This is a genomic window from Croceivirga lutea (assembly GCF_014235875.1).
GTDB classification, from domain to species: domain Bacteria; phylum Bacteroidota; class Bacteroidia; order Flavobacteriales; family Flavobacteriaceae; genus Croceivirga; species Croceivirga lutea.
The window spans coordinates 288188-345858 of sequence record NZ_JACJUK010000001.1 but is presented as its reverse complement, the minus strand read 5'-3'; the positions used below and the strand labels follow the sequence as shown (position 1 = coordinate 345858).

At 34.3% G+C, this 57671-nt stretch carries 46 protein-coding genes (1 of these 46 cut by a window edge); 22 read left to right on the top strand and 24 right to left on the bottom strand.

Translation table 11 applies throughout. The features are described 5' to 3' along the window. The first annotated feature begins 32 nt into the window (after positions 1–32). Complete coding sequence (locus H5V42_RS01595; RefSeq protein ID WP_313792111.1) at positions 33–806, top strand: TIGR03915 family putative DNA repair protein; 774 nt, start codon at positions 33–35, stop codon at positions 804–806. Positions 807–836: 30 nt separating this feature from the next. On the opposite strand, the gene H5V42_RS01590 is transcribed toward H5V42_RS01595, so the two are convergent. Both H5V42_RS01590 and H5V42_RS01585 read right to left on the bottom strand, forming a co-directional pair. Further along, positions 837–1361, bottom strand: a complete 525-nt coding sequence (locus tag H5V42_RS01590) for a hypothetical protein (protein WP_185781363.1) — start codon at positions 1359–1361, stop codon at positions 837–839. A 140-nt stretch (positions 1362–1501) separates the two neighbouring features. After that, on the bottom strand, positions 1502–2380 hold the full coding sequence (locus H5V42_RS01585; protein WP_185781362.1) for a nucleoside hydrolase: 879 nt from the start codon (positions 2378–2380) through the stop codon (positions 1502–1504). 109 nt (positions 2381–2489) lie between these two features. Here H5V42_RS01585 and uvrA point away from each other — a divergent pair, with 109 nt between their 5' ends. The 4 genes from uvrA (at position 2490) to H5V42_RS01565 (ending at position 11470) form a co-directional block, all read left to right on the top strand. Beyond that, positions 2490–5351: an excinuclease ABC subunit UvrA gene (gene uvrA / locus H5V42_RS01580; protein ID WP_185781361.1), complete on the top strand. Its 2862-nt coding sequence runs from the start codon at positions 2490–2492 to the stop codon at positions 5349–5351. Between the two features lie 4 nt (positions 5352–5355). Next, positions 5356–6042 (top strand): LOG family protein, encoded by a 687-nt coding sequence (locus H5V42_RS01575; protein ID WP_185781360.1) that lies wholly within the window; start codon positions 5356–5358, stop codon positions 6040–6042. After that, positions 6042–8903, top strand: a complete 2862-nt coding sequence (locus tag H5V42_RS01570; protein ID WP_229665647.1) for a metalloprotease — start codon at positions 6042–6044, stop codon at positions 8901–8903. Before H5V42_RS01575 ends, H5V42_RS01570 begins: the two co-directional genes overlap by 1 nt. Before the next feature lie 155 nt (positions 8904–9058). Beyond that, positions 9059–11470, top strand: coding sequence for an alpha-ketoacid dehydrogenase subunit alpha/beta (locus tag H5V42_RS01565; RefSeq protein ID WP_185781359.1), 2412 nt, complete (start codon positions 9059–9061; stop codon positions 11468–11470). A 38-nt stretch (positions 11471–11508) separates the two neighbouring features. Here H5V42_RS01565 and H5V42_RS01560 read toward each other — a convergent pair whose 3' ends face one another. Next, the gene (locus tag H5V42_RS01560) at positions 11509–14292 is read right to left on the bottom strand and encodes a M16 family metallopeptidase (RefSeq protein ID WP_185781358.1); all 2784 of its coding nucleotides are present in this window, start codon (positions 14290–14292) and stop codon (positions 11509–11511) included. 182 nt (positions 14293–14474) lie between these two features. Between H5V42_RS01560 and H5V42_RS01555 the strand changes: the two genes are divergently transcribed. Further along, positions 14475–14852: a DoxX family protein gene (locus tag H5V42_RS01555; protein WP_185781357.1), complete on the top strand. Its 378-nt coding sequence runs from the start codon at positions 14475–14477 to the stop codon at positions 14850–14852. Here H5V42_RS01555 and holA read toward each other — a convergent pair. After that, positions 14849–15853: a DNA polymerase III subunit delta gene (gene holA / locus H5V42_RS01550; protein ID WP_185781356.1), complete on the bottom strand. Its 1005-nt coding sequence runs from the start codon at positions 15851–15853 to the stop codon at positions 14849–14851. The genes H5V42_RS01555 and holA overlap by 4 nt on opposite strands. A gap of 26 nt (positions 15854–15879) precedes the next feature. Here holA and H5V42_RS01545 point away from each other — a divergent pair, with 26 nt between their 5' ends. From H5V42_RS01545 to H5V42_RS01535, 3 genes are all read left to right on the top strand, one after another. Beyond that, positions 15880–16326: a type I restriction enzyme HsdR N-terminal domain-containing protein gene (locus H5V42_RS01545; RefSeq protein ID WP_185781355.1), complete on the top strand. Its 447-nt coding sequence runs from the start codon at positions 15880–15882 to the stop codon at positions 16324–16326. A 12-nt stretch (positions 16327–16338) separates the two neighbouring features. Continuing rightward, positions 16339–17340, top strand: coding sequence for a glycosyltransferase family 2 protein (locus H5V42_RS01540; RefSeq protein WP_185781354.1), 1002 nt, complete (start codon positions 16339–16341; stop codon positions 17338–17340). Between the two features lie 96 nt (positions 17341–17436). Beyond that, entirely contained in the window at positions 17437–18309 is an 873-nt protein-coding gene (locus H5V42_RS01535; RefSeq protein ID WP_185781353.1) for an OmpA family protein, read from the top strand. Positions 18310–18373: 64 nt separating this feature from the next. Here the strand turns inward: H5V42_RS01535 and H5V42_RS01530 are convergent, their stop codons facing one another. After that, positions 18374–19000: an L-threonylcarbamoyladenylate synthase gene (locus H5V42_RS01530; protein WP_185781352.1), complete on the bottom strand. Its 627-nt coding sequence runs from the start codon at positions 18998–19000 to the stop codon at positions 18374–18376. Between the two features lie 85 nt (positions 19001–19085). Here H5V42_RS01530 and H5V42_RS01525 point away from each other — a divergent pair, with 85 nt between their 5' ends. Further along, positions 19086–20927 (top strand): sensor histidine kinase, encoded by a 1842-nt coding sequence (locus tag H5V42_RS01525; RefSeq protein WP_185781351.1) that lies wholly within the window; start codon positions 19086–19088, stop codon positions 20925–20927. Between the two features lie 2 nt (positions 20928–20929). Here the strand turns inward: H5V42_RS01525 and H5V42_RS01520 are convergent, their stop codons facing one another. Both H5V42_RS01520 and H5V42_RS01515 read right to left on the bottom strand, forming a co-directional pair. Then, positions 20930–21532 (bottom strand): hypothetical protein, encoded by a 603-nt coding sequence (locus H5V42_RS01520; protein WP_185781350.1) that lies wholly within the window; start codon positions 21530–21532, stop codon positions 20930–20932. Between the two features lie 51 nt (positions 21533–21583). After that, entirely contained in the window at positions 21584–23908 is a 2325-nt protein-coding gene (locus tag H5V42_RS01515) for an ATP-dependent helicase (protein ID WP_185781349.1), read from the bottom strand. Positions 23909–24026: 118 nt separating this feature from the next. Between H5V42_RS01515 and H5V42_RS01510 the strand changes: the two genes are divergently transcribed. From H5V42_RS01510 to H5V42_RS01490, 5 genes are read left to right on the top strand one after another with little or no spacing between them, the layout of a single operon-like run. Continuing rightward, the gene (locus tag H5V42_RS01510; RefSeq protein ID WP_185781348.1) at positions 24027–24563 is read left to right on the top strand and encodes a DsrE family protein; all 537 of its coding nucleotides are present in this window, start codon (positions 24027–24029) and stop codon (positions 24561–24563) included. A 9-nt stretch (positions 24564–24572) separates the two neighbouring features. Further along, positions 24573–25853 (top strand): amidohydrolase, encoded by a 1281-nt coding sequence (locus H5V42_RS01505; RefSeq protein WP_185781347.1) that lies wholly within the window; start codon positions 24573–24575, stop codon positions 25851–25853. A gap of 5 nt (positions 25854–25858) precedes the next feature. Next, a complete protein-coding gene (locus H5V42_RS01500; RefSeq protein ID WP_185781346.1) occupies positions 25859–27421 on the top strand; it encodes an FMN-binding glutamate synthase family protein in 1563 nt (520 codons plus the stop codon). A 2-nt stretch (positions 27422–27423) separates the two neighbouring features. Then, entirely contained in the window at positions 27424–28188 is a 765-nt protein-coding gene (locus H5V42_RS01495) for a hypothetical protein (RefSeq protein ID WP_185781345.1), read from the top strand. Positions 28189–28248: 60 nt separating this feature from the next. Continuing rightward, positions 28249–28770 carry a DUF7935 family protein gene (locus tag H5V42_RS01490; protein WP_185781344.1) on the top strand — a complete coding sequence of 174 codons (522 nt, stop codon included), beginning with the start codon at positions 28249–28251 and terminating at the stop codon, positions 28768–28770. 24 nt (positions 28771–28794) lie between these two features. Here H5V42_RS01490 and H5V42_RS01485 read toward each other — a convergent pair whose 3' ends face one another. Together H5V42_RS01485 and H5V42_RS01480 are read right to left on the bottom strand one after the other, a co-directional pair. After that, complete coding sequence (locus tag H5V42_RS01485; protein WP_185781343.1) at positions 28795–29709, bottom strand: patatin-like phospholipase family protein; 915 nt, start codon at positions 29707–29709, stop codon at positions 28795–28797. After that, positions 29706–31742 (bottom strand): M1 family metallopeptidase, encoded by a 2037-nt coding sequence (locus H5V42_RS01480; protein ID WP_185781342.1) that lies wholly within the window; start codon positions 31740–31742, stop codon positions 29706–29708. Before H5V42_RS01480 ends, H5V42_RS01485 begins: the two co-directional genes overlap by 4 nt. A gap of 85 nt (positions 31743–31827) precedes the next feature. Between H5V42_RS01480 and recG the strand changes: the two genes are divergently transcribed. After that, entirely contained in the window at positions 31828–33963 is a 2136-nt protein-coding gene (recG, locus tag H5V42_RS01475; protein WP_185781341.1) for an ATP-dependent DNA helicase RecG, read from the top strand. A 64-nt stretch (positions 33964–34027) separates the two neighbouring features. Here the strand turns inward: recG and H5V42_RS01470 are convergent, their stop codons facing one another. Further along, on the bottom strand, positions 34028–35194 hold the full coding sequence (locus H5V42_RS01470; RefSeq protein WP_185781340.1) for a hypothetical protein: 1167 nt from the start codon (positions 35192–35194) through the stop codon (positions 34028–34030). Between the two features lie 395 nt (positions 35195–35589). Here H5V42_RS01470 and leuC point away from each other — a divergent pair, with 395 nt between their 5' ends. From leuC to leuB, 4 genes are read left to right on the top strand one after another with little or no spacing between them, the layout of a single operon-like run. Then, positions 35590–36996: a 3-isopropylmalate dehydratase large subunit gene (gene leuC, locus H5V42_RS01465; protein WP_185781339.1), complete on the top strand. Its 1407-nt coding sequence runs from the start codon at positions 35590–35592 to the stop codon at positions 36994–36996. Positions 36997–37043: 47 nt separating this feature from the next. Then, positions 37044–37640: a 3-isopropylmalate dehydratase small subunit gene (gene leuD, locus H5V42_RS01460; RefSeq protein WP_185781338.1), complete on the top strand. Its 597-nt coding sequence runs from the start codon at positions 37044–37046 to the stop codon at positions 37638–37640. A gap of 12 nt (positions 37641–37652) precedes the next feature. Then, positions 37653–39167, top strand: coding sequence for an alpha-isopropylmalate synthase regulatory domain-containing protein (locus H5V42_RS01455; protein ID WP_185781337.1), 1515 nt, complete (start codon positions 37653–37655; stop codon positions 39165–39167). A 55-nt stretch (positions 39168–39222) separates the two neighbouring features. Continuing rightward, complete coding sequence (gene leuB, locus H5V42_RS01450; RefSeq protein ID WP_185781336.1) at positions 39223–40278, top strand: 3-isopropylmalate dehydrogenase; 1056 nt, start codon at positions 39223–39225, stop codon at positions 40276–40278. Between the two features lie 122 nt (positions 40279–40400). On the opposite strand, the gene H5V42_RS01445 is transcribed toward leuB, so the two are convergent. The 7 genes from H5V42_RS01445 to ilvD form a co-directional block, all read right to left on the bottom strand. Next, positions 40401–41612, bottom strand: coding sequence for an MFS transporter (locus H5V42_RS01445; RefSeq protein ID WP_185781335.1), 1212 nt, complete (start codon positions 41610–41612; stop codon positions 40401–40403). Positions 41613–41794: 182 nt separating this feature from the next. Beyond that, positions 41795–42454 (bottom strand): methyltransferase domain-containing protein, encoded by a 660-nt coding sequence (locus H5V42_RS01440; protein WP_185781334.1) that lies wholly within the window; start codon positions 42452–42454, stop codon positions 41795–41797. A gap of 194 nt (positions 42455–42648) precedes the next feature. Continuing rightward, entirely contained in the window at positions 42649–44238 is a 1590-nt protein-coding gene (locus tag H5V42_RS01435; RefSeq protein ID WP_185781333.1) for an NADP-dependent glyceraldehyde-3-phosphate dehydrogenase, read from the bottom strand. Between the two features lie 258 nt (positions 44239–44496). Beyond that, positions 44497–45972 carry a ketol-acid reductoisomerase gene (gene ilvC, locus H5V42_RS01430; protein ID WP_185781332.1) on the bottom strand — a complete coding sequence of 492 codons (1476 nt, stop codon included), beginning with the start codon at positions 45970–45972 and terminating at the stop codon, positions 44497–44499. 28 nt (positions 45973–46000) lie between these two features. Further along, the gene (gene ilvN, locus H5V42_RS01425) at positions 46001–46534 is read right to left on the bottom strand and encodes an acetolactate synthase small subunit (RefSeq protein WP_185781331.1); all 534 of its coding nucleotides are present in this window, start codon (positions 46532–46534) and stop codon (positions 46001–46003) included. Positions 46535–46541: 7 nt separating this feature from the next. Beyond that, the gene (ilvB, locus tag H5V42_RS01420) at positions 46542–48275 is read right to left on the bottom strand and encodes a biosynthetic-type acetolactate synthase large subunit (RefSeq protein WP_185781330.1); all 1734 of its coding nucleotides are present in this window, start codon (positions 48273–48275) and stop codon (positions 46542–46544) included. Positions 48276–48286: 11 nt separating this feature from the next. Further along, on the bottom strand, positions 48287–49963 hold the full coding sequence (gene ilvD / locus H5V42_RS01415; RefSeq protein WP_185781329.1) for a dihydroxy-acid dehydratase: 1677 nt from the start codon (positions 49961–49963) through the stop codon (positions 48287–48289). A 235-nt stretch (positions 49964–50198) separates the two neighbouring features. On the opposite strand from ilvD, the gene H5V42_RS01410 reads away from it, so the two are divergent. After that, the gene (locus tag H5V42_RS01410) at positions 50199–50927 is read left to right on the top strand and encodes a nitroreductase family protein (protein WP_185781328.1); all 729 of its coding nucleotides are present in this window, start codon (positions 50199–50201) and stop codon (positions 50925–50927) included. On the opposite strand, the gene H5V42_RS01405 is transcribed toward H5V42_RS01410, so the two are convergent. From H5V42_RS01405 to H5V42_RS01390, 4 genes are read right to left on the bottom strand one after another with little or no spacing between them, the layout of a single operon-like run. Then, positions 50924–51763: a 5-oxoprolinase subunit C family protein gene (locus H5V42_RS01405; RefSeq protein ID WP_185781327.1), complete on the bottom strand. Its 840-nt coding sequence runs from the start codon at positions 51761–51763 to the stop codon at positions 50924–50926. The two genes, H5V42_RS01410 and H5V42_RS01405, sit on opposite strands and share 4 nt — an antisense overlap. Next, the gene (gene pxpB, locus H5V42_RS01400) at positions 51756–52487 is read right to left on the bottom strand and encodes a 5-oxoprolinase subunit PxpB (protein ID WP_185781326.1); all 732 of its coding nucleotides are present in this window, start codon (positions 52485–52487) and stop codon (positions 51756–51758) included. The genes H5V42_RS01405 and pxpB overlap by 8 nt, the downstream gene beginning before the upstream one ends. Next, complete coding sequence (pxpA, locus tag H5V42_RS01395; RefSeq protein WP_185781325.1) at positions 52484–53218, bottom strand: 5-oxoprolinase subunit PxpA; 735 nt, start codon at positions 53216–53218, stop codon at positions 52484–52486. Before pxpA ends, pxpB begins: the two co-directional genes overlap by 4 nt. Positions 53219–53224: 6 nt before the next feature. Continuing rightward, a complete protein-coding gene (locus tag H5V42_RS01390; protein ID WP_185781324.1) occupies positions 53225–54412 on the bottom strand; it encodes an Nramp family divalent metal transporter in 1188 nt (395 codons plus the stop codon). Between the two features lie 178 nt (positions 54413–54590). Here H5V42_RS01390 and H5V42_RS01385 point away from each other — a divergent pair, with 178 nt between their 5' ends. Then, positions 54591–55034 carry a hypothetical protein gene (locus H5V42_RS01385; protein WP_185781323.1) on the top strand — a complete coding sequence of 148 codons (444 nt, stop codon included), beginning with the start codon at positions 54591–54593 and terminating at the stop codon, positions 55032–55034. Positions 55035–55057: 23 nt separating this feature from the next. Here H5V42_RS01385 and H5V42_RS01380 read toward each other — a convergent pair whose 3' ends face one another. From H5V42_RS01380 to H5V42_RS01370, 3 genes are all read right to left on the bottom strand, one after another. Beyond that, positions 55058–55540 carry an SRPBCC family protein gene (locus H5V42_RS01380; RefSeq protein ID WP_185781322.1) on the bottom strand — a complete coding sequence of 161 codons (483 nt, stop codon included), beginning with the start codon at positions 55538–55540 and terminating at the stop codon, positions 55058–55060. Between the two features lie 96 nt (positions 55541–55636). Beyond that, a complete protein-coding gene (locus tag H5V42_RS01375) occupies positions 55637–56212 on the bottom strand; it encodes a Crp/Fnr family transcriptional regulator (protein WP_185781321.1) in 576 nt (191 codons plus the stop codon). Between the two features lie 60 nt (positions 56213–56272). Beyond that, positions 56273–57671, bottom strand: the 3' portion of a protein-coding gene (locus H5V42_RS01370) for a YifB family Mg chelatase-like AAA ATPase (RefSeq protein WP_185781320.1). 137 nt of this gene lie beyond the right edge of the window; the window shows 1399 of its 1536 coding nt (coding positions 138–1536); its start codon lies beyond the right edge, outside the window; it ends in the stop codon at positions 56273–56275.

Genomic DNA, 57671 nt, shown 5'->3' with positions numbered 1-57671 from the left:
AACTTAGAATCATTTAATCAAAAAATTCAATTATGATGAACCAAACAACACTAATTTATGATGGAAGTTTTAACGGCTTTCTTACTTGTGTATTTCAAGCTTTTGATGAAAAATTGAAACTTGTAGCTATTCAAAAGAATAAACAAGTACAAAATGAATTATTTTCTGAATCCACTACAGTCTTTACCAATATTGAACAAGCCAAACGGGTTTGGACTGGTATTCGGAATAAAAGTTTTAATGCTATATCAACTATTTATTTTGCTTATTTAAGTGAAAATGAGGGTGTTGAAATGATGCTTTACACCTACATTAAAAAACTAATGGCCAAAAGGGGTACGCAGGTAGATTTTTCTGACGAAACAATTCTCTATATCCATCAATTAGCAAAAAAAGTAGGTAGAGAAAAACATAGAGTGGAAGCTTTTGTTCGTTTTCAATTAACTAAAGACCAGATATATTTTGCAAATATTGAACCTGATTTTGATGTTTTACCCTTGATATCTAAACATTTTAAAAATAGATATGCTGACCAACAATGGTTGATATATGATGCTAAACGCAATTATGGTATATTTTATAATCTTGATGGTGTCGAAATTGTCTCTTTAGACATAAAAGAACTTCATTATAACAGAACACAACAGTCTAATGTATTTACTAGTGGTGAGTATGCATATCAAGAATTATGGAACAACTATTTTAAAAGCACCAATATTAAATCTAGAATAAACCGAAAATTACATACGCAACACGTACCAAAACGCTATTGGAAGTATTTGTCTGAAAAGAAAGAAGCTGTGTAAATGTGTAAATTGGTTACTTTATTCTAGTGCTTATTTACTGCGCTCACCAACAAATTGGTCACTCTTGTTTTTGAACAATACATTAAAACTGGTTAAGGAACCATAAATACGAGTGATGTATTGTTGTAAATCAACTTTCTCTTGGTCATCAAGATTTTTGCTGCTATTAATTTTTTGTTCCATTACTCGTATACGGTCTCTAACCATTACAATTTTATGAAAAAAGGTAGCAATAGGTATTTCTTTACTGGCCAGATTATCACCAGGTTCTAAAATCATTTTTCCTCCTTTCCATTTATCTGCAATAGCCACTTTTTCATGGGTATCTCCCCATTTTTTAAGAATGTCTACTAAGGAAGATTCTACATCAAACAAACTAACGGTATCTAAATCATCTTCAGAAGTTTCTATTACTTCAAATTCTGCATCTAACGCAATGGTTTCCAAACCATTATCAATAAAGGTTACCCAATAATGTTGAGAAGATACGTTGGTAACCACACCTTTGCCATATTCTGAATGATTAATACGGGAGCCTATACCTAATAATTTCATGTTTTATTTGTTTGATTTTACGTTAACAGCTAACGCTAAAACTAAGCAATTGTTATGAGCTTTTTTTCCTCAAAATTGAAGTTTTAGTTTGGAGTTTTTCTTAAAAAGCTGTTTTAGAACCTATTAGAATATTCGATTTTTTATTTTTTTTCGAATGCCAGAATAGTTTTATAAAAATCTTTATAAATAGCTTTTGCATCAATTTTATGATAAAATTCAATTGGCCTATTACCACTATCCCTTGAAGTGGTGAAAGTGGTTGTTTCTGAAAAATCAGGATTTATATATGCCGCTATTAATGCAAGGTCCCATAAAACACGACTTCTTCTGCCACTATCTATATGGTCAACCCATCTTTTTTGTAAGTGCTTACCCAAAAAATGGTTCCCAATTTTTTCCTCTACCTCTTCAAAGCTTATTTGCATTGCTGAAGCTACACTTACAGGCATAATGTGTATGTCAACCTTAGATTCCAAAATATAATCTAAAGCATACGAGTCCATTAACGGATTAAAATCATTTCTTTTTACAATCTTTTTATCAAAATCTACTGTTGTACCCAACCAGTACACATTAAGTTTAGATGCAATTTCAGGAGCTATAAAAACGGCTGAGGCTACATTGGTTAAGGCTCCCAACACTAAAATATCTAGTCTTTCTTTAGATTTTGCTTGGCGTATTATCTCATACGCAGCAGCCGTATGCTGAGCACGGTCTCCCCAATCATACATTCTAGCAGGTGCTCCTCTATATGTTTTAATAGCTAAACCCAATTCACCCAACAATTGTTGATTTAACCGGTGACTATTTTCCATTGAGTTTTCTATCGTCCAATGACTTGTTTGCCAATGAGCAGCGTTTAACGCGGTAACTTCCACAGAAGGTTCAATAAGAATTCGTGCTAAAGCATACAAATCATCAACTTCGTTACCTGTATCAGCATCTACTATAACTTGTCTTTTTTGACTAAATCCTAAAAGCGAAATACCTAAAAATAGAAATACTACTAGCTGTTTCATAAATAAACCTTTGATTTAAAAATACTAGAAATCCTTTATAAAAAGACAACCTTTAGCTGCTTCATTTTTAACATTCAAAAACGTATTTTTGAAGTTTTGCTATGAATTCATGATTAACTACGAGGAAAACATCGAAGTACGGGGTGCCCGGGTGCATAATCTCAAGAATATCGATGTCACCATACCACGTGAAAAATTGGTTGTTATTACAGGCCTTTCTGGCAGCGGAAAGTCCTCTTTGGCTTTTGATACTATCTATGCTGAAGGGCAAAGACGCTATATTGAAACGTTTTCAGCTTATGCCAGACAGTTTCTTGGTGGCTTAGAACGCCCAGATGTTGATAAAATTGACGGCCTTTCACCGGTTATTGCTATTGAACAAAAAACAACTTCTAAATCTCCTAGATCTACCGTTGGAACAATCACTGAGATTTATGATTTTTTACGGTTATTATTCGCAAGAGCAGGTGACGCATATAGTTATGTTACTAGAGAAAAAATGGTTAGCTATAGCGATGAACAGATTAAAAATCTGATAATTGAAAGTTATAAAGACAAAAAAATCAATGTTTTAGCTCCTGTAATAAAATCTAGAAAAGGCCATTACAGAGAACTATTTGAGCAAATTGGCAAACAAGGCTTTGTTAAGGTAAGAGTTGACGGGGTAATTGTAGACCTTGTAAAAGGCATGAAGGTTGACCGTTATAAAACACATGATATTGAAATTGTAATTGACCGTTTAAAAGTAGGTCAGGGTGATGATTTTGATAAACGTTTAATGGAATCTATTAATACAGCCATGTATAGTGGCAATAATGTGTTAATGATTCTAGAAGAAGGAGTAAATGAACCTCGGTATTTTAGTAGAGATTTAATGTGCCCAACTTCGGGTATCTCTTATCCTACACCAGAACCCAATACGTTTTCCTTTAATTCACCAAAAGGCATGTGCACAGAATGTAACGGTTTAGGTCATGTATTTGAGGTTAACGAGAAAAAAATCTTCCCTAATAAAAAACTTTCCATCAAAAATGGTGGTGTTGCCCCTTTAGGAGATTTTAAGCGTTCTTGGGCCTTTAAACAGTTAGAAACTATTGGGCAACGTTACAATTTCACCTTAGAAACACCAATTGAAGAGCTATCTAGTGAAGCTATGAATATCATTTTAAACGGTGGTAAAGAAAGTTTTTCTGTCAATTCTAAGACACTTGGTGTAAAAAGGGATTATAAAATTGATTATGAGGGTATTTCAAACTTTATAAAAACACAATTTGATGAAGCCAATTCTACATCAATAAAACGATGGGCTAAAGAGTATATGGATAAAAATACTTGCCCTGTATGTAAAGGCTCGCGTCTGCGAAAAGAATCTCTCTATTTCAAAATCAATGAAAAAAATATAGCCGAGTTAGCACAGATGGATATTGTAGAGCTTTCTACGTTTTTTAATCAGTTAGATGCAGAGTTATCTGGTAATCAAAAGATAATTGCCGAAGAGATAATTAAAGAAATTAAGGCAAGAGTTGGATTCTTATTGGATGTTGGTTTAGATTATTTATCATTAAACCGTGGATCCAAAACATTATCTGGCGGTGAGGCACAACGCATACGTTTAGCTACTCAAATTGGCTCGCAATTGGTAGGTGTACTTTATATTTTAGATGAACCTAGTATTGGTTTACATCAACGAGATAACGAACGATTAATAAAAAGTTTAGAGTCGTTAAGAGATATTGGTAATTCTGTAATTGTAGTTGAACATGACCGTGATATGATTGAAGCTGCAGACCATGTTATTGATATTGGTCCTAAAGCAGGTAAACACGGTGGGCAAATAATTTCTGAAGGTCCACCTTCAGAGCTCAGTTCTCATAACACGCTAACCGCTGACTACATTTCTGGGGCAAAACAAATTGAAATTCCAGGGAAAAGACGAAAAGGAAGCGGTAAAAAAATTACACTTTCTGGTTGTACTGGGCATAATCTTAAAAATGTTACCGTTGATTTTCCATTAGGTAAAATGATTGGTGTTACTGGGGTTTCGGGCAGTGGAAAATCTACTTTAATAAATGAAACCCTCTACCCTATTATGAACGCTCATTATTTTAATGGGGTTAAAAAACCTATGCCTTACAAAAAAATTAAAGGCTTAGAGCATATTGATAAGGTAATAGACATTAATCAATCACCTATTGGCAGAACACCGCGTTCTAATCCTGCTACTTATACAGGGGTTTTTAGTGAAATTAGGTCGCTATTTGCTAAAACTACTGAAGCTACTATACGTGGATATAAACCAGGTAGATTTAGTTTCAATGTTGCTGGTGGTAGATGTGAAACTTGCCAAGGTGGCGGTCTCAAGGTTATTGAAATGAATTTTTTACCTGACGTTTATGTAGAATGTGAAACTTGTAATGGTAAACGTTTTAACAGAGAAACCTTAGAAATTAGATATCGCGGTAAATCTATTGCTGATGTTTTAGAAATGACGATTAATGAAGCGGTTGATTTCTTTGAAAACATACCTAAGATTTATCGTAAACTAAAGACTATTAAAGACGTTGGGCTGGGTTATATATCTTTAGGCCAGCAATCTACTACGCTTTCTGGTGGTGAAGCGCAACGGGTAAAACTAGCTACAGAACTTTCTAAAAGAGATACAGGAAATACCTTTTATATCTTAGATGAACCTACAACTGGGTTACATTTTGAGGATATTAGAGTACTTATGGAAGTACTTAATAAATTAGTAGACAAAGGAAATACCGTTTTAATTATAGAACATAATTTAGATGTTGTTAAAATGGTTGACTACATTATTGATATTGGTTACGAAGGTGGTCGAGGCGGCGGTATGGTTGTTGCCAAGGGTACACCTGAACAAATCATCAAAAACAAAAAGAGTTATACGGCAACATTTCTAGAAAAAGAATTGGAACTTGCTAAAAAATCAATAAAAAAAGTAATTTAAAATAATGGGATATAATCAACACCATAAAGGTTGGAACGAGATAAAAACTAACGATTCATGGGCCATTTTTAAAATAATGGGTGAATTTGTTAGTGGTTTTGAACGTATGAGTTTAATAGGTCCTTGCGTTTCTATATTTGGTAGTGCAAGAACAAAACCAGGAGAAAAATACTACGATTTAGCAGTAAATGTAGCCAAACGCATTGCTGAAGCGGGTTACGGTGTTATTACCGGTGGTGGACCGGGAATTATGGAAGCTGGTAACAAAGGTGCTCATGAAGCGGGTGGTACTTCTGTTGGTTTAAATATTGACTTACCGTTTGAACAACATGATAATCCGTTTATTGATTCTGATAAAAGCCTTGATTTTGACTACTTTTTTGTTAGAAAAGTAATGTTTGTAAAGTATTCTCAAGGTTTTGTAGTAATGCCGGGTGGTTTTGGAACATTAGATGAGTTGTTTGAAGCTATGACTTTAATTCAAACCAATAAAATACACACCTTCCCTATTATTTTAGTTGGTAAAGAATTTTGGGGTGGATTATTAGATTGGATTAAAAACACCATGCTAGAAGCTGGTAATATTAGCCCTCAAGATTTAGATTTGATTCATTTGGTAGAAACGGAAGATGAAGTGGTTGAAATTATTGATGCTTTCTATAATGGCCGCACATTAAGCCCAAACTTCTAATGCACAACGTTAAAATATTATCCAAATCTTGGTTGCTGGTTGTTGTTGTTCTAGCTGTTAACTTTTCTTCAAAAGCTCAGCATATTAATGAACTTACCGCAACTTTAGACCATTCCAATAAATCAATTTTAGTTCAGCAGAATTTTACGTATGTAAATACTTCAGGTGAAAGCTTACAAGAATTGTATTTTAATGATTGGAACAATGCCTATTCCAGCAATACCACTCCCCTAGCTAAAAGATTTGGCGAAGATTTTAATAGAAGTTTGCACCTAGCCAAACCAGACGAGCGTGGATATACCAAAATAACAAGTATAGTACGAGCAAATTATAGTGGTCTAGATTGGCAAAGGACTAAAAATCAAGATATTGTAAAAGTTACTTTAAATGAAAGCTTGGATCCCAAGGATTCTATTCAGCTGTTCATGACCTATACCTTACGAATACCTGACGATAAGTTTACCAAATATGGTTATGATGATAATGGCAACTATTTTTTAAAAGACTGGTATCTATCTCCTGCTGTTTATAACAAAGGTTGGAAATTGTATTCCAATAAGGGTTTAGAAGATTTATATACTGAACCAACCAATACCATAATAAGTTTCATTTTTCCGAGTCAATACCATGTTGCCTCTAACTTTAAAACATCATCGGTAAGTGAGTTTCCAAGAGGTAAACAGGTGATTTTACAAGCCGAGAATCGAAAGAATTGTGACGTTGTATTAACCAAAGCCAAACAATTTGTTACCCATTCTACCAACTATCTAACGGTAACCACCAATCTAAATATTTCGAGATTTGATAGAATTTCACAAGGAATTTCTATTGAAAAGGTTTCAAAATTTTTAAGCGAAAATTTGGGCAATTTTCCGCACGACAATTTGTTGGTAAGTGATTTAGCATATAGTAAAAATCCATTATACGGTTTAAATCAACTTCCGTCATTTGTACGACCATATGATGAGCAATTTCAGTTTGAATTAGCATTTCTAAAGACTACCCTAAATACGTTATTGCCAGAAAGTGTGTATTTAGACCCAAGAAAAGAACGTTGGGTTAATGATGCTATAGCTTACCATTTAATGATAAAGTATGTTGAAGATTTTTATCCTGATGAAAAACTTATGGGTAAACTCTCAAAAATTTGGGGTATTCGTGGTTTTCAATTAGCAAAAAAAGACTTTAACGAACAATATTATTGGCTTCAAATGTTCTCCGCCCGAAGTAATATTGACCAAGCGTTGAATACTTCTAATGATTCCTTGATTGTTTTTAATCAAAAAATAGCTAACAGATATAAAGCCGGTTTAGGTTTAGAATATTTGGGTGATTATATAGGATTTGAAAAAGTAGAGAATATTATTTATGACTTTTATGAGCGCTATAAACTAAAACCACATGTAGGTGTTCAAGACTTTAAAATGGTTTTAGACAGCTATGCTTCTAAAAATATTGATTGGTTTTTTGATGAGTATGTAAATACAAGAGACAAAATTGATTATAAGATTAAAAAGGTTGAAAAAACCGAAGATTCTATCACCTTTGTACTTAAAAACAAAAGAAAAACCAACTTTCCTATTTCTTTATTTGGATTGCAAAAAGACTCTGTGGTTTCTAAATACTGGTTTTCAGATGTAGATTCTACTAAAACGTTCACTATTCCTAGAAATGGAGAAGATAGATTAGTATTGAATTATGATAAAATTATTCCAGAATACAATCAAAGAGACAATTGGAAAACGTTAAATGGCTTCTTTTCTAGTAATAAGAAACTTCAATTCCGCTTTTTTAAAGATGCCGAGGACCCGTACTACAATCAGATTTTCTATGTTCCAATAGCCAACTTTAATATCTACGATGGCATTACCCCTGGAATGCGTTTATACAACAAAACATTTGTTGAAAGAGCATTTACCTATGACATTTCTCCAACCTATTCATTTAATGAAAAAACTATCGTAGGGGGCGCTAGTCTACGTTATCGTAAATATCACGGTAAAAGCGGCCATTATGTTACTAATGTTTTTTTAAGTGGTGGCACCTCTCACTTTGAAGAAAATTCTAGATTTACTACGATAACACCTGGTTTTAGTTTGGGATGGCGACCAGACGATTTACGTTCAAACAAAAGACAATTTTTACAATTTAGATATAGAAATGTTTTAAGAAGCATTGGTGAAAATGTTCTTAATAATCAAGAAATTGATTTAGACTTAGAAAACAATCCAGACTATAGTGTTTTAAATCTGCGCTATATTAATAGAGATAACAATATTATTGATTACAAAGCCTCAGTTTTAGACCTTCAACATTCTAGTGAATTTACCAAGCTATCAATGGAGTTAGAATATCGTAAACTCTTCATAAGCAATCGGCAACTTAATCTACGGTTTTATGCGGGCAAATTCTTGAGAAATAAAACCAATTCTGATTTCTTCAGCTTTGCCTTAGATAGACCCACAGATTATATGTTTGACCTTGGATATTTAGGACGTTCAGAAACTTCGGGTCTTACGAGTCAACAAATAATCATTGCTGAGGGCGGATTTAAATCACTTTTTGATGACCAATTTGGTAGTGATTGGATTGCTACTACCAATGCTAGTATAAACGTATGGCGTTGGATAGAATTATATGGCGATGTTGGCTTTATTGGGGACAGAGGCGAATCAGCGCGTTTTGTGTATGATTCTGGTATACGATTGAATCTAGTTACAGACTATTTTGAATTGTATCTACCCGTATACTCTAACAAAGGTTGGGAAATTGCACAGCCAGATTACGAAAAAACAATTCGTTTTATTGTGACAGTATCACCAAGAACTTTAGTAGGTCTATTCACTCGTAAATGGTTTTAGTTAAAATATTCGTAATATTTAACTACTGAAAATAGTCAAAATTACACATTTGTCATTTATTTCATTATTTTTTGAGGTATTCGTAAAAAATATTAGTAATACGGAATATAAATTTGTCAAGTTTTCTATATTTTTGCAGCAAAATAAAAACTGCTATGCAAACAGATTCTCAGACTAGCAAAAATCTATCTTTTGATGAGTTTAAAACGCAAATCTTAAATGATTATAAGGTTGCAGTTGTTAGTAGAGAATGTAGTTTATTAGGTCGTAGAGAAGTACTCACAGGTAAAGCTAAGTTTGGAATATTTGGAGACGGAAAAGAATTACCACAAATTGCGATGGCTAAGGCTATTCAAAATGGTGACTTTAGAAGTGGATATTATAGAGACCAAACATTTATGATGGCCCTTGGAGAACTAACACCAGAAAACTTTTTCCATGGGTTATATGCCACTACAGATATTAATTTAGAACCAATGAGTGCAGGTAGACAAATGGGTGGCCATTTTCTAACTCACAGTTTAAATGAAGATGGTACTTGGGTTGATTTAACCGCACAGAAAAACAGTAGCGCGGATATTTCTTGCACCGCGGGTCAAATGCCAAGATTATTAGGCTTAGCACAGGCTTCTAAAATTTATAGAAATGTAGAAGGTATAGACCAAACCAACTTCTCTAATAACGGTAATGAAGTTGCTTGGGGTACCATAGGTAACGCAAGTACGAGTGAAGGCCACTTTTTTGAAACTTTTAATGCTGCCGGAGTATTACAAGTTCCAATGGTTTTAAGTATTTGGGATGATGAGTACGGTATATCTGTCCCTGCAAAATATCATACTACTAAATCTAATATTTCAGAGGTTTTAAAAGGATTCAAAAGAACTGAAACTGAAGATGGTTATGAAATAATAGTTGTTAAAGGCTGGGATTATACAGCGTTAATTCATGCCTATGAAAATGCATCCGATATTGCTAGAGAACAGCACGTACCAGTATTAATACATGTTACAGAATTAACACAACCTCAGGGCCATTCCACCTCAGGGTCCCAAGAGCGTTACAAATCTGCTGAACGTTTACAATGGGAGAAGGATGTTGATTGCAATAAAAAATTCAAAGAATGGATTATTGAAAATCAAATTGCAACCTCTGAAGAACTCAAAGACTTAGAAAAAGATGCAAAAACCATAGTTAGACAGGCTAAAAGAAAAGCCTGGGCAGAGTTTTTAGGCCCCATTATAAAACAAAAAGAAGAATTACTTGGCTTGCTAAAGGCAGCAGCTTCAAAATCAGCAAACAAAGTTTTTGTTGAAAAACTAATAACTGAATTAGAAGCCAAGACTGAGCCAATTAAAAAAGATGTGATTTCTATTGCTAGAAAATCTCTTAGGTATTTTGCCAAAGAAAACACTAATGAAAAAAACAATTTAGAGCAATGGGTAAATACCTTTCTTAAAAAAGAACAGCCTAATTATAGCTCTAATTTATATTCAGATTTACCAACATCAGCAATAAATGTTCCTGCAATTGCCCCAAAATATAATGATAGTCCAGAAATAGTTGATGCTAGAATTATCGTAAGAGATAATTTTGATAAAATCTTTAAAAAATATCCAAATACATTAGTTTTTGGTGAGGATACCGGTAGAATTGGTGATGTGAACCAAGGCTTAGAAGGCTTACAAAAAAAATACGGAGAATTACGTATTGCTGATACAGGTATACGGGAAACCTCTATCATAGGCCAAGGTATTGGAATGGCTATGAGAGGTCTTCGCCCTATAGCAGAAATTCAATATTTAGACTATATCTTATATGCGCTGCAAACGTTAAGTGATGACTTAGCAACATTACGTTACAGAACGGTAGGTAAACAAAAAGCACCTTTAATTATTAGAACAAGAGGTCACAGACTAGAAGGTATTTGGCATTCGGGTTCACCAATGGGTGGTTTAGTTAATTTACTACGTGGTATTTATGTATTAACACCACGTAATATGACTCAAGCTGCTGGCTTCTACAATACATTGCTTAAAAGTGATGAACCTGCTTTAGTAATTGAAAGTTTAAATGGCTACCGTTTAAAAGAGCCAAAGCCAACAAATCTTGGTGAATTTTGCGTTCCAATAGGTAAAGTTGAGACCTTAAAGGAAGGTAAAGACATCACTTTAGTTTCTTATGGTTCTACGTTAAGAATTGTGGAGCAAGTAGCTAAGGAATTATTAGAGGTTGCTATTGATGCAGAAGTTATTGATGCTCAATCTTTACTTCCTTTCGATATTAACCATGATGTACTTAAAAGTGTAAAGAAAACCAACAGGCTACTTATTATTGATGAAGATGTGCCTGGTGGTGGTTCTGCATATTTAATGCAAGAAATTGTTGAAAAACAAGGAGCTTATAAGTATTTAGACAGTGCTCCTCAAACTTTAACTGCTAAAGCACATAGACCAGCTTATGCCACAGACGGTGATTATTTTTCTAAACCTAATGCCGAAGATATGTTTGAAAAGGTATGTGAAATAATGCATGAGGCTAATCCAAATAAATATCCGCTAATACGATAAATTAAAAAAGCCCCAATTTCTTGGGGCTTTTTTAATTCTTAATTTTTAATTTCTGGTTTATCATTCATCATTGTTTGTACTTTAGGATTTCCGTCAGCATCTATTTCAATAATATTATCGAATCCTAATTCATCTAGTTTTGATATTATTTTAGCTCTATCACCTACCATAAACCAATTTACTTCTTCAGGTTTAACTACTTCTGAGCTTACCTTTTTAATGTCTTGCAAAGAAAGATTTCTAACATTCTTATCAAACGTTTGGTAATAATCATCTGGTAAACCATAGCGAACCATGTTTCGTATAGAACTGTTCACACTGCTATTGGTTTCCCATTGTCCTGGTAATTTTAACACTTGATTGGTCTTTACCTTGTCTAATTCTTCTTGTGTTGCTGGTTTTGCTCCAACAAACTGATTTATCTCTTTACGTAATTCAGTTACAGATTCCGCTGTTTTGTCAGTCTGTACTGGTGCATATAAAATAAAGGGTCTCGCCTCTTTTGAACCCAAGACAAAACCGCCTGCACCATAAGACCAATGCTTATCTTCTCGTAAATTCATGTTAATTCTAGAGGTGAAGTCACCACCTAAAATGCTTACCATTTGTTCTAACGCAACTTCTGAAACATCTCCATACTTTTCTGTAAGGTTTCCTGCAAGAATTACAGATTGTTGAGATTCTGGCCTATTCATGAGGTATAACGTGTTTTTACTTGTGGCCTTAGGTTCAGAAAATGGTATTGTTGGCACATTACCTTTTTTCCACTTACCCAAACTTTTCTCGAGTTGAGATTTGAGGTCTTTCATTTCCACATCTCCAGTTACAATAATTGTGGAGTTGTTAGGTTTGATCCAAGTATCATAAAAGGCAACCATATCATCTCTTTGAAGCTTTTCAACAGTTTCTGTATACCCTGAACCTGTATACGGATTACTGTAAGGGTGATTTTCTCCATACAAGTATTTATTCATAACTCGTAAAGCCATTGAGATGGGTTGTGACTTTTCTTGATTAATCGTATTAAGCTGTTCACTTTTAAGTCGTTCAAATTCTTGCTCAGGAAAAACGGGTTGTAGTACAACTTCTGAGAATAAATTTAAACTGGCATCTAAGCTCTGTTTTAAAGTAGTCATATACACATTAGACTGGTCTTCATTCGAAAAAGTGTTTAACGTGGCTCCTAATAATTGTAGCTCTTCGCTAATTTGTAACGCAGACTTGTCTTTTGTGCCTTCATCCATTAAATTCATGGCTAACTCTGCCGTACCTGCACTAGATAGGTAATCTGTTTTGTAACCTGCATCAGTAACTAAATTAATTACAACTGTAGGAACTCCTTCACGTTTGGCTAATACCACATTTAAACCGTTAGATAATTTTTCACGCTGTAAATCTGGAAAACTGGATTGTTTTTGAGGTCCTAAAGCTGGTAATTTGCTTCGGTCTACTGTAGTTTCATCTACCCCATATTCCGGAAAGGGTTCACAAACTAAAATATGCTTGCCTTTAGTCAACCATTTTTCTGCGGTTTTTCGTAAGTCTTCTATTGTGGCATCTTGAACGTACTGTAGCTTAGTTTTATAATAATTTGCATCTTCATGATAGGTTTCGTTTGAAGCTAGTATATCTGAAACACCACCAAAGCCTCCAATACGCTCTAATCCTTTAATAAAGCTCGCAAAATAGTCAGCTTTTACTCTTTTTAATTCGGCCTCTGTTGGACCTTCTTTCACAAATAGAGCAATTTCTTTTTCTAATTCTTTTTGGAGTTGTTCAGCATCTTTACCTGGTTTAACATTTAACCAAGTCACAAAATTACTAGCAATTTCACTCGAGGCTTGAAAAGCAACTACAGAACTGGCAGATTGGTCATCATAGATAAACTTTTTATAAAGCCTAGAGTTTTTTCCATTAGTTAGAATAGAAGCAATTAAATCAAAATGTAAATCTTCTTTAAAACCAAAAGGAGGAGAATTCCATGCAAATAAAACCCTTGTTTCTGGGACTCTATCTTGATATACCTGATAAGAATCATATTCCTTAATTGGGATATTCACCTCTTGTCGTTCTACAGTTGGCCCAGACGGTATGTCACCAAAATAATTAACTACTTTTTGATACACTTCCTCAGGATTAACATCTCCAGCTACAGCAACAACAGCATTGGCAGCCCCATAATAGCCTTTAAACCATTCTTGTACATCTTCTAATGAAGCGGCATTTAAATCTTCCATTTCTCCAATTACTGTCCATGAATACGGATGCCCTTTTGGATACATGGCTTTGGTCATATAATCCCATTGCATACCATAAGGCTGATTTTCGCCCTGTCTTTTTTCATTTTGAACAACACCACGCTGTTCATCTAATTTAGCTTGGTCAATAGCCCCCAACAGGTGACCCATACGGTCAGATTCTAAAAACAACACTTGGTCCAAAGCAGCTATTGGAACATTTTGAAAGTAATTGGTTCTATCTGTATTTGTTGTACCATTTAAATCTGTACCACCAATACGCTCCAGTGCTTCAAAATAGTCTTTGTTGTAATTTTCGCTGCCGTTAAACATTAGATGTTCAAATAAATGGGCAAACCCACTTTTACCTGGTTTCTCATTCTTAGAGCCAACATGGTACCAAACATTAACGGCGGCAATGGGAGCTTTGTGGTCTTCATGTACCAAAAGTGTTAAACCGTTTTTTAGCACATATTTTTTGAAAGGAATTTCAATGTCATCTGCTTTAAATTCAAAATCTTGAGCATAAATAGATGCCATTACAAAGAACGCCATGAGCGTTTTAAAAACATAATGTGGTTTCATAATTAAATTTTTGATTGATTTATTACAGTTCAATATAGTGAATTGTTGTGTATTGATTTTCAACGTTTAAAGGATTTTATCACCTATTGTTGGATTTGAAATTGTTCCTTTTGCAATTCTTTTTGACATGACTCAAATTAATGCCTATTTTTAATGCAACTAACTAACAATTTTCCCCTAAAATGAAAAATAATTCATTAACTCATGTAGGACTAGCTGTTCTCAGAATTGTTCCTTCGCTTTTAATGTTAACCCACGGTTATCCTAAATTTCAGAAGCTAATATCTGGAAATTTTGAATTCGGCAATCCTATTGGCATAGGAGCTGCTCCATCTTTATTTTTAGCCGTTATTGGTGAAGTTATTTGTCCTATTCTAATAATCATTGGTTTAAAAACCAGATTTGCAACTATTCCCGTAATAATTACTATGCTAGTAGCTGCAGTAATTGTTCATGGTGCAGACCCAATAGGTGTTAAAGAAAAAGCGTTATTGTACTTAGCTTTCTTTGTATGTATCTTATTGCTAGGTCCAGGTAAATACAGCTTAGATAAACGCTAAACCGTTTTAAATAACAACTCTTTAAGTAACTCTTTTTGATGCATGTTTTGGGCACCAACGCCCTTGCTTTTTAAATCGAGTTCACGTAATTGCGCAATTATCTTACTAACTACTTTCATTGGATAATTACGTGCGGCTATTTCGTATTCTTTTACAAAGTAAGGATTAACCCTGAGCACAGAGGCCACATTACGTTGCGATTTATCTTTTAGTCCATGGTATTGCAATAGTTGTGTAAAGAACGATTGTAAAGTACCTATGGTTACTACAAAAGGATTATCCTTTGGGTTTTGAGAAAAATAAGCAATAATTCTGCCTACCTTGGTAATATCTCTTTCTCCGATAGCCTTTTTTAATTCAAAATTGTTGTAGTCCTTACTAATACCAATATTTTCCTCAACTGACTCAGGAGTAATATATTTAGTCTCTTTTTGTGAAAGAAAAAGTTTGTCAATTTCATTACTGATTTTCCCAAGATCTGTTCCTAAAAATTCAACCAACATTACAGATGCTTTTGGATCAATAGTAAACCCCTTACCTTTTGCAAACTTGGTTACCCAATCTATAACTTGATTTTCGTATAACTTTTTACTTTCAAATACTACTCCATCTGATTTTAAAATTGCTTTGTACAAGCTTTTGCGCTTGTCTATTTTCTTAAACTTATAACATACAACTAATATAGTTGTAGGTTGCGGGTTTTCTGCATAAGACGCTAATTGTTCAATTGTTCTAGATAAATGTTGAGCTTCTTTAATGATAACAACTTGGTGTTCTGCCATCATTGGATAACGTTTAGCATTAGCAACAATATCGTCTATTGAAGTGTCTTTACCATAAATAACCATTTGATTAAAACCTCTCTCAGCTTCAGTAAGTACATTATTAGCTATATAGTCAGTGATAGCATCAATAAAATAAGCTTCTTCTCCCATTAAAAAATACATAGGTTTTAATGCTTTCTTTTTAATATCTCTAAGAATATTTTTAGCCTCTTCCATTTAGTAAAGTTTCCTCAAATTTGCATATGGTTAAATTGAATTTTCCAGAATACAATCTAAGAATCAAAAATAGCGAAAAGGGACTCCAAATTTTTGATATCGTAAGAAGAAAATTCGTAGTTCTACAGCCAGAAGAATGGGTGAGGCAACATGTAGTTCATTTTCTTAAAGATGTGAAGAAATTTCCTTTATCCTTAATTAATGTAGAAAAACAATTTAAGCTTAAAAATTTAAATAAAAGAATGGATGTTGTCGTCTATAATTCAGATGGTTCCATACATGTTTTAGTAGAATGTAAGGCTTTTGATCAACCCATTACACAACACGTTTTTGATCAAATTGCACGGTATAATTTAGAAATAAAAGCTGACTATTTAATGGTCACCAATGGTATAAATCATTATTATGCAATTATGGATTACAACAAGGAAAAATATACTTTCTTAGCTGATATTCCTGATTTTAGCCGTTAATTTGCCCTCGTTTTGAAATTAGCAGTTGTAATACTAAATTGGAACGGAGCTTCTTTGCTTCAACAATTTTTACCCTCAGTACTTAAGTATTCTGAAGGTGCAACCATTTGGGTTATTGACAATGCTTCAACTGATAATTCTTTGGAAATTTTACAAACTAATTTTCCTTCTGTTCAAATAGTAAAATTAGATAAGAATTACGGTTTTACAGGAGGTTATAATTTAGGTTTAAAGCAAATAGATGCTGACATTTATTGTTTATTAAATTCAGATGTTGAAGTAACCAAGAACTGGACAAGCCCAATTCTTGAATTATTTACCTTACGTTCAGACGTTGCTATTATTCAACCCAAAATCTTAGACCATAAGCGAAAAGACTATTTTGAATATGCAGGTGCGGCTGGTGGTTTCATTGATAAATTAGGTTTTCCTTTTTGTAGAGGTAGAATATTTCAAAAATTAGAAAAAGACCATGGACAATACAATGATGTTCAAGAAATATTTTGGGCTACAGGGGCTTGTATGTTTATAAGAGCTGAGGTTTTTCATAAACTTCAAGGTTTTGATGAAGATTATTTTGCGCATCAAGAAGAAATAGATTTATGTTGGCGTGCGCAAAACAAAGGGTATCATGTAATGTATAACGGTCATGCAAGTGTTTATCACCTTGGCGGTTCTACCCTATCCAATATGAATCCCAAGAAAACATTTCTGAATTTTCGAAATTCATTGTTTTCCATCACTAAAAATTTACCCGCTAGTAAGGCTTTCCCAATAATATTTTCAAGACTAATCTTAGATGGTATTGCTGCTTTACGGTTTCTTCTACAATGGAAACCAAAACATATGTTTGCCATTTTAAAAGCACATTTTAGCTTTTATAAGAACTTCAGAAAAATGTACAAAAGAAGAGAAAAGGCTAATTTTCTATTAAAATATTATCTTGTAACATCCATTGTGTGGTTACACTTCGTAAGTAAAGTGCAATATTTTAACAATTTAGTAAAAGATTAACGATAGGTAACTACCAACAGTTTTGAATTTACATAATTTTGAATGGATATTTTAAAATAATCTACAAACAATTAATACTTTAATTTACAACGAGTTATGAAGAAAATTTTTATAGGTATACTTGGTATGGCTGTTTTGGCGACTTCTTGTGTATCGCAAAAAAAATACGCTGAACTAGAAGCAAAAAATAAAGAAACAGAAGACCTTTTAAACTCTGCAACAGTTAAACTTAACGACTGTTTGGAGGAAAAGGCAACCGCTACCTCAAAATTAGCTTCTTTAGAATCTGAAAATCAATTTTTAAAATCAACAAATCAAGGTTTAATTAAGCAGATTGGTGATATGACCACCTTGACTGCTCAAGGTGCAGAAAATCTTGAAAAATCTTTAGAAAGTCTTCAAGAAAAAGATTTAACAATTAGAAAACTACAAGATGCAGTAACTAGAAGAGATTCTGTAAACTTATCTTTAGTACAAAGCTTAAAAGGAGTACTTGGAAATCTAGAAGATGAGGATATTGAAGTTAGTGTTGAAAAAGGTGTTGTGTTTGTTTCTATTTCAGACAAATTATTGTTTAGAAGTGGAAGCTACCAAGTTACTTCTGAGGCAAAAGCAGTATTAGGTAAAGTTGCAAAAGTAGTTAACAACAAACCTGATTTTGAATTTATGGTTGAAGGTCATACAGACAATGTGCCTATTAAAACCGGTGCTTTGCAAGACAACTGGGACTTAAGTGTAAAACGTGCCACTTCTATTGTGCGTATTTTACAAAACGATTTTGGTGTAGACCCAGTTAGAATGACTGCTGCTGGACGTAGCTATTATGTACCTTTGGTAAGTAATGATACTGCTGCTAATAGAGCACGTAACAGAAGAACAAGAATTGTTGTATTACCTAAGTTAGACCAATTCTATAGCATGATTGAAGATGGTATGAAAGACCCTGCTATTGGTGGTTCTGGAAAATAATCTACTTTAACAAGATATATATGAAAAGGGAAAGCACTAGCTTTCCCTTTTTTATTAGATACTTTTATAAATAATCAATTGAACCTTTACCTTCTCTGATAATAGTTACCTCCCCTTCTGACAAGTCTACCACTGTGGAAGCCACATTATCACCATAACCTCCGTCAATAACACAATCTACTTTATCTGCCCATTTTTCATAAATTAATTCTGGGTCAGTAGTATATTCAATAACTTCATCTTCATCATAAATAGAAGTGGAGACTATTGGGTTACCTAAAGCTTCAACAATTGTTGTAATAATATTGTTATCTGGAACCCTTATTCCCACTGTCTTTTTCTTTTTAAAAGATTTAGGAAGATTATTATTACCTGGGAGAATAAAGGTATACGGTCCGGGTAAATTCTTTCTAAGAATTTTAAATGTTGCCGTGTCTATTTGTCTTACATAATCTGAAAGATTAGATAAATCTGCACAAATAAAAGACCATTTCACTTTTTCTAGTTTAACGTTTTTTAACTGTGCCAATCTATTCATAGCTTTTTGGTTAGTTATATCACAACCTAAACCATAAACTGTATCTGTCGGATAGATGATAATTCCATCATTTCTTAAGATGCTAACCACTGCTGCAATCTGTTTTGCATTGGGGTTTTCTTCATATAACTTTATAAATTTTGCTTTTGACATCTTTATACCGAATAATTCATTTCCTATATAATTTGTAAGAATTTTAATCGTTTTAACCACTAAACACCCCCAAATACACCTAACCATGTTTACCATTAGAGGTAGAATACTAATAGCATTTTTACTATTATCAATCTTAGCTGGACCTTTAATTTATTTTTCTATTCATTCTTTAGAAAAAGTAAATCATGCAAAAGACCTTAGAGAAAAGGTAGTTATTTTTAATGTAAATCGTTTAAAAGCGTATACTTCATTTTCTAATGTATTGGACCAAGATTTTAGGAATGTAAAGTTTTATAAAGATAGTACCACTTTTGGTATAAATGAATTTTATACCAATACTACATCGGGCAAAGAAATTCTTTTTCAATTAAATGGGCACGTTTTTGAAAGTAACAATGTGATAGAAAAACGAGTTAATAAACTAAAAACTCATCTTTTAAATTTTGAGTTAAAATTCAAAGAAACCGTACAAAATCAATTAACTAGGGGCTATAGGGATTATGGTACAGAAGGTGAAATGCGATCTATTATACATGAAATTGAAGAGAATTCGGGAAACATCTCTATTGCGGAAATTCTTTCAATTAGAAGGCGTGAAAAAGATTATTTCTTGCGCAATGATACTATTTATGTAAACCTATTAAAAGTAGAAATTGATACTCTTAAAAAAAGACTACAAGAAGATTTAGAAAATAATTCTCCAGTTTTAGCGAAACTTGATGCCTATCATACATTATTCAAAAATATTGTTTCTCTCGAAACCAAAATTGGGAATCAAGAAAGTGGATTAATTTCTGAAATCAATACTATAAACCAAAACTTAGATACAGAAGCTACTAAGCTATATGATATAATTAGTGAAGATTACAATATGCTGATAAGTAACATTACTACTTATTTAACGTTACTATCCATTTTAACACTTGTTTTTGGGATACTTTTTGCAATACTATTCTCCTCATTTATTGCTAAGCCAATCAATGATATGATTGAAGATATGACCGAATTTTCAAGACGAGGATTTAGGGGTAAAAAACAGTTAAGCTCCAAAACCAATATTAAAGAAATTAAGCAATTAACTAGATCTTATAATCAGGTAATTAATAAAATTCGTTCTCAGATAAATGTGTTGAATAAAAAAAATTACGAGCTCAACTCATTAAATTACAGGCTTTTAGAATCGGAAAAAGAATTAAAGGATGCTTCAAAATTGAAAGACAAATTTTTTTCAATTATCTCACATGATTTAAGAGGACATACAGGAAATGTACTTTCGTTAGCACAAATTCTAAATCAAGACGAAAGCATAAGTGAACAAGAAAAATCTGTATTTACTAAATATCTAATAGACTCTTCTCAAAACCTTCAATTATTATTAGATAACCTTTTAAATTGGGCAAAATCTCAAATGAATGACCATGAGATTTCAAAAAGGTCTTTCTATATTTCGAATTTAATAACTCATAATATTGAATTGTTTCAAGAGAATGCGTTGAGAAAAGGCGTTTCAATTACTTATGATCAATCACTAAACCCAAAGGTCTATGCTGATAAGAACATGATTGATTTTGTAATTAGAAACTTACTATCAAATGCTTTAAAGTTTACCTCAAAAGGAGACCATATCTTGTTTTCTATAGCAGAAAAACAGCATAACCTTGAAATTGTAGTTAAAGATACTGGGGTTGGAATGACCCCTGACCAAATAGAAAAACTGCTGAATACAGAAGAGGATTCATTTACTACAAATGGAACGAACAATGAAAAAGGTACCGGTTTAGGATTTTCTATTTGTTTAGATTTTATCACTCGTAATAATGGGAATATTAAAATAAACTCAGAAAAAGGAAAGGGAAGTGAATTTATTTTTACCATACCAAAAACTCTTTCAAAAGACACTGTCTTATTTTCTTTGAGTAGTTAAAACTATCTTTTTATGTTCTTAATTCTTCCGTTCTTATACATATCTGCAATTTCTGCGGTGGTTAATACATAAATTAAATCTGAATAATTTTCTTTTTTATCAATCTTATATATACCTGATTGTCGCTCTACTTCATAATCATTGTAATTTACATACATACTATCTTTAAAAACATTGGCAACTTTAAATGTAGAATAATAATTAGTCGCTGTTTTAAATGTATAGATATCGTACATAGCTGGTTTTGTAACCATTTCTGCAACCTTAGCGTTATTTTGCGAACTACTGTAAATACCAAAAGCTATTAAAAGGGCTATAATTGCTAAACCAGAATACTTCCAAATAGGTGTTCTTACATTTCCATTAAAATTCTTGTATTCTCTTTTGCCATCTTCTCCTAGTTCTTTTTTCTTAAATCCCTTATGGCAATGTTGACATTCAAAAACTCCGGTTCTACCTGCAGGAAACAGTGGAATCCAAAAAACATGAACATGTCTACTAAATACACTAGCTGTTAGTTGACCTTTAGTAGTGCAATGCGGACAAACAGCTGTTGGTAAAGGTTTTGAATCTAGGTGAGTTGAACGCGTACCGTAAATAATCATTAGTTTGGTTTTTCTTTCAAACGAATAAGTAATTGGTTTTATTTCAACCGTTTAATCCAGTATTTCCAATTTAGCAAAACGAAGAAGTAGTTTTTTTACATCACCAGAATCAAATTGTATTTCAACTTTTTTATCACTACCTATACCTTCTAACTTTAAAACTTTTCCTTGGCCAAATCGTGAATGATTGACCCTAACCCCTACTACTAAATTTGGGTCGACAGTAACCGTGTTGTTTGTTGGTTCAGATAAATTAGGTTTTATTTTTCTGAGCTTTCGTAATTGATTTTGGTTAGGTTGATTGCCTTTCGGGGGTGTACCATTTGTGGGTTTTACTTGTCGTAATTTACTTTTGTCAACTTCTCCCCAAATATTATCATTAAGCATAGATTTATAGCGATAACCATCATTTATAGGCGTTTGATTATCAACAAATTTATCATCTATTTCCTCTAAAAATCTGCTAGGTTCTGCATCAATTAATTTACCCCAACGGTATCTATTTTGAGTGTAGGTTAAATAGGCCTGTTTTTCTGCTCTGGTAAGCGCAACGTAAAACAATCTGCGTTCTTCTTCTAGCTCTTTTCTTGTGTTCATACTCATTGCAGATGGAAATAAGTCTTCTTCCATACCAACAATATAAACGTAAGGGAATTCTAATCCTTTTGCTAAATGTATCGTCATTAAAGCTACCCTATCATCATCTTCAACATCTTTATCCATGTCTGTAGCTAAAGCAACATCTTCAAGAAATTCAGTTAAATCTCCTTTAGCATCTGCAACCTCTCGTTGCCCTTCTACAAAGTCTTTGATACCATTTAAGAGCTCTTCAATATTTTCCATTCTGGCAATGCCCTCTGGAGTTCCATCTTTTTTAAATTCTAACAGCAATCCGGTCTTCTTTGAGACATGTTCGGCCAAAGTAAATGCGTCTGAGTTTTCATTCATTATCTGAAAACTCTTAATCATATTTACAAAGTTGGTTAACTTATTTTTTGTTCCCGTATTTATGGCCAGACTAATCTTATCTAGATTCTCCATTACCTCAAAAATTGAACGCTTGTAATGGTTTGCCGCAACGGTTAATTTATCTAAGGTTGTTCCACCAATTCCTCTGGCGGGAAAATTTATTACCCGTTTAAGCGCTTCTTCGTCCTTAGGGTTTATAATTAGACGTAAATACGCTAATACATCTTTAATTTCTTTACGCTGATAAAAAGATAAGCCACCATAAATACGGTAGGGAATATCTTTTTTTCGAAGAGCATCTTCTATAGCCCTAGATTGGGAATTTGTTCTGTATAACACAGCAAATTCTCCATTCTGCAGTTGTTGTTGCATTTTGTTTTCAAAAATAGAACTGGCTACATACCTTCCTTCCTCTGCATCTGTTACACTGCGATTTATAATAATTTTTCCGCCATAGTCATTAGAAGTCCATACTTCTTTTTCTAATTGGTCTTTATTATTTGCAATGATTGAATTTGCCGCTTCTACAATGTTTTTGGTAGACCTATAATTCTGTTCTAAACGATAAACTGCAACATCTTCATAATCTCGTTGAAAATTTAAAATATTACTAATATTTGCACCTCTAAATGAGTATATACTTTGCGCATCATCACCAACCACACAGATATTTTGAAAGCGGTCTGCTAAGGCACGTACAATTAGGTATTGACTATGATTGGTGTCTTGGTACTCATCAACCAAAATGTATTTAAAACGTTCTTGATACTTTTTTAATACTTCTGGAAACCTATTTAAAAGCTCGTTGGTTCGCAGTAATAAATCGTCAAAATCCATTGCTCCAGCTTTAAAACATCTATCTACATAATTCTGATAGATTTCACCCATTCTTGGGCGTTTAGCCATGGCATCGGCTTCCATCAATTCTGGATTTTGAAAATAAGCTTTGACTGTTATCAAACTATTTTTGTAAGAAGAAATTCGGTTTTGAATTTGTTTGTATTTATAAACATCTTTGTCTAACCCCATTTCTTTTATAATGCTCGCTATAAGTCGCTGAGAATCTTGGGTATCATAAATAGTGAAATTGCTTGGGAAACCTAATTTATCACCATCATAACGTAATAATCGAGCAAATATGGAATGGAAGGTTCCCATCCATAAATTTTTAGCTTCTGAACTACCAACTATGGTAGCAATACGTTTTTTCATTTCACGTGCTGCTTTGTTGGTAAAGGTTAATGCAAGAATATTAAAAGAGTCAACACCCTGCTCCATTAAATGTGCAATTCTATACGTTAAAACTCTTGTTTTACCAGAACCTGCACCTGCAATAACCATTAACGCTCCATCTTTATGGAGCACGGGTTTTAGTTGTGCTTCATTTAACTCCTCTAAATACGACATAATTTTTTCCTCATCTCAAACTGTGAAATTAGCTAAAACTCCCTTTTTACTAAAATGAACCTAACAATAGTTTTAAACAGTTAAATAAGAATACTTCCTTTTTAATATATTTACCGGCATGAAAAGTAACGTATCACTGCTCGTTGCGCTAATTTCTTGTCTATTTATTTATGCTCAAGAAAAAAGTGCGGGGCCAATTTTAGAAAATTATGGTAAAGTTTGGACCATTGAAAATCCAGATTTTAAAACTCCTTTAGACACTGAGTATAAAGTGGTTTTTGACATTATGAATTCACCAGAAGACCTTACTCAGCGTAATGCATCTATCGAAACTGCTGCAAGGTTTTTAAATATGCACGCCCAAAGTGGAGTCCCCATTGAAAATATGAAAGTTACCTTAGTAGTGCATAACAAAGCTTCTAAAGATTTATGTACTAATGATGCCTACAAAGCCAGATATGGTGTCGATAATCCAAATATTGAAATGATTCAAGACCTGTTGAATGTAGGTGTTGAATTTATTTTTTGTGGACAATCATCACTATCTAGAAACTTTCCTATGGAAGATATTCAGCCTGGTGTACAACTTGGTCTTTCAGCTATGACAGCCTTAATTCAGTTACAAAACCAGGGCTACAGCCTAATTAAATTTTAATTTATGATTATGAAAAAATATTTGACACTTTTGTTTTGTGTTCTTAGCGTTATCGTTTTTGCTCAGGGACCTAATTTGGAAAAAGACTATAAAGCTATTGAGCAAAAAGTAATCGACTGGCGACATGATATTCATCAAAATCCAGAATTAAGCAATCGAGAATTTAAAACAGCTGAGAAGATTGCCAAGCACCTAAAAAGTTTAGGAATTGATGTTCAAACAGAAGTTGCACATACGGGTGTTGTTGGTGTCTTAAAAGGTAATAACCCTGGTAAGGTTGTAGCCCTAAGAGCAGATATTGATGCTTTACCCGTAACAGAACGTAACAATTTACCTTTTAAATCAGAGGTTACCTCAGAATTTTTGGGTGAAAAAATTGGTGTAATGCACGCTTGTGGTCACGATACCCACACAGCTATTTTAATGGGAGTTGCAGAGGTGCTAGCCAAGAACAAAGATAAAATTAACGGTACCGTAAAGTTTATTTTTCAACCTGCAGAAGAAGGTCCACCGCCAGGTGAAGAAGGTGGTGCTCTATTAATGGTTAAAGAAGGGGTTTTAAAGAATCCGGATGTGGATGCCATTTTTGGACTACATATTAATTCTCAAACTCCTGTTGGTATGATTCGTTATAAAAGCGGAGGTACAATGGCAGCAGCACAAAGCTTCACTATTAAAGTGAAGGGAAAACAGAGTCATGGTTCTCAACCATGGTCGGGTGTTGACCCTATTTTGATTAGCGCAAAAATTATTGATGGGCTACAAACAATTATTAGTAGAGAATCTAATTTAACTAATGAAGCTGCCGTAATTACAGTTGGTAAAATAAAAAGTGGAGTACGATTTAACATTATTCCAGAATCAGCAGAAATGATTGGTACCATTAGAACTTTAGATTATGATATGAAAGACCATATTAATAAACGAATGAAAGAAATGGTTGCAGATATTGCTAAAGCTTATGGTGGTGAGGCAACTTGTACTATTAAAGATGCTACAGACATAACCTTTAATAACCCCGAATTAGTTTCGCAAATGTTACCAACCTTAAATCGTGTTGCAGGTACTGAAAATGTGGTTATACAAAAAGCAGTAACTGGTGCAGAAGATTTCTCTTATTTTCAGAGAGAAGTTCCAGGATTCTTCTTTTTCTTGGGTGGAATGACCCCTGGTACAACGGAGTCTTATCCTCATCATACACCTGACTTTTTAATTGATGATGCTGGTATGCAATTGGGTGTAAAAGCGATGACTGAATTAACACTTGATTATTTAAATGCGGGAAAATAATTTCAATGAACATTTCTGAAATTGTAAGCCTACTGCCCTGGTGGGCTTACTTGCTTATTGGATTATTAGTAGTGGCTATTTGGGATATTTTTATTCAAAAAAAGCATACTATTAAACATAATTATCCTATAGTTGGTCATTTACGGTATTGGTTAGAAAGTATTGGTCCTGAAATGCGCCAATATTTTGTGGCTAATAATAGAGAAGAATTACCTTTTAACCGTATTGAACGGGGCTGGATTTATGCCTCGGCCAAGAATGAAAATAATTACGAAGGTTTTGGTACAGACCGCGATATTTATGCGCACCAACATTTATTTGTAAAAAATGCAATGTTGGCATACCAAATTCCAACAAATCACCCAAACACTGAAGACCCTTATTTTTTGCCATGTGCAAAAGTTATTGGGGCTTATCATAAGCGTAAGAGACCTTTTAGACCTGCCTCCATTATCAATATTTCTGCGATGAGTTTTGGTTCGCTTTCAGCGGCTGCGGTTGAAGCTATGAACAATGGTGTATTAAAAAGTGGAGCCTATCACAACACCGGTGAAGGCGGACTATCTCCTTACCATAAAAAAGGAGGTGATGTAATTTTTCATTTTGGAACGGGTTATTTTGGGGTGCGTTCTAAGGATGGCAATTTTTCCATAGAAAAAATGAAAAAATTGGTTGAAGAAAATCCCCAAGTTAGAGCCATAGAAATTAAACTTAGCCAAGGCGCAAAACCTGGAAAAGGTGGGGTTTTACCTGGCGCAAAAATTACTCCTGAAATTGCAAAAATACGCGGTGTAGAAGTAGGTAAAGACGTGTTGTCACCTTCCACACATAAAGCATTTTCTACCATAGAAGAACTCTTAAATTTAATTGAGAATATTGCCGAGGAAACAGGCTTACCTGTAGGTATAAAAGGTGCTATTGGTAAACTTAATCAATGGGAAGAACTTGCTGATTTAATGAAAAAAACAGGAAAAGGGCCAGATTTTATTACAGTTGATGGCGGTGAAGGTGGTACTGGGGCTGCTCCACCTAGCTTTGCAGACCATGTTTCATTACCTTTTTCTTATGGTTTTACTGCTATTTATAGACTTTTTCAAGAAAGAGGTTTAACAGAACGTATTGTTTTTATTGGTAGTGGAAAATTAGGTTTTCCTGCCAAAGCAGCAATGGCATTTGCGATGGGTGTTGACTGCATAAACGTGGCTAGAGAAGCCATGATGAGTATTGGTTGTATTCAAGCACAGGTATGCCATACTAATCGCTGTCCGGCTGGTGTGGCAACCCAAAGTAAATGGCTTCAAGCAGGTATTGATGTTCCCTTAAAGTCAGACCGGCTTGCTCAGTATTTTAAGACTTTCAGAAAAGAATTTTTAGAAATTACTCATGCAGCAGGTTATGAACATCCCTGTCAATTTAATATGGAAGATGTACAAGTAAATGTTGATGATGACTATCTTAGCAGTGATTTACGCAGAGTATACCGCTATCAAAAAGATAGCGTACCATTTAACGGTATGCAATCGCTTAAAAATTGTGAACATTTAGGAACATTACCTAACAAAAACTAAATATGAAAAGAATACTACCCCTATTTTTTCTAGTACTTGTAACTACAGTATCTGCTCAAAAAAAGTCAGAGCTAATCGCTCAAGTAGCTGAACTAAAAAAAGAGCTAGATTCAACCAAAGCATTGGTAAAAGTTGCTGAACGTAATGAAGCTTCTAGTAAAACCAAAGCAGAATCTTTAGAACGACAATTAAAAGATTTACAGGGTGCTAATGCAGCTTTATTAGAGAATCTAAACAACTTTGCTGAAGTTTCTAAAAGAAACACAAATAATGCTCAAAAGGCCTTAGAGAATCTAGATAAACGTGAAGCTCAGGTTAGTGAAATTACAGACACTTTTACCAAAAATGATTCGCTCGCCGTACAAGTAGTTGGTAAAGCTAAAGGTGTTTTAGGTGATGTACCACAACTTACAATTGGTGAACGTTCCATTGCTATCGCTTACCCCGTTGATGCGTTTTTTGCAGATTATACAGCTAAACAATTAAATAGCTCGGGGCAAAGTACAATATCTCAACTTGCCGCTTTTTTCGCTGCTTATCCTAATTATGATATTGTGGTTGAAGGTTTAAGTAATACCGGCGAATTTGATTTAACTGGTGCTCAAGCTGCTATTTTAGGATTTGAATTGAATAAGGCAGGCGTAGCCATTACACGAATTAAAACGGCACCAAGAGATGGTGGTTTTAAAGACGGTTTTCGATTTAAATTGGAGCCACAATTCGATTCTTTTTATAGCGAAGTAAAAGATAAGTTCAAGAACAATTAATGCTTCATACTTTTTGCAATCCATATGCGTTGTAGAATGGTAATTCAAAACTAAACAACCATGAGCGGAGACCAAATTTTTCAGATGTTTGCCTATTTATTACCTGCCTTGATTACTGGTGCAGTGGCTTTTTACTTTTTTAGATTGCATACTAATAATGAAGAAGGTCGTAGACGATATTTATTGCATAAAGATGCTCAAAAAGATACACTCCCTGTACGTTTGCAAGCTTATGAAAGAATGACACTATTCTTAGAGCGTATTACAGTTAATAATTTAGTAGTAAGAGTTGCACCAAAAACAAATCATAAGTCTGATTATGAAAATCTATTAATTAATCAGATTGAAACAGAATTTGAACACAATTTATCTCAACAGATTTACATTAGTGAAGAATGCTGGAATATTATAAAAACGGCAAAAAATGCTACCATACGTATTATACGTTCTGCCGGAATGAGCGAATCTGATAATGCCGATAAACTGCGAGAGGATATATTAAACCAAGCAATGGAAAAGTCTTCGCCTTCTTCTGCTGCACTAGCTTTTATTAAAAAAGAAGTGAAAACGCTTTGGGACTAATAAGTGTGAGTATTTGTTACGGTGCTATTCTTGAATTTCTGGTTGTATAGGCATACTTTCTGCGTTTTTATTTTTAGCATACAAGTAGCCACGTTTCCACCAACGGGTCATTTTTTCTTTGTCGAAAATAAGTGAGTTCGTTGTTAAAATAGCTGGTGTGTAGTATAGATTAATTATGGCATCTTTTTGATTAGCAACCAATTTACCTATACGAATGTTCTGATTCTCAATACGGTCTAAAACAAATGTGAACATGCTGGTCAATAACTCAAACGGATTACGAGAAGGCATTTTATTGTAATAACTAACTTCGGTATGTAATACCACAACATCAACTTCTGTGGCTCCTCTATGAATTGCTTCTTCAATAGGAACTAAACTTCCTAATCCTCCATCAGCATATTCACAACCATTTTTTCTGACCAGACTCATAAATGGGGTGTAGTTGGCCGAAATCCAAATCCAATCTAAGAATTCATCATAAGTAAAATCATTTATCGATTTATATTCTACTTGATTTAACGATAGGTTACTCACCGTTACTACAATATCTTTGATTCCTTCTTTTAGTTCGTTAAATTCTTCTATGGTAATACTGTTGCGAATGAGTTTTCTGAGATTTTCACTTTCGCCAAAGGTTTTACTTCCTTTGATGAAGTTTTTTATGATGTTTCTATGATTCATGGTAATAATATCTGCCCCATGACGCCGCTTAATTTTAAACGGACAATTACTAAAAATGCTCTTTTGATTTACATTAGAATAGATAGTTCTAATTTTATCTATTTTACCTAATGCTAGGTGTGATATTAGCAGACTACCTGTAGATGTACCTACGAAAATGTCATATTCGCGATCAAGTCCTTCAATTAAATATTGGGCTACACCACCTGCAAATGCTCCTTTACTACCGCCGCCTGATATTACTAAAGCCTTCATTTAGACAAAATTGATTCTAATTGTAATTGTTCCTCTTTTTTTAAACGAGATTTTAGCTGTGCTATTCTATCACGCCCTTCTTCAGTGGTAACAATTTGTCGGATTAAATTTCTTGATGATTTTTTGAACTGCCAAACATGATGACTACTCGCTTGAAACAAATGTTCTAAACTTTTATCTGACAAAGCATTTATTTGAAACAAATATTGAAAAGCTAATTGTCGAATTTCAAAGTTATAATAAGTGGATGTTAGAGAGTTCAATTCTTCATAAAAAGAACGCTTAAGTTCTGGTTTATATTCTGGTGTGATTAAAGCTAAAGTTAACCACAATTGCTTTAAATTCTTGTTTGGTAAGCCTTCAATATTTTTAGTTTGTTCTAGATATTTATTTCTTTCTGTGGGAAAAGCTTCCCAAAGCTTAAATAATACGGCTTCTTGGGTAACATAACTATCATCTGATAACATACTTTCTAGTATTGGCTTAGTATCATCTCCAACCTTACTAACATAAATAGCAAAGGCTTGTCTTACTTTAACAGACTCTTCAGCTAATTGCTCAAAAAAGTAAGGGTTTTCAAAAGAATTGGTATAACGTTCTAAAAGTGCAATTTTTAGTTCATCAGAATGAATTGTTTTCCACTTATTTTTAAATTCTTCAAAATGATTTTTCCCTCTATTTAAGCTTGCTTCGGTTACAAAGTAGTTTTTTAAAGAACTACATTTTTCTTGTAAATAATGCGTTGCATCCTCCCACAAAAACACATCATTAGCTAACCAATTTCTTTTAAAATCACTTAAATCTGTTGAAGATGCTTTTTCAATTTCGGTAATAAAATCATTAATAGTAACATTTTTAAATGCATGGTTCTTAAGATAGTTTTCTACACCTACTTTAAAAGCGGTATCGCCCACTTTTTCTCGCAATATCACCAAAGCCCATGCACCTTTTTCATAAAAGGTTATACTCCCAGCCTTTGGGTCTGTTAATGCCTCTCCTTCTCCATTTTCTGATAGCGTATGTAGTGTTTTAGCAGTATCGTAAAGTTTCCAGTAAAAATGGTCATCACCAAAAAGTTGCTTTTCAGCTAAATAGGCATAGTAGGTAGCAAAACCTTCGTGTAACCAATGATGTTCTCCATTTACTTCGGTTACTAAATTACCAAACCATTGATGCGCTAATTCGTGAGCATTTACATTTACATAGTTTTTATCAATAAAAGCGGTAGAATCTACCATAAATTGATTTGAAAATATGGTACAGCTCGTGTTTTCCATACCTGCGTATAAAAAGTCTTGAACTGGTACCTGCTTATAATTCTGCCATGGATAGTCAACTCCTATCTCATCCTCCAAAAAATCAAAGATTTGTTTGGTATACCTGTAGGTAGGTTCCACTTTTAAGCTGTCTTTGGGCTCATAATACAATGCTATTGAAACACCTGAATTTGACGTTAAAGTATGTTTCTTAAAATTACCAATTACGAAAGCTGCCAAATAGCTACTCATAGGTTCTGTCATATCAAATTTCCAATCGGTTAGGCTATCTTTTGAGAATTTATGCGTTAGTTGGCCGTTAGAAATAACTTCATATTTTTCATCTGTCAAAAAATGTAAATCAAATTCAATTTTATCATTCATGTCATTAAGAGAAGGTAGCCAATGACTGGTATATTTTCCTTGACCTTGTGTCCACACCTGATAATCTAACCTATCTTCTTTTTTGTACGCTGTAAAATAAACCGTCTGTTTTGGTCGAGTTATATAGCGTATAAATAGTTGGTGTTTACCTAAAGCTGTTGGTGCTGTAAACCAAATTTTTTCACCCGAATTAGAAATAGCTATTTCTTTTTGGTTCAATGAGGTGAAAAGTACATTCAAATTCACCGCATCTAAGAAAATAGAATCCACTTTTGCAGTTAATTCAAACTCATATGTTGCTTGCACACTTAACTCACCTGACTCTGGTGAAACCAAAATTTCGGCATCAATTGTTTTAAAATCAACGTCAGCTTGAGATTGTGCCGAAACCATTGAAATCCAGATAAAAAAAAGAAGCACTAAAAAACGCATAGTTGTATAGTCGCAAAAGTCAAGCCAATTTAGTTATTTTCGTTAGATGCAAAGTGCGGTCATGCAAACTCCCCTAGCCTACCTAAAAGGTGTGGGTCCTAACAGAGCTGAAATTCTGAAATCTGAATTAGGACTAGAAACCTTTGCGGACCTTTTACAACTGTACCCCAATAGGTATTTAGACAAGACCCAATACTACAAGATTAATCAATTACACAATAGCGGTGCTGATGTTCAGGTGGTTGGCAAAATTGTAAATCTAAAAACAGTTGAACAAAAAAGAGGAAAACGTTTAGTGGCTACCTATGTGGATGAAACCGGACAAATGGAATTGGTTTGGTTCAGGGGCCACAAATGGATTAGAGAAAACCTAAAAATAAATGAACCTTATGTGGTTTATGGAAGGGTTAACCGCTATGGAAGTACCTTTTCTATGCCACATCCAGAAATGGAGCTATTAAAAGCTCATAAAGCTGGGCTAAAAGTTAGTATGCAACCCATTTATCCTTCTACAGAAAAGTTGAGTAATAAGGGTATTACTAATAAGGTTTTAAGCAAAATGATTCAACAGTTGTTTTTAGAAACTAAAGCCAATTTTGCAGAAACTTTATCTAAAAGTATATTAAACGAACTCAAACTAATTTCCAAAGCTGATGCGCTTTTAAACATTCATTTTCCTAAAAGTCAAGAGTTATTAGCAAAAGCACAATTTCGCTTAAAGTTTGAAGAACTTTTTTTCATTCAAATGCAATTACTTTCTAAAAAAGTTGCTAGAAAGAAAAAAATTAAAGGACACCGGTTTACTGAGGTTGGAACCCATTTTAATGATTTTTTTAATAATCATTTACCGTTTAATTTAACTAACGCTCAAAAACGAGTAATTAAAGAAATTAGAAATGACATGGGCAGTAGCGCCCAAATGAATCGGCTTTTACAGGGTGATGTAGGTTCAGGTAAAACCATAGTAGCCTTAATGTGTATGCTTCTTGCTATTGATAATGGTTTTCAAGCCTGTTTAATGGCACCAACCGAGATTCTTGCGCAACAACATTATAATGGTTTAAAAGACTTGTTGTTGCAAATGGATATCAAAATTGCGCTACTTACAGGCTCAACTAAACGCGCTGAACGAACCTTTCTACACAACCAATTAGAAAATGGTAATCTAAATATTCTTGTGGGCACCCACGCCGTTTTAGAAGATAAAGTTCAATTTAAAAATTTGGGTTTAGCCATCGTAGATGAACAACATAGATTTGGCGTGGCCCAACGTTCAAAACTATGGCACAAAGGTGCTCAATCTTCCGCTGAAATTGGAGGGGTTTCCCTACCACCTCATATTTTAGTTATGACCGCCACACCAATACCAAGAACACTAGCCATGAGTTTATATGGAGATTTAGACATTTCTGTGATTGATGAGCTGCCACCAGGAAGAAAACCTATAAAAACAGTTCACAGGTATGATGCCAACCGACTAAAAGTATTTGGATTTATAAAAGATGAAATTAAGAAAGGAAGACAGGTATATGTTGTTTACCCTTTAATCAAAGAAAGTGAAGCTTTAGACTATAAAGATTTAATGGATGGTTATGAAAGTATAGCGCGTGAATTTCCGCAACCCAATTATCAAATATCTATTGTTCACGGTCAAATGAAAGCTCAAGACAAAGATTATGAAATGGAGCGTTTTGTTAAAGGTGAAACGCAAATTATGGTAGCCACAACCGTAATCGAGGTTGGGGTAAATGTTCCTAACGCATCAGTAATGATTATAGAAAGTGCCGAACGTTTTGGGTTATCTCAATTGCACCAATTACGGGGTCGTGTAGGTCGTGGAGCTGAACAGAGTTTTTGTATTCTAATGACAAGTCATAAATTATCTGATGATGCTAAAACCCGCTTGGAAACCATGTGCAGGACAAACGATGGTTTTGAAATTGCTGAAGTTGATTTAAAACTTAGAGGGCCAGGAGATTTAATGGGAACACAACAAAGTGGTTTACTCAATCTTAAAATTGCTGATATTGTAAAAGACAATCCAATTTTGAAGCTGGCGAGATACCATGCCATTCAATTGTTTAAAAACGACCCCCGATTAGAAAAAGAAGAAAACAAGTCTATCCGAAACATCTTTAGTAATCTTATTAAGGATAAAGCAATATGGGGATATATTAGCTAAAGCTATTTTCTAACTTACTAGAGAAGTAAACAAAAGAGAATAAGCTTTTTAATTAAATCTAGTATTATTCACGAATAACAATGTATTTAGGTGCTCGTTCTAGTTGAATTTGATTAAGAATATTACCTTCAAAATCTACTAATAAAACTCCTCCTTTGGGGTAATTTTCTGATGAGATTTGAACTTGTAATGAATAACCTAGGACTACAACCTTCTTTTCCATATCGACGTCATATCCTTCAAAATTGCTAATATCAGGAATTAGCTCTGAATAAGCATTTCGAAAATCTTGAGAGCTAAAAACACGATTGTCTCCAGCTACATAACGATCTTCATCTATGTCAAAAATTGCAGGAAAACGACCTCCTGCAAATATTGAATAATCAATATTGGTTAAGATTTGATTGTTAAAAGTTTTAGTTTTTATAACATCCCTTCCAAATTCAAAATCAAAGAACCATTGTCTAGAAAATTCTCCAGATTCAAGTTCTTGAAAATCTTCAATTGAAAATACCTTATGAGTATAATCATCAGTATTGAAGACATAAAGTTTATCTTGAAAAATGGTCACCTTTATATAATCATCTGATTGGTAGCTAAAAACTATTGCATCTCTTTCAGTATCGTAAATAATACACTCGTAGATTGAGATTGGGTTATTACCGCAAATGGCAACTAGGTAATTACCAAAAAATTCAGCGGAACTACAACTATTAGTGGAAAGCTCAAATATAAAAGTCTCTTCTCCCCCTAAATTGTAAGCCAATCGCCGAATAGGGTCTGGTTCATTATGGTTTACAATTGCAGCAAACTTAGAGTTTTCGCTTGTTTTAACCTCCACTGGGCCTGCAAGACCAGTTCCCTCAATTGTAAATTTCTTTATTTCATTTGTCTTAAGAGATTTTTGGTAAAATGCCTGAGTGACATTAGAAAATAAAGTAATTTGACTTGAATCGATACTATTCAAGTTGGGTAGAACATCCATAGCTCCAAGCTGTTCGCTAAGGAACTGAGTTTCTCCAACCTCTCCTTTATCGCTAACATCTATTTGAAAAAACTCACCTTGAAAGGATGAAAAAGTAGAAATTTTATAACCAAAATTTGATGGGTCAAATCCTCTTTCATTCCCATCAACTCCACCATCTTCTTCATTATCACTTAATCCTGACGAATCCGAACAGGATGATAAAATTAAACAAGAAATTAATAACCCTAAAAACTTTTTCATCATTTAAAATATTTGTAAAATAAAATCACAACGATATATTTTACAATTAATTTCATCTAAAATTCAATCTTTAAGTCGAAAAAGAGCATTTCTTAAAAAACAAGTAAATTCTTGTAATCGAAATATAATTATAAAGTAACTATACTTACTTTACTTAAATAGAATTAAATAATTATATAGTTTCTATTTCATTATTCATAATGGTTACAATCAGAACTACCTTTAGCAGTCTTGTTAAGGATAAAGCAATATGGGGATATATTAGTTGATAACTGCCTGATTTTAAATGTAACACAAAACAAAAACTTTGTTGAACATCGTAATTTGAACCCAATTCACTTGGACTAAACTACCTAACAATCCGTATTTTTGGTTACTTAAATTTTCAAGAAAATAATATGGGCAAAACGTTATTTGATAAGGTTTGGGATTCTCACGTAGTAAAAAGTATACAAAATGGACCAGATGTGCTTTTCATTGACCGCCACTTGGTGCATGAAGTTACCAGTCCGGTTGCGTTTTTAGGAATTAAAAATAGAGGTATTGAGGTGCTTAATCCTAATAGAACTTTTGCTACCGCAGACCATAATACGCCTACAATTAATCAACATTTACCCGTTAAAGACCCATTATCTGCAAATCAGTTAGCGGCTTTAGAAAAAAATGCCAATGAACATGGTATTCGCTATTGGGGATTAGGACATGAAAAAAATGGTATTGTGCACGTAGTTGGTCCAGAAAATGGTATAACCTTACCTGGAGCCACTATTGTTTGTGGTGATTCGCACACCTCTACTCACGGTGCTTTTGGAGCAATTGCCTTTGGTATTGGAACTTCTGAGGTAGAAATGGTGTTAGCTAGCCAATGTATAATGCAACCAAAACCGCGCAGTATGCGTATTAACGTAAATGGCGAATTGCAATTTGGTGTAACTCCTAAAGACGTTGCTCTATATATTATTTCGCAATTAACCACATCTGGCGCAACTGGATACTTTGTTGAATATGCAGGAGATGTATTCAAAAATATGTCAATGGAAGGCCGTATGACGGTATGTAACTTAAGTATTGAAATGGGAGCTCGTGGAGGAATGATTGCCCCAGATGAGAAAACGTTTGACTATGTAAAAGGCAGAGAATTTGCACCTAAAGGTGCCGATTGGGATAAAGCAATGAATTATTGGGAAACCTTATATTCAGAAGATGACGCTGATTTTGATAAAGAGTTAACCTTTGATGCCGCTAATATTGAACCAATGATTACTTATGGTACTAACCCTGGTATGGGCTTTGGTATTTCAAATTCAATTCCAACCGCTGGTGAAGGTTCTGGTGCTCAAACCTATAAAAAGTCCTTAGCGTATATGGATTTTAGTGAGGGAGACCAAATGATAGGAAAACCTATTGATTTTGTCTTCTTAGGTAGTTGTACTAATGGTAGAATAGAAGATTTTAGAGCATTTGCTTCTATAATAAAAGGTAGAAAAAAAGCAGCTAATGTAACTGCTTGGTTGGTTCCTGGTTCACACCAAGTTGAAACAGCAATTAAAGAAGAAGGTATATTAGAAATATTAAACGAAGCAGGTTTTGAATTAAGAGAACCGGGTTGTTCTGCATGCCTAGCTATGAACGATGATAAAGTACCCGCAGGAAAATATGCGGTAAGTACTAGTAACCGAAATTTTGAAGGTAGACAAGGCCCAGGAGCGAGAACCTTATTAGCTAGTCCGTTAGTTGCTGCTGCTGCTGCTGTAACTGGCAAGGTAACTGACCCTAGAGAATTAATGCAGTTAGAAACCGCTTAAAATTGATTTTAATTTCCTTCATTTTAGGAAACACAAAAAAAGTAAAAATGGCATACGATAAATTCGACATATTAACTTCAACGGCTGTACCGTTACCTATAGAAAACGTAGATACTGACCAAATAATTCCAGCTCGTTTTTTAAAAGCAACTGAGCGTAAAGGGTTTGGTGATAATCTTTTTAGAGATTGGCGGTATAATTCTGACAATTCACCTAAAGAACAATTTGTTTTAAACAACCCTATTTACAGTGGTAAAATTTTAGTAGGTGGCAAAAACTTTGGTTCTGGTTCTTCTCGTGAACATGCTGCATGGGCTGTTTATGATTATGGGTTTCGTTGTGTAGTATCTAGCTTTTTTGCAGATATCTTTAGAAACAATTGTTTAAATGTAGGTGTACTCCCGGTTCAAATAAGTCCTGAGTTTTTAGAGAAAATTTTTAAGGCTATTGAAGCTGACCCAAATACCGAATTTAAAGTTGATTTACAAGAGCAAACCTTTACCATTCTAAGTACCGGAGAGTTTGAGACTTTTGGTATTAATGCGTATAAAAAAGGTAATATGTTAAACGGGTTTGATGATATTGATTACCTATTAAATTTAAAAGAAGACATCATAGATTTCGTAGAAACGCGTCCTTTCTAATTACATAAAAAAATGTCGAGAACCATTGAAATAATGGATACCACCCTTAGAGATGGTGAACAAACCTCTGGGGTTTCTTTTACAGCTTCAGAAAAGTTAACCCTAGCTAAACTTTTATTAGAAGAATTAAAGGTTGACCGCATCGAAGTTGCTTCTGCACGAGTTTCTGAGGGAGAGTTTAAGGCTGTAAAAAATATTACAAAATGGGCTCAAGAAGTAGATTGTTTACACCAAGTAGAAGTACTCACCTTTGTTGATGGTGGCGCTTCAATTCAATGGATGAAAGAAGCTGGTGCTAAAGTTCAAAATCTACTAACCAAAGGCTCGCTCAATCATTTAACACATCAACTACGTAAAACTCCAGAAGAACATTTTGCAGAAATAGCTAAAAGTATTTCCCTAGCAAAGTCCGAAGGATTTATTACAAATGTATATTTAGAAGACTGGAGTAATGGCATGCGTAATTCTCAAGAATATGTATTTCAATTTTTAGATTTTCTTACGCAACAACCCATAAAAAGGGTTTTGTTACCAGATACTTTAGGAATATTAACACCAGCTGAAACTTTTGAGTATATTGATAAAATCGTTAAACGATATCCTAATACTCATTTTGATTTTCATGGTCATAATGACTATGATTTGAGTGTGAGCAATGTAATGGAATCACTAAAGGCAGGTGCGCACGGCCTTCACCTTACGGTGAACGGTATGGGTGAACGTGCCGGTAATGCTCCTCTAGCAAGTACTATTGCAGTAATTAATGATTTTCTACCTGAAATAGAAACCAAGGTAGTAGAATCTTCTCTCTATAAAGTAAGTAAGTTGGTTTCAACTTTTACTGGTTTTGGAATTCCGGCGAACAAACCTGTAGTTGGTGAAAATGTGTTTACCCAAACTGCTGGTATTCATGCAGATGGTGATAATAAAAACAACCTTTATTTTAGTAATCTTATGCCTGAGCGTTTTGGTAGAAAACGTAAATATGCTTTGGGCAAAACATCTGGTAAAGCCAATATTCTAAAAAACCTTCAAGAACTTGGACTTACTTTAAACGATGAAGAAGTTAAAAAGGTTACTGAACGTATTATTGAACTTGGTGATAAAAAAGAAAAAGTTACCAAAGATGATTTACCATATATAATTTCTGATGTTTTAGACAGTAGTTCATTTAAACAGAACGTTTTTATAAAATCTTACGTATTAACGCATGCCAAAGGTCTTATGCCCTCCACTACCCTATCTATAGAAATTAATGGAGAAGTTTATGAAAGTAATGCCCAAGGAGATGGACAGTTTGATGCATTCATGAATGCCTTGCATAAAATCTATGACGAACGTGGTTCTAATTTACCCAAACTTATAGACTATGTGGTTAGAATTCCTCCTGGTAGCTCTTCTGATGCCCTATGTGAAACCATGATTACTTGGAAAACCGCAAAAAACGATTTTGTAACTACAGGGTTGGACTCTGACCAAACGGTGTCAGCAATAAAGGCTACTGAAAAAATGTTAAATCTAATATAACTAAAAACCCTCCATAACGGATTTTGGGGTAAAAGCCCTAATTAAATTAATAATAATGAACCTAAACATAGCACTACTTGCCGGTGATGGAATCGGCCCAGAAGTAATTGACCAAGCAGTAAAAGTATCAAATGCCGTAGCTGATAAATTTGGCCATACCATTAATTGGAAACCTGCATTAACAGGAGCAGCGGCCATTGATGCGGTTGGGGAACCTTATCCAGATGAAACCCACGAAATTTGTTCAAGTTCTGATGCCGTTTTGTTTGGTGCCATTGGTGACCCAAGATTCGATAACGACCCAAGTGCAAAAGTGCGTCCTGAACAAGGTTTACTTAAAATGAGAAAGGCATTAGGCCTATTCGCTAACGTGCGTCCAACATTTACCTTTCCTTCCTTAATTGATAAATCACCTTTGAAACGTGACCGTATTGAAGGAACCGATTTAATTATTTTACGAGAGCTAACTGGTGGTGTATATTTTGGCGAACGAGGAAGATTAAATGATGACGAAACTGCTTTTGATACCATGACTTACCATCGATATGAAATAGAGCGATTGGCTAAAAAAGGTTTTGAAATGGCATTGAAACGAGGTAAAAAATTATGTTGTGTTGATAAAGCCAACGTGTTAGAAGCTTCACGTTTATGGAGAGAAACGGTACAACGTATGGAGAAAGAATATCCTGAAGTTGAAGTTACTTATGAGTTTGTAGATGCTGTTGCTATGCGCTTAATTCAATGGCCAAAAGGTTATGATGTAATTATTACCGCTAATCTATTTGGTGACATTTTAACTGATGAAGCCTCGGTAATTTCTGGTTCTATGGGATTAATGCCTTCATCTTCACTTGGAGAGAAAATTGGATTATATGAACCTATTCATGGTTCTTACCCACAAGCTGCTGGTAAAGACATAGCAAATCCTTTAGCTACCGTACTTTCAGCCGCAATGCTATTCGAAGATTTCAATCTTATAGATGAAGCACAAGCTATCAGAGATGCTGTAAATAAATCTTTGTCAGAAGGTATAGTGACCGAAGATTTAGCTGATGGTGGTAAGGCTTATAAAACCTCAGAAGTTGGCGATTGGTTAGCAAACAATCTATAAAAATAGCTATGCTATAAAATACAAAAGCCCTTAAAATAAAGGGCTTTTGTATTTTAGTTATTAGTTATTTTTTAGCGGTATACTGCAAAAACTAGATTGATAGTTATAAACTTAATTGAATACTACTTGCCATCTATGGCTAGCTCAGTTTTCTTGAGCTGCATCTTTAATTTTTGCTTTCTATATAGTAAAATGCCAGCTGCTATAAGTACTCCAAATGTTGCCAATGCGGCACCAACAACGCTCGCAGAAGTTACACTATAACCAAATACTAAGGGTAACCCAGCAGCATATGCGCCTGAGGCATTACCTATATTAAAAGCACTTTGATTCATTGATGCTCCAATTTTTTCTGCTCCTTGAGCGCTATTAATGATAGCCATTTGTAAAGGCGCTGCAACTGTGAAAGTTATAAGGCCAATAGCAAAAGATAGCATTAGTACTGCTACTGGATTAAACGCTAGAAAAGAATTAACCACCAGTATGCCACTCATTGCAGAAAGACTGATTATAACAGATTTTAACGGTTTAAAAACTTCTGCCATTCTAGCGCCAATAAAGTTGCCTAGAACCATACCTACCCCAGCAATAATCATGGCATAGCTAACAACATAATCTGGTAATTTAGCTACATCTGTTATTAAAGGAGCAATGTAACTATACCATGCAAAAAAACCTCCAGTACCTATTGCGGTAAGTGCAATTAACGCCCATAATTCACCATTTTTAAAGACGGGAACAGCCACTGGTTTCTTTTTACTTTCTTTAATAACTTGATTATTCGAAATTTTGGGCATCCAAAAAAAGATACTTAATAAAGTAAAGATGCCGACTACACCAACAAGGAAAAAAGAAATACTCCAATCATAGGTTTGACCTAAATAAGTACCTAAAGGAACACCAATTACATTTGCTACTGTTAAGCCTGAAAACATAGTTGCTATAGCTTGGGCTGCTTTACCTTCTTTTGCTAATTGTGTTGCAACTATTGAACCTATACCAAAAAAAGCACCATGTGGTAATCCTGAAAGAAAACGCATGGTTAGCATGCCTATATAATTAGATGAAAAAGCAGATAATGTATTAAAGACGGTAAACCAAATCATTAACAACAGTAACATTTTTTTTGAAGGTAATTTGTTTCCGATAGTGGCTAATAATGGCGCACCTACAACAACCCCTAAAGCATAAGCCGCAATAAAATGTCCTGCTTTGGGTATTGTTATTTGAAGTCCGTTAGCTACTTCTGGTAAAATACCCATAATAACGAACTCGGTTAATCCAATTCCAAAACCTCCTAATGCTAGCGCTAATAAAGCTTTTCTACTTTTCATAATACAAAGGTGAAAAATAGAAAGTAGAAACGTTTATCTAAAATTGCTTAAAATATGTGTTAAATTGACCCTTAACAAAAGTTTAATAAAAGTTATATGGTAAAATGACACAACTTTAGAGTCTGTCTAATGCTAGTGGTGATTTTGAAACAAAACCTATTTTCTAAGCAAATTGGTAGTATTTAAATATCATATATAGAGAAGCCAACATTGTATATACTTATTCTTTCAGTCTTTACAATTTTTAAATTCTCTTCAATGACTTTACGGTGAATAGAATTCGCATAAATAATCTTAACATCTCGCTTATTACGGTTTAAAGAACTTTTTATATTAAGAACTATTTGTTTTAAAATATGCTCATCAAAAGGATTATAAAGAAAAAAAATAGCTTCGTTATCTGTATAATTATAATCTAATGCATCAATATTTAGAATATCAATCTCAGCTGCTATACTTCTTTTTTGTAAAAAAGTGTTTACGTTATTCTTTGAAATTTGATATAAATTAGGGGATAATTCAATGCCAATAATCTTTTGAAACCCATATTCCGCAGCTATTAGCAGTACGCGGCCCTTACCTGAGCCGATATCAACGAAGGTTTTGTCTTTTGGTATTTTAAGATGCTTAAATAGTTTCTTGAGCGGACGAACCTTTGTGCCTTCATACCAATAATAATGTTCTTTTTGCTCTTTACTTATATCTAAATTTTCTAATTGTACATGAGCATCTGTATCAATTCTGTATTTGTAATCATAGTAATAATCCCAAAGTTTTGCATAAAATGAACGGTATAAACTTGGAATACTTCTACCGCGAATTTTTTCAATAAATCTTTTCATAAATTAAATTACAGTTGCATTTTTTCGCCTTCACAAAAAAAATCAAGCACTTCTGGTTTTAAAGAAGTACTTGACTATCTAAAACGAATATTTTGGGTAAAATATTTGCAAACCCTTATAGCACCTAATTCTATTTAACTCTGACAGCATAAATTGCACCATAATTGTAGCACTTAACCCCAACCAGACTATTGCTACAAAATGTAATCTGTACTTAAAAAATTACTTGCTTTAGCGTCTAAAAGATTTTCAATAGTCTCATTATTAATATCATTGTCTTTAAATGCTACAAAAGTTCTAATTGAAAAAGAACGTAAAGCATCATGCACGCTTAATGTAGCTTGCGCCGAATCTTTTCTACCGGTAAATGGATACACATCTGGTCCGCGTTGACAAGAACTATTTAAATTTACCCTACAAACTAAATTTGCAAGTGTATCTATTAGCGGAGATAAAGTATATACATCTTTACCAAATAAACTTACCTGCTGCCCGTAATTTGATTCTGCCATATCGTCTAAAGGCTCTGAAATATCACTAAAAGATAAAACTGGTACAACAGGACCAAATTGCTCTTCAGTATAAACCCTCATTTCTTTAGAAACGGGGTATAATACTGCTGGCCAGATATAATTATCGCTTCGCCAACCTCCTTTTTCATTCTTGATTTGTGCGCCTTTTTGTAACGCATCATCTATTAACTCTTGAATATAATCTGGCTTATCTGGTTCTGGCAAAGGGGTTAGTTGCGCACCTTCATCCCAAGGATTACCAAATTTTAATGCATCAATGGCTTTGGAATACTTTTCTAAAAATTCGTCTTTTACATCATCATGTACGTAAACAACTTTTAAAGCTGTACAACGCTGCCCATTAAATGAAGTTGTTCCCGCTATTACTTCTTTAATGGTTAAATCCATATCTGCATCTGGTAAGATAATAGCTGGATTCTTTGCTTCTAATCCTAGTACCAAACGTAAACGGTTACTTTTTGGGTGTTGTTCTTGTAGCGCGTTTGCTGATTTGCTGTTGCCTATTAATGCCAAGACATCAACTTTACCAGTTTGCATAATAGGTGCTGCTACAGCCCTACCTCTACCAAAAATGATGTTTACTACTCCTTTAGGAAAACTAGACTGAAATGCTTCTAGTAATGGGGTTATGAGTAATACGCCATGTTTAGCTGGTTTAAAAATAGTGGTGTTCCCCATTATTATAGCTGGGATTAACAAGGCAAAAGTCTCATTTAATGGATAGTTGTAAGGCCCTAAACACAACACAACACCTAATGGGCCTCTGCGTATGTGTGCGTAAACGCCCGCATGTTTTTGAAATTTTGCAGAGCTTCTGTCAAGCTCTTTGTATTCTTCAATGGTATCGTAGATGTATTCCACTGTTCTATCAAACTCTTTGTAAGAATCAGGCTTGTTTTTGCCAATTTCCCACATTAATAACTTTACCACCTCTTCACGCTTAGACTCCATTTTCTTAACAAAGTTCTCCATACACTCAATACGGTCTTTTACCTTCATTGTAGGCCAAAGACCTTGACCTTGGTCATAAGCTGAAAGTGCAGCATCTAAGGCCTTCATAGCTTCTTTTTCTCCCATGGTAGGAATGCTACCTAATACTGTATGTTTGTACTCTTCTGTAGATGATATGGTAGAAATAACTTCTGATGTTTCACCATTCCATTCTTCTAATTTTCCATTTACGAGATAATGTTTCTGATGTTTTAATGCCGTTATTTGAAACTCTTCTGGAATTTGATTTGTTGTTGTCATATTTTGAGTTCTAGTGTGTTCTTTGTAATTAAATTAGATATTGAAACAAATCTGGTTTGTTATTTAACTAGTCTCCAAAAAAGTTATTTTCTTTTATTCTTTTAAGGAGTGGTTCTAAATCTTCAGGTCTTTTGAATTAATACCAACCACAGCACGTGCATCTTCTCGATTAGACTTTTTTGAATATTTAAAATGCGTAGTATCATCATTTAGTCCTAAGAATAAAAAAAGGCAGGTGATTAACCTGCCTTTTTACTATTATGCTATTGGCTTCATAGCTGTCATTGAAGCTCGCAATCTCTCTCCTACAATTTCAACCGGATGTTCTCTAAGCGCTTTGTTCACCGCTATTAATCTTCTGTTATCTACACCATTATCGTTCTCTTCATTATAGGTTTTGCCTATAACGTCTATATCAACGGTTTTCATAAAATCGGTTAATAAGGGTTTACATGCATGGTCAAATAAATAGCAACCATATTCCGCAGTATCTGAAATAACTCTATTCATTTCAAAAAGCTTCTTGCGTGCTATTGTATTCGCAATTAATGGAGTTTCATGTAAAGATTCATAATACGCAGATTCTGCTATTATACCTGACTCTGTCATTGTTTCAAAGGCAAGTTCTACGCCAGACTTTACAAAAGCAACCATTAATACCCCGTTATCATAATATTCTTGTTCAGAAATATCATCATTACCAGCTGGAGTTTTCTCGAAATTAGTCTCTCCTGTTTCTGCTCTCCACGTTAATAGATTTTTATCATCATTTGCCCAATCTTCCATCATCGTTTTAGAAAAATGACCACTCATGATATCATCCATATGCTTTTGAAATAATGGTCTCATAATAACCTTTAATTCCTCAGCTAAATCAAAAGCTTTGATTTTTGCTGGATTGGAAAGACGGTCCATCATATTGGTAATACCACCTTGTTTAAGACCTTCTGTAATGGTTTCCCAACCGTATTGAATTAATTTTGAGGCATAGCCTGGTTCAATACCCTTTTCTACCATTAAATCAAAGCTTAAAATAGAACCCGTTTGTAACAAACCACAAAGAATAGTTTGTTCACCCATTAAATCTGATTTTACTTCAGCCACAAACGAAGATTCTAATACTCCCGCTCTATCACCACCTGTGCCGGCAGCGTATGCTTTAGCTTGCGCTAACCCTTTACCTTCTGGGTCATTTTCTGGGTGTACTGCAATTAAGGTTGGCACGCCAAAACCTCTTTTGTATTCTTCTCTCACCTCAGAACCTGGGCTTTTAGGCGCAACCATAATTACAGTAAGGTCTTCACGTATTTGCATACCTTCTTCCACAATATTAAAACCATGAGAATACGTTAGCGTTGCTCCTTTTTTCATTAAAGGCATAACTGCTTTTACCACATTTGTATGCTGCTTATCTGGGGTTAGATTGATAACTACATCTGCAGTTGGTATTAACTCTTCATAAGTGCCTACATTAAAATTGTTTTCCTTTGCATTTTTATAGGATTGTCTTTGTTCTTTAATAGCTGCTTCACGAAGAGTATAAGAGATATCTAAACCAGAATCTCTCATATTTAAACCTTGGTTTAAACCTTGGGCTCCACAACCTACAATTACAATTTTTTTACCCTTCAAAGCTTGAACACCATCTGTAAACTCACTTGGATCCATAAATCTACATTTTCCCAATTGCTGTAATTGGTCTCTAAGTGATAGTGTATTGAAGTAATTTGTCATTTTAAAAGTGTTTATACTCGATTAGTAGTTATTTATTATTGTTATGAAATTCTTCTAACATTTCAGAAATTAGCATGGCCTCTTTTGATACCGCAATTCTACCAGAACGTACAAATTGCATAATTCCATAAGGCGCAAGCAAATCATGCATTGCCTCAATTTCTTTTCTTTGCGCAGTTTTTGCCAAAACAAAAAAATCTCTGTGTACGGTAACTATTTTTGAATTACTTTCTCTGATTGCATTCTGAATTAAAGGTTCATCAAAAAGTAAATCAGAACTTATTTTAAACAATGCGGTTTCTTGAAAAATAGTTTCTTCATCTGTGTGATAATACGCTTTTATAACCTCTATCTGCTTTTCAATTTGCTGTACAATACGTTTTACCCAATCCTCTGTTGTATTGACTACAATGGTAAATTTTGAAACTTGGTCAATTTCTGACTTAGAAACATTTAGACTTTCTATATTGATGTGTCTCTTTAGGAATATTCCTGAAATACGGTTAAGTAAACCCACATTATTTTCTGAATAAACCGAGATGGTAAATATTTTCTTATCCATGTAGTTCTTATTTCAATCTAATATCTGAAACTGATGCTCCAGAAGGAATCATTGGAAATACGTTATCTTCTTTTTCAACCTTTACTTCTAAAAAGTATGGACCCTCAAAGTCTATCATTTCTTTTACAGCGGCTGCTAGGTCTTTTCTTTCTGAAACGCTATTGGCTTTAATATGATAGCCCTCAGCAATTTTTACAAAGTCTGGATTCGTCATCACAGTAGAAGCGTATCTTTTTTCAAAAAATAGTTGCTGCCATTGTCTAACCATTCCTAAAAAATCATTGTTTAAGACTAAAATTTTAACTGGAATTTGATGTTGAAATATAACACCTAACTCTTGAATAGTCATTTGATAACCCCCATCACCAATTACGGCTACAACTTCGCGGTCAGGAGCTCCTTGTTTTGCGCCAATGGCAGCAGGTAAGGCAAAGCCCATAGTTCCTAAACCACCAGAAGTAATGTTACTCTTACTTTCTTTAAACTTAGCATATCTACAGGCAACCATTTGGTGCTGTCCTACATCTGTAACAATTACCGCTTTTTGGCCCGAAGCTTTATTAACTTCTTCAATAACCTCACCCATGGTTAAGCCAGGTTTTGTAGGGGTAATATCATTTTTAATTACAACATCATACTCCTCTTGATGTTTTTTTGCAAATTCTTGAAGCCAGGCTTCGTGTGAATTCTTGTCTACTAATGGTAGTATTTCAGCTAATGTTTCTTTTGCGTTACCTAAAACGGCAACATCAACTTTTACATTTTTATTGATTTCAGCTGGGTCTATTTCAAAATGTACAATTTTAGCCTGTTTAGCATACGTATTTAAGTCACCCGTAACTCGGTCATCAAATCGCATACCAATTGCTAGTAACAAATCACATTCGTTTGTTAGAACATTTGGTCCGTAATTGCCATGCATACCAACCATACCCACATTTAAGGGATGTTCGGTAGGAATCGCAGATTCACCCATGATAGTCCATGCAGCAGGTATACCCGTTTTTTCAATTAACGCTTTAAGTTCCTCTTCGGCTTCTCCAAGAATAACACCTTGACCCCAAATTACATAAGGTTTCTTAGCCTTGTTTATAAGTTCTGCCGCTTTAGCAATAGCGTTATTATCTGGTTTTGGAACTGGCTTATAACTACGTACTCCAGTGCACTTTTTGTAGTCAAAATCTAACTCATCAAACTGTGCATTTTTTGTTATATCAATTAATACTGGTCCAGGCCTACCAGATTTAGCTATATAAAACGCTTTAGCTAAAATTTCTGGTATTTCTTCTGCTCTAGTTATTTGATAATTCCATTTGGTAACTGGTGTTGAAATACCAACAATATCAGTTTCTTGAAATGCATCTGAACCTAATAGATGTCTTGCTACCTGCCCTGTAATGCACACCATTGGCGTTGAGTCTATTTGAGCATCTGCTAAACCTGTTACCAGGTTTGTTGCTCCTGGACCAGAAGTGGCCATAGCTACACCCACTCTACCACTAACTCGCGCATAACCCTGAGCGGCATGCGTAGCACCTTGCTCATGACGGGTTAATATATGAGTTAATTCATCTTGAAATTTATAAAGCTCATCATAAACTGGCATAATAGCTCCACCAGGGTAACCATAAATAAGGTCTACACCCTCTGCTAATAAGCATCTAATTACGGCTTCAGCACCTGTTATACGCATACTTTTTTTAGCTGTTTCTTTTTTAGCTGTTGCTTTTACTGTTTCCATAGGCTAATTACTTAAAGGGCATCAGTAACACAACCTTTAGAGGCCGATGAAACTGTTTTAGCATATTTATACAAACTACCTTTTTTAACTTTTAAATTAGGGGCTACCCAACTTGATTTACGCTTAGCTAACTCTTCATCTGAAATTGCGACCGAAATTGTATTAGCTTCTGCATCAATTGTTATGATATCACCATCTTCAACAAATGCGATATTACCGCCCTCTTGTGCTTCTGGAGCAATGTGGCCAACCACAAAACCGTGGGTGCCGCCCGAGAATCTACCATCTGTAATAAGCGCAACATCCTTACCAAGACCTGCACCCATTATTGCAGCTGTTGGCTTCAACATTTCTGGCATACCCGGTCCTCCTTGTGGACCTTCATATCTTATAACAACCACATTTCCTTTTTTTACCAATCCATCACGGATACCTGCATTTGCCTCAAATTCTCCATTGAAAACCTTAGCAGGACCAGAAAAATGTAATCCTTCTTTTCCTGTGATTTTAGCTACTGAACCTAATTCTGCAAGATTACCATAAAGTATTCTTAAGTGACCGGTCTCTTTTATTGGATTGTCTAAACCGTGAACTACATCTTGACCTTCATGTAAGCCTGGAACATCTTTCATGTTTTCAGCAAGTGTTTTACCTGTAACGGTAAGACAATCTCCATGCAACATATCATTAGCTAACATAAATTTTATAACACCTGGAACACCACCTACATTGTGTAAGTCTTCCATGGAGTATTTTCCACTTGGTTTTAAATCTGCTAAGAATGGTGTAGTATCACTTATGCGTTGAAAATCAGCCAAAGTAAAATCAATCTCTGCTGCTCTAGCTATTGCTAAAAAGTGTAATACTGCGTTTGTTGAACCGCCTAAAACAGTGATTAAGCGCACTGCATTTTCTAATGATTTTTTGGTAATAATATCTAACGGTTTAATATCATTTTCTATTAAATAGCGTATTGCTTCGCCGGCCGCTTTACCATCATTGTTTTTTTCTGAACCTACAGCTGGGTTCGATGAACTATAAGGTAAAGACATACCTAACACTTCAATAGCTGAAGCCATAGTATTTGCCGTATACATACCACCACATGCGCCTGCACCAGGACATGCTTTTTGAATCACAGATTTGTATTCCTTTTCATCTATTGAACCTGCCACCTTCTCACCCCAAGCTTCAAAAGCAGATACCACATCTAATTTTTTATTGTTATGGCACCCAGAGGCAATAGTACCTCCATAAAGTAAGATTGAAGGTCTATTTAAACGAATCATTCCCATTAAGGCCCCAGGCATATTTTTATCACAGCCCACTACAGTTACCAAACCATCATAATTCATGGCTTGTACAACAGTTTCCATAGAATCTGCAATAACATCTCTAGACGGTAAAGAATAACGCATACCATATGTACCCATAGAAATACCATCACTCACGCCAATGGTATTAAATATTAGACCTACTAAATCTTTAGATTGTACACCTTCTTTTACATGCTTAGCCAAATCATTTAAGTGCATGTTGCAAGGATTACCCTCGTAACCGGTACTTCCAATTCCGATAAAGGGCTTTTTTAAGTCTTCTTCAGTCAAACCTAAAGCATAAAGCATTGCTTGTGCAGCAGGTTGTGTTGGGTCTTGAGTAACGTTTTTACTGTATTTATTTAATTCCATTGTATTATTTACTTCAAATAAGAGAAAAAGCCATAGTTTTTCTAGAATTCAAAGATATAGGTTTGAATTACCTTAAAGTTTTAACACAAAAAAGGGTTTTAAATTCACTACGACACAAAAACATCTAACAAATTGAATTACAGAATAATAAGCCTGTCATTTCTGTAATATTCATTTAATTTAACTATCTAGAAGTTGTTAGTTTAACCTACATTTTCATGTATTTTTGTTGGCTATGGAAAAAACAGTTACTGAAGCTATTCACTACAGACGTTCTGTAAGAATATTTGATGCGGAAATTAGCTTAGACAAAAACATTATCAAACACTGTATTGAAAATGCTACCCTTGCTCCAACTAGCAGTAATCTGCAGCTTTGGGAATTTTATCACGTTACATCAAGTGATAAGCTGACCAAACTTACAGAAGCTTGTTTGGGGCAAAATGCTGCCAAATATGCTAAAAACATGGTAGTAGTGGTGGTAAGAAAAGATTTGTGGCGAAAAAGAGCTGAGGCCAATGTAAGCTTCTTAAAGAATGCCTACGGCGAAAAACCTGTTAGTGAATATAGCAAACGAGAAAAGTTTGCATTGAACTACTATAAAAAACTTATACCAACAATTTATACGGATTTTCTTGGAATTTTAGGATGCTTTAAATTTCTGATGTTTCAAGTTATTGGATTATTCAAACCTATTTATAGACAAGTTCGAAAATCGGATATTCGCATTGTTGGTCATAAAAGTGCGGCCCTTGCAGCTGAAAATTTCATGATTAGTATGGCTAGCAACGGCTACGATACTTGCCCTATGGAAGGTTTTGATTCTTTAAAAGTTAAGAAAATATTGAATTTACCTTCGTCTGCAGAAATTAACATGGTAATTGGTTGTGGTGTTCGTAGTGAAAATGGTATTTATGGCAAACGCTTTAGGGTACCTTTTAAAGAGGTCTATTATGAAGTTTAAACCAGTTTCAACTTTACTTTATTACCTGCTCTTTTCTGAGCTAGAACACTAATTGCTTTTTCAGATAATTGTAAAATACGAGGATAACCACCCGTGGTTTGCCCATCTCTCATAAGAACTATTAATTTGCCATTTGGTGTCAGCTGAATTGTGCCTGGCAAGGTTGCAGAGGTAAGTATTGAATGTGTATGCTCCTCAATAGTTTCTTCTAATTGATAGGCCATTCTATTGTTCTCTTTGGCAACAGTAAAATCGCTATCTAAAAGTTGTTCTTTTTGTTTTTTTGACAACAACGAAAATTCTGGCCCTTTAAATACTTCTAACGTTACTTCATTAAGGTAATCTTCAATTCTTAATTCAGATACTTTAGGTGAAAAATCAGAGTTACCGTTGTATGGAACCTCATCATTTGCTTTGATACTGGCTTCTGCTGTAATTAAGTGATGTTGAGAAACACTTTCTAATGTTTTTGTTGTAGTAAAACCACCTTTGACTGCTAAATAATTTCTAAAACCCAACTTCAACTTTCCGAAGCTTATTTTATCTCCTTTATTAACTTGATATATTTTATACAATTCTAAGCTTTCTTCATTTAAAAAAGCTTCAACCTTAGCACCACCTAAGCTAATAAAAGTAGGTTCTTCAAATTCTGCAGTAGGGCCCGTCATGGTAATTTCTAACACTGCAGCGCTGGCAGAATTTTCTAGTAAAAGATTACATTTTTCTGGAGCTACAGCATCCATACAACCAGATACTGGAACACCCATATTACGGTAACCAAATCTACCTTTATCTTGAAGCGTGGTATAAAAACCAGGTTTTAAAATCTTAAGCATCTAAACTAACTTTTTCTGGTTTTAAAATTCCGACCTCAGCTTGGATAATGTGCACATCATACTCTGCTTTACTAATTGAAAAAAAAGCAACCTTATCACCCACATTAACCACACATGGTTCCTCTAATTTTAAATTAAACATGGGTACAGGACAACGCCCTATAATGTTCCAACCACCAGGTGATTCTGCAGGGTAAATTCCTGTTTGCTTACCAGCTAAACCAACAGAACCTGAGGCTACCTTTAGTCTTGGATTCTCTAATCTTGCGGTTTCAAGAATTTTTGGTACACCACCTAAATACATAAATCCTGGTAAAAATCCAATACCGTAAACCGTATACTCGTGAGATGTATGGGCATGAATAATGTCTTCTTTATTCAATCCAATTTGTTCTTCTAACCTATCAAAATCTAGCCCAAATTCTTCATCATAACAAACCGGAAACTTCCATAAGTAATTGGTTGCTTTTTGAGTTTGAGTTCCGCCTTGGTGCCAATTTAAAAGTTTCGCTTTTAGTTTATCAAACTCAAAATTCTCAAACTGATTTATTAGGGTTAACGAATTATAAACAGGAACAAACTCCCATGAACTTGAAAGTTTAGTCTTTAAATGATTTTGAAAAGAAATAATATCGTGTAAAATAGATTCGCTTACTTCGTTCGGCCATGTTAGTATTAGTGCAGATTCACCGAAGGGTTCAATTGTAATATTGTATTGACTCACTTTAAGATTTTCAGCTGTTGATTGGGCAATTGATTATGAAGATACGTTAATATTTTAAAAGCAGAAGGCGTATCTCCATGAATACAAAACGTTTCTGCTTTTATAGGTAACAGTTGACCATCGATAGTTTTTACTTTTCTTTCTAAACACATGCGTTTTATATGTTCTAAAACGGCTTTAGGTTCTTCGATTAGACTGTTGTTTTGGTTTCTAGAAACAAGTTTGAGATTACCGTCATAATTTCGGTCGGCAAAAGCTTCATAAATTATAGGATAATTAATTTCTAAGGCTAGCTTTTCAATTGCTGAATTAAACGGTACATAAATAGGGTAATTACCAAAATCTTGTACAACTTCTAAAAATAAATTCGCCAAATCTTTATCAATTGCTGATTGATTATATAAAGCACCATGCGCCTTAATGTGGTGTAAGTTGGCATTATTTGCTTTAATAATCTTTTGAAATAATTCTAACTGTTGCTTTAGACTCTTCTTTAATTTACTCTCAGAAATAGTTAGCACTTTTCTTCCAAAATTCTCTTTATCTGGATAACTGGGATGAGCACCAATTTTTACGCAGTGTTTTTTGGCAAGTATAATAGTATTGGCCATTGTTTCCTCATCTCCGGCATGCCCTCCACAAGCAATATTGCAAGAACTAATTAGTGGTAGTAGTTTACTTTCATTACCTACACCTTCGCCTACATCGCAGTTAATATCTATTGTTAGCATAACTTTCTAGAATAGTCCAAACACCTTACCAATGGTTTTTATACCTAAGGCTAACGTTATGAGTATTATTAAAAATCCAAGTATGTTTTGAATTCTAGTATTAGCATGTTTACCTAGCCTATCTGACTTATTTAATGACCAAACTAAAATAATCGCAATTAAGGGTAATAGAATGCCATTAGCAATTTGTGCAAATTTGATAATTTCAATAGGTTTAATTTTTAAGTATAATAACAGCATGCCACTACTTAGAACTAAAATCCATACCAGTCTAAATCTTATATCTTTTAAATTGGCGTTCCATCCAAAGCAACTATTGGCTACATAAGCTGCTGCTAATGGTGCAGTTATTGAAGAAGTAATACCGGCGGTAAACAAGCCAATACCCATAAAAACCGTTGCATAGCTGCCAAATAGGGGGTCTAATCCTCTGGCTAAGTCTTGTGCACCTGTTACTTCCTTAATATCTATTGCTGTTGCTGCAATTACAATGGCCATAGAAATAAAACCACCAATGGCAATAGAAATAATGGTATCATTTCTTGCAGTTTTTAAATCTTTTTCTCCTTGCCACTTTTCATTAACTAAAGAAGCATGTAAAAACAAATTATAGGGAACTATTGTAGTTCCTATTAACGCAACTACCGTAAAAATACTGGAATCAGAATATGTTGGAACAAACCCTTTAAGTACCTCGAGTAGATTTGGTTTGGTTAACAATGCTGTTATTATGAATGATAGACTCATTAAAAAAATTAGTCCAATAAAAACACGCTCAATAGTTTTATAATTACCATACCACAGTAATATAAAGGCAATGCCTCCTATTAAAAGTGGATACAAATTAGAAAGTTTATACCCTAATAAAGCTTGTAAACCTAAAACTGCCCCACCAATATTGCCACCTTCATAAGCTGCATTACCAATGAGTATTGCGGAAAGCATTATGCCTATTATCAAATTACGTATAAGCTTTGAAGGTAAATTTGTTAGTACTGCCTCGGCTAAGCCTTGTCTAGAAATTAAACCTAAACGAGAAGACATTTCTTGCAATATAATAGTGGCTAGAATTGAAAATAATAATGCCCACAATAAAGAATATCCAAATTCTACACCAGCAATTGTACAGGCAGTTATAGTTCCTGGACCTATAAATGCCGCTGCTATTAATAACCCTGGGCCTAGTTTTTTCACGCTTAAAATATAAACCACTCAATTTAGCATTTTCTCAACAACCAAAATACCATTCGTCTAAAATTTTGCAGTTCATCTATTAAACGGGCGACTTTCATCGAATACGCATACTATTTCAAAAATGGTTCTGTTATTATAGTCCCAAATCTTATTAATAAAATTAAACTGACCTACTGAAATGACATGTAAGGAGTGTTTTAGTCCATTGGGCTACGAAGACCATAAAAAAGCAATGGACCTTGTTGGAGTTGAACTGTGTGAACGACACAGAAAGCTGATTGAAAATATCATTAAAGAAAAAGACACTCCCAAAGAGGCAATACAATTATACTACGCCCTAAAAAATGCCGGAGTTAACCCCATGTTAGAATGGTGGGACGGTAATAAATCTGTTGATATTGCTATCTCTAGAGTTAAGCTAAATATTGATATAGGAACTGATTATGAATTGATGACACATAAACAAGCCCTAGGTGAATTAGAAGAAGCTATGCATTCTTTTAAAAACGGCTTCACCAATATTAGAATACCACATATTTTGGTAAAGTATTACCTCAAAGACACTGTTAAATATGTAATTGGTATCATAGAAGGTCTGAAAGTAAATTTAAAAGCAGTATAAAAAAAGGGCATTCAGCCCTTTTTTTATTTTCCATAATCTTCTTCTAAGTAGACCTTAAAAGATTGCATTCTGTTTTTCATAAAAGAAGCATAATCTTCCCCTTTATACTTTTCAAAGGTCTTTTTAGATATTCCTGTAAACCAAGCAGTTTCTGTAATGGTTACATTATCAGTATTTTCTATACTTCGTTTAATAAAGAAATTACCTGAAGATAATTTATACCTGATGATATAAAACTCATTTTCTACACGGTCTACCAATTCTACCTCAATAAGTTCACCTGTATTAGAAATCATTTGACAAACTTGATTGTTTTTTAACTCTTCTGGACATTTTACAGCCACCACATTACTATCCCAAGAATTAAAATTTGAAAAGTCTGTAATGGCACTCCAAGCATTTTCTGGACTTGTTTCTAAAACAACGGATTCTACAAACGTTTTATCTGGATTGTTTTGAGCTATAATTACTAAAGGAAGCATAAATAGCGAAAGCTTAGCTAACATTTTCATATTGTATTTTTATCAATTTTCTTCTTGATAAAATTCCAATTTTGTAGCGATTAATTTTGTGTCAATTGACACAATTACCAATTCCAAAAGCTAGGCTGCCGCTAGCTTCTTGCGAATTCTGTGAAGAGTTTCTCTTGATGTGCCAATATGCGAAGCAATAATACCCACGGGAACTTCTTGAATCATTTGCGGATTGTTTTCTAACAAATCTATATAGCGTTCTTCAACAGTCATTTTAGACTTATTATTAGCTTCTATCACCTTTAATGATAAAATTTGTTCGGTGACTGAATGAATAAAACTAGCTATGGTTTTATTGCTTTCTTTTAAGGCGTTATAATCTTGTCTTTTTATTTCGCAAAAAGAGACCTCTGTTAAGGCTACACATGTATCTATGGTTTGTTTTTGATTGAAGAATTCATCTAACATGGTCCAGAAGTAATTAGGGCTAACTACCTTTAAGGTACAACGGTCACCATTTTCCGTATCTGTGTAGTAATGTAAAAATCCTTCTTCAACAAAATAGATACTGTCTACCCAGTCATTCGCTTGAACAAGTTCTTCTCCTTTAGCCAAACTTCCGCGTTTACAACTACTCAAAAGAATTTGCATGTTTTCTTCGGAAAGCTCACCAAACTGACTAAAATAATCTCGTAGCATTTGCATGCCCTAAAAATAATGATTTTCGCTTTTTTATAAGTAAAAAAGATACGTTGAAAATGCCTCTTACCCCAGCCAACCTTCTCTATCTAGACTACGATATTGAATTGCCTCTGTTATATGCTCTCCTTGTATGTGTTCAGCATTGGAAAGGTCTGCAATAGTTCGTGCTACTTTTAAAATACGGTCATAGGCTCGTGCTGATAAATTCAATCTTTCCATAGCATTTTTTAATAACAGCTTTGATGATTCTTCTAGTTTACAATACTCCCGAATTTGTTTTGTAGACATTTGGGCATTGTAATGAACGTTTGGTAAGTCGTTAAAACGAGAAGTTTGAATTTCTCTTGCCACAGTTACACGTTTACGTATTTCTACACTGCTCTCCCCTTTTTGTTCATCTGATAGTTTTTCAAAAGGTACGGGAGTTACCTCTATATGAATATCTATACGGTCTAAAAGAGGACCAGATATTTTACCTAGATATCTTTGCATCTCGGCAGGCGAAGAAGTTACTGGGGCATCTGGGTCGTTAAAATAGCCACCTGGACTTGGGTTCATACTTGCTACCAACATAAAACTACTTGGATAAGTAACCGTAAAACGTGCCCTACTTATAGTTACCTCTCTATCTTCTAAGGGTTGACGCATTACCTCTAAAACACTTCGTTGAAATTCTGGCAATTCATCTAAAAACAACACTCCATTATGTGCCAATGAAATTTCTCCAGGTTGTGGATACGCCCCTCCACCTACTAAGGCTACATCAGAAATGGTATGGTGAGGAGACCTAAAAGGGCGCTGGCCCATTAAACCCATATTTTTGACCTTGCCTACAACACTGTGAATTTTTGTGGTTTCTAGGGCTTCATGTAAGGTCATGGGAGGTAAAATAGAGGGTAATCGTTTTGCTAACATTGTTTTTCCTGCTCCTGGTGGACCTATTAAAATAATATTATGACCACCAGCCGCAGCAATTTCCATACATCGCTTTATACTTTCTTGTCCTTTTACATCTGAAAAATCAAATTCTGGAAATTCTAGGTTTTTATAAAACTCTGCTCTTGTATCTAATACCGTTTGCTCTAATGGAGTTCCCTTATCAAAGAAATTAATTACCTCTTCTATAGAGGTAACACCGTAAACTGCTAATTTACTAACTACCGCTGCTTCTTTAGCATTATCTTTCGGAAGAATAAATCCTTTAAAACCTTCTTTTTGGGCTTGTATAGCTATTGGTAATGCCCCTTTTATTGGCTGCACGGTTCCATCGAGTGACAGTTCACCCATAATTAGATATTTGTCTAAATTCTCTGATGCTATTTGGCCAGATGCAGTTAAAATACCAACTGCCAATGTAAGGTCGTATGCCGAACCTTCTTTACGCATATCGGCAGGTGCCATGTTAATGGTGATTTTTTTTCCAGGAATTTTATAACCGTTATTCTTTAAAGCTGCAGCAATT

Bases quoted from the DNA above. Each gene is read 5' to 3' on its own strand.
- leuC (WP_185781339.1), top strand. From the start codon at position 35,590: ATGGGCAAAACGTTATTTGATAAGGTTTGGGATTCTCACGTAGTAAAA.
- H5V42_RS01500 (WP_185781346.1), top strand. From the start codon at position 25,859: ATGAACATTTCTGAAATTGTAAGCCTACTGCCCTGGTGGGCTTACTTG.
- H5V42_RS01485 (WP_185781343.1), bottom strand. From the start codon at position 29,709: ATGAAGGCTTTAGTAATATCAGGCGGCGGTAGTAAAGGAGCATTTGCA.
- leuB (WP_185781336.1), top strand. From the start codon at position 39,223: ATGAACCTAAACATAGCACTACTTGCCGGTGATGGAATCGGCCCAGAA.
- H5V42_RS01445 (WP_185781335.1), bottom strand. From the start codon at position 41,612: ATGAAAAGTAGAAAAGCTTTATTAGCGCTAGCATTAGGAGGTTTTGGA.
- H5V42_RS01590 (WP_185781363.1), bottom strand. From the start codon at position 1,361: ATGAAATTATTAGGTATAGGCTCCCGTATTAATCATTCAGAATATGGC.
- H5V42_RS01410 (WP_185781328.1), top strand. From the start codon at position 50,199: ATGGAAAAAACAGTTACTGAAGCTATTCACTACAGACGTTCTGTAAGA.
- H5V42_RS01560 (WP_185781358.1), bottom strand. From the start codon at position 14,292: ATGAAACCACATTATGTTTTTAAAACGCTCATGGCGTTCTTTGTAATG.
- H5V42_RS01490 (WP_185781344.1), top strand. From the start codon at position 28,249: ATGAGCGGAGACCAAATTTTTCAGATGTTTGCCTATTTATTACCTGCC.
- H5V42_RS01595 (WP_313792111.1), top strand. From the start codon at position 33: ATGATGAACCAAACAACACTAATTTATGATGGAAGTTTTAACGGCTTT.
- H5V42_RS01385 (WP_185781323.1), top strand. From the start codon at position 54,591: ATGACATGTAAGGAGTGTTTTAGTCCATTGGGCTACGAAGACCATAAA.
- H5V42_RS01530 (WP_185781352.1), bottom strand. From the start codon at position 19,000: ATGTCAAAAGCAAAATTTATAAAGTTATATGAAGAAAACCCCAATGCA.
- ilvB (WP_185781330.1), bottom strand. From the start codon at position 48,275: ATGGAAACAGTAAAAGCAACAGCTAAAAAAGAAACAGCTAAAAAAAGT.
- H5V42_RS01515 (WP_185781349.1), bottom strand. From the start codon at position 23,908: ATGTCGTATTTAGAGGAGTTAAATGAAGCACAACTAAAACCCGTGCTC.
- H5V42_RS01565 (WP_185781359.1), top strand. From the start codon at position 9,059: ATGCAAACAGATTCTCAGACTAGCAAAAATCTATCTTTTGATGAGTTT.
- ilvN (WP_185781331.1), bottom strand. From the start codon at position 46,534: ATGGATAAGAAAATATTTACCATCTCGGTTTATTCAGAAAATAATGTG.
- H5V42_RS01585 (WP_185781362.1), bottom strand. From the start codon at position 2,380: ATGAAACAGCTAGTAGTATTTCTATTTTTAGGTATTTCGCTTTTAGGA.
- H5V42_RS01555 (WP_185781357.1), top strand. From the start codon at position 14,475: ATGAAAAATAATTCATTAACTCATGTAGGACTAGCTGTTCTCAGAATT.
- H5V42_RS01380 (WP_185781322.1), bottom strand. From the start codon at position 55,540: ATGTTAGCTAAGCTTTCGCTATTTATGCTTCCTTTAGTAATTATAGCT.
- H5V42_RS01405 (WP_185781327.1), bottom strand. From the start codon at position 51,763: ATGCTTAAGATTTTAAAACCTGGTTTTTATACCACGCTTCAAGATAAA.
- H5V42_RS01435 (WP_185781333.1), bottom strand. From the start codon at position 44,238: ATGACAACAACAAATCAAATTCCAGAAGAGTTTCAAATAACGGCATTA.
- H5V42_RS01505 (WP_185781347.1), top strand. From the start codon at position 24,573: ATGAAAAAATATTTGACACTTTTGTTTTGTGTTCTTAGCGTTATCGTT.
- H5V42_RS01545 (WP_185781355.1), top strand. From the start codon at position 15,880: ATGGTTAAATTGAATTTTCCAGAATACAATCTAAGAATCAAAAATAGC.
- H5V42_RS01575 (WP_185781360.1), top strand. From the start codon at position 5,356: ATGGGATATAATCAACACCATAAAGGTTGGAACGAGATAAAAACTAAC.
- pxpA (WP_185781325.1), bottom strand. From the start codon at position 53,218: ATGCTAACAATAGATATTAACTGCGATGTAGGCGAAGGTGTAGGTAAT.
- H5V42_RS01495 (WP_185781345.1), top strand. From the start codon at position 27,424: ATGAAAAGAATACTACCCCTATTTTTTCTAGTACTTGTAACTACAGTA.
- H5V42_RS01440 (WP_185781334.1), bottom strand. From the start codon at position 42,454: ATGAAAAGATTTATTGAAAAAATTCGCGGTAGAAGTATTCCAAGTTTA.
- H5V42_RS01470 (WP_185781340.1), bottom strand. From the start codon at position 35,194: ATGATGAAAAAGTTTTTAGGGTTATTAATTTCTTGTTTAATTTTATCA.
- leuD (WP_185781338.1), top strand. From the start codon at position 37,044: ATGGCATACGATAAATTCGACATATTAACTTCAACGGCTGTACCGTTA.
- recG (WP_185781341.1), top strand. From the start codon at position 31,828: ATGCAAAGTGCGGTCATGCAAACTCCCCTAGCCTACCTAAAAGGTGTG.
- H5V42_RS01510 (WP_185781348.1), top strand. From the start codon at position 24,027: ATGAAAAGTAACGTATCACTGCTCGTTGCGCTAATTTCTTGTCTATTT.
- H5V42_RS01520 (WP_185781350.1), bottom strand. From the start codon at position 21,532: ATGATTATTTACGGTACGCGTTCAACTCACCTAGATTCAAAACCTTTA.
- H5V42_RS01525 (WP_185781351.1), top strand. From the start codon at position 19,086: ATGTTTACCATTAGAGGTAGAATACTAATAGCATTTTTACTATTATCA.
- H5V42_RS01480 (WP_185781342.1), bottom strand. From the start codon at position 31,742: ATGGTTTCGGCACAATCTCAAGCTGACGTTGATTTTAAAACAATTGAT.
- ilvD (WP_185781329.1), bottom strand. From the start codon at position 49,963: ATGGAATTAAATAAATACAGTAAAAACGTTACTCAAGACCCAACACAA.
- ilvC (WP_185781332.1), bottom strand. From the start codon at position 45,972: ATGACAAATTACTTCAATACACTATCACTTAGAGACCAATTACAGCAA.
- H5V42_RS01570 (WP_229665647.1), top strand. From the start codon at position 6,042: ATGCACAACGTTAAAATATTATCCAAATCTTGGTTGCTGGTTGTTGTT.
- uvrA (WP_185781361.1), top strand. From the start codon at position 2,490: ATGATTAACTACGAGGAAAACATCGAAGTACGGGGTGCCCGGGTGCAT.
- H5V42_RS01375 (WP_185781321.1), bottom strand. From the start codon at position 56,212: ATGCAAATGCTACGAGATTATTTTAGTCAGTTTGGTGAGCTTTCCGAA.
- H5V42_RS01455 (WP_185781337.1), top strand. From the start codon at position 37,653: ATGTCGAGAACCATTGAAATAATGGATACCACCCTTAGAGATGGTGAA.
- H5V42_RS01535 (WP_185781353.1), top strand. From the start codon at position 17,437: ATGAAGAAAATTTTTATAGGTATACTTGGTATGGCTGTTTTGGCGACT.
- holA (WP_185781356.1), bottom strand. From the start codon at position 15,853: ATGGAAGAGGCTAAAAATATTCTTAGAGATATTAAAAAGAAAGCATTA.